This is a genomic window from Actinomadura sp. 6K520 (genome assembly GCF_004349245.1).
In the GTDB taxonomy this organism is placed as follows: domain Bacteria; phylum Actinomycetota; class Actinomycetes; order Streptosporangiales; family Streptosporangiaceae; genus Spirillospora.
Genome location: NZ_SMLC01000036.1, coordinates 1 through 54,453, shown reverse-complemented (window position 1 = coordinate 54,453; position 54,453 = coordinate 1). Strand labels below are relative to the sequence as shown.

General features: G+C 72.4%; 63 protein-coding genes and 1 pseudogene (1 of these 64 only partly in view). 41 read left to right on the top strand and 23 right to left on the bottom strand.

From position 1 onward, the window contains the following. Positions 1-538, top strand: the 3' portion of a protein-coding gene (locus E1289_RS12740) for a hypothetical protein (RefSeq protein WP_131979435.1). The gene continues 326 nt to the left of window position 1, outside the view; only the last 538 of its 864 coding nucleotides appear in the window; the start codon falls outside the window, past its left edge; its stop codon occupies positions 536-538. Between the two features lie 81 nt (positions 539-619). Continuing rightward, positions 620-1,972 carry a hypothetical protein gene (locus E1289_RS12735; RefSeq protein ID WP_131979432.1) on the top strand — a complete coding sequence of 451 codons (1,353 nt, stop codon included), beginning with the start codon at positions 620-622 and terminating at the stop codon, positions 1,970-1,972. Positions 1,973-1,978: 6 nt separating this feature from the next. Here E1289_RS12735 and E1289_RS12730 read toward each other — a convergent pair whose 3' ends face one another. The 3 genes from E1289_RS12730 to E1289_RS12720 form a co-directional block, all read right to left on the bottom strand. Further along, positions 1,979-3,259 carry an MFS transporter gene (locus tag E1289_RS12730; protein ID WP_131979429.1) on the bottom strand — a complete coding sequence of 427 codons (1,281 nt, stop codon included), beginning with the start codon at positions 3,257-3,259 and terminating at the stop codon, positions 1,979-1,981. Further along, on the bottom strand, positions 3,238-4,437 hold the full coding sequence (locus E1289_RS12725; RefSeq protein ID WP_207928933.1) for a glycosyltransferase family 4 protein: 1,200 nt from the start codon (positions 4,435-4,437) through the stop codon (positions 3,238-3,240). The genes E1289_RS12730 and E1289_RS12725 overlap by 22 nt, the downstream gene beginning before the upstream one ends. A gap of 90 nt (positions 4,438-4,527) precedes the next feature. Further along, the gene (locus E1289_RS12720; protein WP_131979426.1) at positions 4,528-6,159 is read right to left on the bottom strand and encodes a GMC oxidoreductase; all 1,632 of its coding nucleotides are present in this window, start codon (positions 6,157-6,159) and stop codon (positions 4,528-4,530) included. Between the two features lie 147 nt (positions 6,160-6,306). On the opposite strand from E1289_RS12720, the gene E1289_RS12715 reads away from it, so the two are divergent. Together E1289_RS12715 and E1289_RS12710 are read left to right on the top strand one after the other, a co-directional pair. Then, positions 6,307-7,386, top strand: a complete 1,080-nt coding sequence (locus tag E1289_RS12715; RefSeq protein ID WP_131979423.1) for a dihydrodipicolinate reductase — start codon at positions 6,307-6,309, stop codon at positions 7,384-7,386. Continuing rightward, positions 7,383-7,862 (top strand): carboxymuconolactone decarboxylase family protein, encoded by a 480-nt coding sequence (locus tag E1289_RS12710; RefSeq protein WP_131979420.1) that lies wholly within the window; start codon positions 7,383-7,385, stop codon positions 7,860-7,862. Before E1289_RS12715 ends, E1289_RS12710 begins: the two co-directional genes overlap by 4 nt. 16 nt (positions 7,863-7,878) lie before the next feature. Here the strand turns inward: E1289_RS12710 and E1289_RS12705 are convergent, their stop codons facing one another. The 7 genes from E1289_RS12705 to E1289_RS12675 form a co-directional block, all read right to left on the bottom strand. Then, positions 7,879-8,214, bottom strand: a complete 336-nt coding sequence (locus tag E1289_RS12705) for a hypothetical protein (protein ID WP_131979418.1) — start codon at positions 8,212-8,214, stop codon at positions 7,879-7,881. Between the two features lie 12 nt (positions 8,215-8,226). Next, entirely contained in the window at positions 8,227-9,030 is an 804-nt protein-coding gene (locus E1289_RS12700; protein WP_131979415.1) for a hypothetical protein, read from the bottom strand. A 53-nt stretch (positions 9,031-9,083) separates the two neighbouring features. Then, positions 9,084-9,401 carry a DUF6317 family protein gene (locus E1289_RS12695; protein ID WP_131979412.1) on the bottom strand — a complete coding sequence of 106 codons (318 nt, stop codon included), beginning with the start codon at positions 9,399-9,401 and terminating at the stop codon, positions 9,084-9,086. Positions 9,402-9,410: 9 nt separating this feature from the next. Then, a complete protein-coding gene (locus E1289_RS12690; protein WP_131979409.1) occupies positions 9,411-9,677 on the bottom strand; it encodes a hypothetical protein in 267 nt (88 codons plus the stop codon). 580 nt (positions 9,678-10,257) lie between these two features. Further along, complete coding sequence (gene sigJ, locus E1289_RS12685) at positions 10,258-11,166, bottom strand: RNA polymerase sigma factor SigJ (RefSeq protein ID WP_131979406.1); 909 nt, start codon at positions 11,164-11,166, stop codon at positions 10,258-10,260. A gap of 293 nt (positions 11,167-11,459) precedes the next feature. Further along, positions 11,460-11,942 carry a hypothetical protein gene (locus E1289_RS12680; RefSeq protein WP_131979403.1) on the bottom strand — a complete coding sequence of 161 codons (483 nt, stop codon included), beginning with the start codon at positions 11,940-11,942 and terminating at the stop codon, positions 11,460-11,462. Between the two features lie 81 nt (positions 11,943-12,023). Next, positions 12,024-12,959, bottom strand: coding sequence for a hypothetical protein (locus E1289_RS12675; RefSeq protein ID WP_243712787.1), 936 nt, complete (start codon positions 12,957-12,959; stop codon positions 12,024-12,026). Positions 12,960-13,003: 44 nt separating this feature from the next. On the opposite strand from E1289_RS12675, the gene E1289_RS12670 reads away from it, so the two are divergent. Next, positions 13,004-13,840 (top strand): 2,3,4,5-tetrahydropyridine-2,6-dicarboxylate N-succinyltransferase, encoded by an 837-nt coding sequence (locus E1289_RS12670; RefSeq protein ID WP_131979400.1) that lies wholly within the window; start codon positions 13,004-13,006, stop codon positions 13,838-13,840. A 14-nt stretch (positions 13,841-13,854) separates the two neighbouring features. Here the strand turns inward: E1289_RS12670 and E1289_RS12665 are convergent, their stop codons facing one another. After that, positions 13,855-14,562, bottom strand: coding sequence for a 4'-phosphopantetheinyl transferase superfamily protein (locus E1289_RS12665; protein ID WP_131979471.1), 708 nt, complete (start codon positions 14,560-14,562; stop codon positions 13,855-13,857). Between the two features lie 28 nt (positions 14,563-14,590). On the opposite strand from E1289_RS12665, the gene dapE reads away from it, so the two are divergent. Beyond that, a complete protein-coding gene (gene dapE, locus E1289_RS12660) occupies positions 14,591-15,667 on the top strand; it encodes a succinyl-diaminopimelate desuccinylase (protein WP_131979397.1) in 1,077 nt (358 codons plus the stop codon). Continuing rightward, entirely contained in the window at positions 15,664-16,470 is an 807-nt protein-coding gene (locus E1289_RS12655) for a TIGR00730 family Rossman fold protein (RefSeq protein WP_131979394.1), read from the top strand. The genes dapE and E1289_RS12655 overlap by 4 nt, the downstream gene beginning before the upstream one ends. Positions 16,471-16,512: 42 nt before the next feature. Here E1289_RS12655 and E1289_RS38950 read toward each other — a convergent pair whose 3' ends face one another. Then, a complete protein-coding gene (locus E1289_RS38950; protein ID WP_207928932.1) occupies positions 16,513-16,827 on the bottom strand; it encodes a hypothetical protein in 315 nt (104 codons plus the stop codon). A 65-nt stretch (positions 16,828-16,892) separates the two neighbouring features. Then, positions 16,893-17,438 carry a hypothetical protein gene (locus E1289_RS12640; protein WP_207928931.1) on the bottom strand — a complete coding sequence of 182 codons (546 nt, stop codon included), beginning with the start codon at positions 17,436-17,438 and terminating at the stop codon, positions 16,893-16,895. A 203-nt stretch (positions 17,439-17,641) separates the two neighbouring features. On the opposite strand from E1289_RS12640, the gene E1289_RS12635 reads away from it, so the two are divergent. From E1289_RS12635 to E1289_RS12600, 8 genes are read left to right on the top strand one after another with little or no spacing between them, the layout of a single operon-like run. After that, positions 17,642-19,012 carry a hypothetical protein gene (locus tag E1289_RS12635; protein ID WP_131979391.1) on the top strand — a complete coding sequence of 457 codons (1,371 nt, stop codon included), beginning with the start codon at positions 17,642-17,644 and terminating at the stop codon, positions 19,010-19,012. Next, on the top strand, positions 19,009-19,554 hold the full coding sequence (locus tag E1289_RS12630) for a hydrogenase maturation protease (protein ID WP_131979388.1): 546 nt from the start codon (positions 19,009-19,011) through the stop codon (positions 19,552-19,554). Before E1289_RS12635 ends, E1289_RS12630 begins: the two co-directional genes overlap by 4 nt. After that, positions 19,547-19,933 carry a hydrogenase maturation nickel metallochaperone HypA gene (locus E1289_RS12625; protein ID WP_243712786.1) on the top strand — a complete coding sequence of 129 codons (387 nt, stop codon included), beginning with the start codon at positions 19,547-19,549 and terminating at the stop codon, positions 19,931-19,933. Before E1289_RS12630 ends, E1289_RS12625 begins: the two co-directional genes overlap by 8 nt. 11 nt (positions 19,934-19,944) lie before the next feature. Then, complete coding sequence (locus tag E1289_RS12620; protein WP_243712785.1) at positions 19,945-20,982, top strand: hydrogenase expression protein HypE; 1,038 nt, start codon at positions 19,945-19,947, stop codon at positions 20,980-20,982. Between the two features lie 33 nt (positions 20,983-21,015). Next, positions 21,016-22,809 carry a nickel-dependent hydrogenase large subunit gene (locus E1289_RS12615; protein WP_131979386.1) on the top strand — a complete coding sequence of 598 codons (1,794 nt, stop codon included), beginning with the start codon at positions 21,016-21,018 and terminating at the stop codon, positions 22,807-22,809. Next, complete coding sequence (locus E1289_RS12610; RefSeq protein WP_131979383.1) at positions 22,802-23,356, top strand: NifU family protein; 555 nt, start codon at positions 22,802-22,804, stop codon at positions 23,354-23,356. The genes E1289_RS12615 and E1289_RS12610 overlap by 8 nt, the downstream gene beginning before the upstream one ends. Then, complete coding sequence (locus E1289_RS12605; protein WP_131979380.1) at positions 23,353-23,961, top strand: DUF5947 family protein; 609 nt, start codon at positions 23,353-23,355, stop codon at positions 23,959-23,961. Before E1289_RS12610 ends, E1289_RS12605 begins: the two co-directional genes overlap by 4 nt. Further along, entirely contained in the window at positions 23,961-24,170 is a 210-nt protein-coding gene (locus E1289_RS12600) for a hypothetical protein (RefSeq protein ID WP_131979377.1), read from the top strand. Before E1289_RS12605 ends, E1289_RS12600 begins: the two co-directional genes overlap by 1 nt. A gap of 136 nt (positions 24,171-24,306) precedes the next feature. Here the strand turns inward: E1289_RS12600 and E1289_RS12595 are convergent, their stop codons facing one another. Further along, a complete protein-coding gene (locus E1289_RS12595) occupies positions 24,307-24,663 on the bottom strand; it encodes a helix-turn-helix transcriptional regulator (RefSeq protein WP_243712784.1) in 357 nt (118 codons plus the stop codon). Positions 24,664-24,856: 193 nt separating this feature from the next. Between E1289_RS12595 and E1289_RS12590 the strand changes: the two genes are divergently transcribed. From E1289_RS12590 to E1289_RS12560, 7 genes are all read left to right on the top strand, one after another. Then, positions 24,857-25,930, top strand: a complete 1,074-nt coding sequence (locus E1289_RS12590; protein ID WP_243712783.1) for a trypsin-like peptidase domain-containing protein — start codon at positions 24,857-24,859, stop codon at positions 25,928-25,930. A gap of 82 nt (positions 25,931-26,012) precedes the next feature. Continuing rightward, complete coding sequence (locus E1289_RS12585) at positions 26,013-26,681, top strand: TetR/AcrR family transcriptional regulator (RefSeq protein WP_131979371.1); 669 nt, start codon at positions 26,013-26,015, stop codon at positions 26,679-26,681. Continuing rightward, positions 26,678-27,589 (top strand): ABC transporter ATP-binding protein, encoded by a 912-nt coding sequence (locus tag E1289_RS12580; protein ID WP_131979368.1) that lies wholly within the window; start codon positions 26,678-26,680, stop codon positions 27,587-27,589. The genes E1289_RS12585 and E1289_RS12580 overlap by 4 nt, the downstream gene beginning before the upstream one ends. After that, entirely contained in the window at positions 27,586-29,190 is a 1,605-nt protein-coding gene (locus tag E1289_RS12575; RefSeq protein WP_131979365.1) for an ABC transporter permease, read from the top strand. Before E1289_RS12580 ends, E1289_RS12575 begins: the two co-directional genes overlap by 4 nt. 37 nt (positions 29,191-29,227) lie before the next feature. Continuing rightward, positions 29,228-29,830 (top strand): TIGR00730 family Rossman fold protein, encoded by a 603-nt coding sequence (locus E1289_RS12570; protein WP_243712782.1) that lies wholly within the window; start codon positions 29,228-29,230, stop codon positions 29,828-29,830. A gap of 94 nt (positions 29,831-29,924) precedes the next feature. After that, positions 29,925-30,779 (top strand): inositol monophosphatase family protein, encoded by an 855-nt coding sequence (locus E1289_RS12565; protein ID WP_131979362.1) that lies wholly within the window; start codon positions 29,925-29,927, stop codon positions 30,777-30,779. A 68-nt stretch (positions 30,780-30,847) separates the two neighbouring features. Next, positions 30,848-32,206, top strand: a complete 1,359-nt coding sequence (locus E1289_RS12560; protein WP_207928930.1) for an alkaline phosphatase PhoX — start codon at positions 30,848-30,850, stop codon at positions 32,204-32,206. Between the two features lie 5 nt (positions 32,207-32,211). Here the strand turns inward: E1289_RS12560 and E1289_RS12555 are convergent, their stop codons facing one another. Further along, positions 32,212-32,523, bottom strand: a complete 312-nt coding sequence (locus tag E1289_RS12555) for a hypothetical protein (protein ID WP_243712781.1) — start codon at positions 32,521-32,523, stop codon at positions 32,212-32,214. Between the two features lie 55 nt (positions 32,524-32,578). Between E1289_RS12555 and E1289_RS12550 the strand changes: the two genes are divergently transcribed. Genes E1289_RS12550 through E1289_RS12540 form a run of 3 tightly spaced genes read left to right on the top strand, consistent with a single transcriptional unit; the run spans position 32,579 to position 34,100 of the window. Beyond that, positions 32,579-33,085 carry a hypothetical protein gene (locus E1289_RS12550; RefSeq protein ID WP_131979353.1) on the top strand — a complete coding sequence of 169 codons (507 nt, stop codon included), beginning with the start codon at positions 32,579-32,581 and terminating at the stop codon, positions 33,083-33,085. Continuing rightward, positions 33,082-33,510, top strand: a complete 429-nt coding sequence (locus tag E1289_RS12545) for an SRPBCC family protein (RefSeq protein WP_131979350.1) — start codon at positions 33,082-33,084, stop codon at positions 33,508-33,510. The genes E1289_RS12550 and E1289_RS12545 overlap by 4 nt, the downstream gene beginning before the upstream one ends. A gap of 14 nt (positions 33,511-33,524) precedes the next feature. Continuing rightward, positions 33,525-34,100 (top strand): DNA-3-methyladenine glycosylase I, encoded by a 576-nt coding sequence (locus tag E1289_RS12540; protein ID WP_131979347.1) that lies wholly within the window; start codon positions 33,525-33,527, stop codon positions 34,098-34,100. A gap of 42 nt (positions 34,101-34,142) precedes the next feature. Here E1289_RS12540 and E1289_RS12535 read toward each other — a convergent pair whose 3' ends face one another. After that, complete coding sequence (locus E1289_RS12535; protein WP_131979344.1) at positions 34,143-34,928, bottom strand: enoyl-CoA hydratase-related protein; 786 nt, start codon at positions 34,926-34,928, stop codon at positions 34,143-34,145. A 266-nt stretch (positions 34,929-35,194) separates the two neighbouring features. On the opposite strand from E1289_RS12535, the gene E1289_RS12530 reads away from it, so the two are divergent. Then, positions 35,195-35,362 carry a DUF3117 domain-containing protein gene (locus E1289_RS12530; RefSeq protein ID WP_131979341.1) on the top strand — a complete coding sequence of 56 codons (168 nt, stop codon included), beginning with the start codon at positions 35,195-35,197 and terminating at the stop codon, positions 35,360-35,362. A gap of 101 nt (positions 35,363-35,463) precedes the next feature. Then, positions 35,464-36,936, top strand: coding sequence for a leucyl aminopeptidase family protein (locus tag E1289_RS12525; RefSeq protein ID WP_131979338.1), 1,473 nt, complete (start codon positions 35,464-35,466; stop codon positions 36,934-36,936). A 41-nt stretch (positions 36,937-36,977) separates the two neighbouring features. Here E1289_RS12525 and E1289_RS12520 read toward each other — a convergent pair whose 3' ends face one another. Continuing rightward, positions 36,978-37,697: a hypothetical protein gene (locus tag E1289_RS12520; RefSeq protein WP_243712780.1), complete on the bottom strand. Its 720-nt coding sequence runs from the start codon at positions 37,695-37,697 to the stop codon at positions 36,978-36,980. A 4-nt stretch (positions 37,698-37,701) separates the two neighbouring features. After that, positions 37,702-38,304 carry an O-methyltransferase gene (locus tag E1289_RS12515; protein WP_131979335.1) on the bottom strand — a complete coding sequence of 201 codons (603 nt, stop codon included), beginning with the start codon at positions 38,302-38,304 and terminating at the stop codon, positions 37,702-37,704. Positions 38,305-38,555: 251 nt separating this feature from the next. Here E1289_RS12515 and sigE point away from each other — a divergent pair, with 251 nt between their 5' ends. The 6 genes and pseudogenes from sigE to E1289_RS12490 all read left to right on the top strand — a co-directional run bounded on the left by sigE (position 38,556) and on the right by E1289_RS12490 (position 43,325). After that, entirely contained in the window at positions 38,556-39,290 is a 735-nt protein-coding gene (gene sigE / locus E1289_RS12510) for an RNA polymerase sigma factor SigE (RefSeq protein WP_243712779.1), read from the top strand. Positions 39,291-39,344: 54 nt separating this feature from the next. Further along, positions 39,345-39,431 (top strand): annotated as a pseudogene (locus E1289_RS39550) (hypothetical protein); the annotation flags it as partial. Between the two features lie 235 nt (positions 39,432-39,666). Beyond that, positions 39,667-39,858: a hypothetical protein gene (locus tag E1289_RS38170; RefSeq protein ID WP_165970451.1), complete on the top strand. Its 192-nt coding sequence runs from the start codon at positions 39,667-39,669 to the stop codon at positions 39,856-39,858. Continuing rightward, the gene (locus E1289_RS12500) at positions 39,855-40,961 is read left to right on the top strand and encodes a MucB/RseB C-terminal domain-containing protein (RefSeq protein ID WP_243712788.1); all 1,107 of its coding nucleotides are present in this window, start codon (positions 39,855-39,857) and stop codon (positions 40,959-40,961) included. Before E1289_RS38170 ends, E1289_RS12500 begins: the two co-directional genes overlap by 4 nt. Before the next feature lie 115 nt (positions 40,962-41,076). Next, positions 41,077-42,840: a trypsin-like peptidase domain-containing protein gene (locus E1289_RS12495; protein WP_131979331.1), complete on the top strand. Its 1,764-nt coding sequence runs from the start codon at positions 41,077-41,079 to the stop codon at positions 42,838-42,840. A 131-nt stretch (positions 42,841-42,971) separates the two neighbouring features. Next, positions 42,972-43,325, top strand: coding sequence for a sec-independent translocase (locus tag E1289_RS12490; protein WP_131979451.1), 354 nt, complete (start codon positions 42,972-42,974; stop codon positions 43,323-43,325). A 252-nt stretch (positions 43,326-43,577) separates the two neighbouring features. Here E1289_RS12490 and E1289_RS12485 read toward each other — a convergent pair whose 3' ends face one another. Next, positions 43,578-44,717 (bottom strand): Mrp/NBP35 family ATP-binding protein, encoded by a 1,140-nt coding sequence (locus E1289_RS12485; RefSeq protein ID WP_131979328.1) that lies wholly within the window; start codon positions 44,715-44,717, stop codon positions 43,578-43,580. A gap of 85 nt (positions 44,718-44,802) precedes the next feature. On the opposite strand from E1289_RS12485, the gene E1289_RS12480 reads away from it, so the two are divergent. Then, positions 44,803-45,237 carry a MarR family transcriptional regulator gene (locus tag E1289_RS12480; RefSeq protein WP_243712778.1) on the top strand — a complete coding sequence of 145 codons (435 nt, stop codon included), beginning with the start codon at positions 44,803-44,805 and terminating at the stop codon, positions 45,235-45,237. On the opposite strand, the gene E1289_RS12475 is transcribed toward E1289_RS12480, so the two are convergent. Continuing rightward, the gene (locus E1289_RS12475) at positions 45,234-45,722 is read right to left on the bottom strand and encodes a DUF1003 domain-containing protein (protein ID WP_131979325.1); all 489 of its coding nucleotides are present in this window, start codon (positions 45,720-45,722) and stop codon (positions 45,234-45,236) included. The two genes, E1289_RS12480 and E1289_RS12475, sit on opposite strands and share 4 nt — an antisense overlap. Next, positions 45,722-47,020: a CBS domain-containing protein gene (locus E1289_RS12470; protein WP_131979322.1), complete on the bottom strand. Its 1,299-nt coding sequence runs from the start codon at positions 47,018-47,020 to the stop codon at positions 45,722-45,724. Before E1289_RS12470 ends, E1289_RS12475 begins: the two co-directional genes overlap by 1 nt. Positions 47,021-47,149: 129 nt before the next feature. Between E1289_RS12470 and E1289_RS12465 the strand changes: the two genes are divergently transcribed. Continuing rightward, positions 47,150-48,049, top strand: a complete 900-nt coding sequence (locus E1289_RS12465; protein ID WP_131979319.1) for an RNA polymerase sigma-70 factor — start codon at positions 47,150-47,152, stop codon at positions 48,047-48,049. Positions 48,050-48,070: 21 nt separating this feature from the next. On the opposite strand, the gene E1289_RS12460 is transcribed toward E1289_RS12465, so the two are convergent. Further along, on the bottom strand, positions 48,071-48,574 hold the full coding sequence (locus tag E1289_RS12460; protein ID WP_131979316.1) for a hypothetical protein: 504 nt from the start codon (positions 48,572-48,574) through the stop codon (positions 48,071-48,073). A gap of 52 nt (positions 48,575-48,626) precedes the next feature. Here E1289_RS12460 and E1289_RS12455 point away from each other — a divergent pair, with 52 nt between their 5' ends. Beyond that, positions 48,627-49,568 carry a CoA ester lyase gene (locus E1289_RS12455; RefSeq protein WP_131979313.1) on the top strand — a complete coding sequence of 314 codons (942 nt, stop codon included), beginning with the start codon at positions 48,627-48,629 and terminating at the stop codon, positions 49,566-49,568. Positions 49,569-49,617: 49 nt separating this feature from the next. Then, a complete protein-coding gene (locus E1289_RS12450) occupies positions 49,618-50,928 on the top strand; it encodes a CPBP family intramembrane glutamic endopeptidase (protein ID WP_131979311.1) in 1,311 nt (436 codons plus the stop codon). 36 nt (positions 50,929-50,964) lie between these two features. Here E1289_RS12450 and E1289_RS12445 read toward each other — a convergent pair whose 3' ends face one another. Further along, positions 50,965-51,354 (bottom strand): NUDIX domain-containing protein, encoded by a 390-nt coding sequence (locus E1289_RS12445; protein WP_131979308.1) that lies wholly within the window; start codon positions 51,352-51,354, stop codon positions 50,965-50,967. An 83-nt stretch (positions 51,355-51,437) separates the two neighbouring features. On the opposite strand from E1289_RS12445, the gene E1289_RS12440 reads away from it, so the two are divergent. The 4 genes from E1289_RS12440 to E1289_RS12425 form a co-directional block, all read left to right on the top strand. Next, on the top strand, positions 51,438-52,082 hold the full coding sequence (locus E1289_RS12440) for a DUF6758 family protein (protein ID WP_131979305.1): 645 nt from the start codon (positions 51,438-51,440) through the stop codon (positions 52,080-52,082). 37 nt (positions 52,083-52,119) lie between these two features. After that, positions 52,120-52,971: a PHP domain-containing protein gene (locus tag E1289_RS12435; RefSeq protein WP_131979302.1), complete on the top strand. Its 852-nt coding sequence runs from the start codon at positions 52,120-52,122 to the stop codon at positions 52,969-52,971. Positions 52,972-52,996: 25 nt separating this feature from the next. Further along, entirely contained in the window at positions 52,997-53,701 is a 705-nt protein-coding gene (locus E1289_RS12430) for an MBL fold metallo-hydrolase (RefSeq protein WP_131979299.1), read from the top strand. An 8-nt stretch (positions 53,702-53,709) separates the two neighbouring features. Beyond that, positions 53,710-54,453: PD-(D/E)XK nuclease family protein (locus E1289_RS12425; protein ID WP_243712777.1), on the top strand; the 744-nt coding region annotated here is incomplete at its 3' end.

Below are 54,453 nucleotides of genomic sequence, written 5' to 3'. Positions count from 1 at the left end.
GGTCGCGCTGACGGCCGGTGCGCTCGCCGGGGTCGGCGTCGCCCGGGTGGCCCTGCCGCGGCCGTCCCTCACCCCGGCCGTCCTGGCCGCAACGGCCGGGCTGCTGCTCGCCCTCGCCGCCCGGTTCGTCCTGGCCCGGGTACTCGCCCCGGACGTGTTCCTGTCCCCTTCCGGTGCGGTGACCGCCGACGCGGCGGCCGCGTTCCGCGAACTGGACCGCTGGTCGCTCGTGGCGTCCGGCTGCGCGGCGGGCGCGGCGGGCGTGCTCGGCGCGCGGCTGGTGCCGCGCGGCCCCGGCTCGCTGACGGGCCTGCTGCTGGTCGCCTTCTCCCCGCTGCTGCTGAGGGCCGCCGGCGTCGGCCTGGGGTCGATCTGGGCCGGCACCACGGTCTGGACGGCCGTTCCGGAGCGGGAGTGGCTCTATCTGTTCGCCGGTGGTCTCGCGGGCACCGTGGTCGCCGCCGTCCTCCCCGGCCGGCCACGAGCCCCCGAACGCTCCGCCGGCGCCGCGCCGGTGGCTCCCGGACGGCGGTGGTGACTCGCGGCCGGATGCGGCCGTTCTATTTTGCAAACCGACTGGACGGTATGTAATGCCGGTGATCTCTGTCGGAGGAGCAGCATGCGCATCCGGATTCTCACCGCGCTCAGCGCCACCGTCCTAGCCCTGGTCGTCCCGTTGGGGGTGGCAACGGGCGCCGAGGCCGAGCGGACGCCGGGGGACCAGCCGCTTCCCGGGTACACGATCGAGAATCCGCCGCTGCCGCCCGCGCAGGTGAACGGGCAGCCGTCACGGGTGCTGCAGGGCGTGCACAACCATTCGGCCTACATCATCGAGACGCCGCCCCAGTGGAACGGCAAGCTCGCGCTATACGCGCACGGGTATGCGGGCCAGGGGTTCGTGCTGCGGGTCGGGCCGCCGCCGTTCGGGCTGCGGCAGCGGCTGCTCGACCAGGGGTACGCGTGGGCGGCGTCGTCCTACTACCGCAACGGGTACGACGTGCGGGCGGGGGTGCTGAGCACGCGGGACGTCGCCGAGCTGTTCGCCGCGAAGGTGGGACGGCCCAAGCAGCGGCTCATCGTCGGTGTCTCGATGGGCGGTCACATCGTCGGGCGTTCGATCGAGCAGTTCCCCCGGTACTACGACGGCGCGCTGCCCATGTGCGGGGTGCTCGGCGACCATGAGCTGTTCGACTTCTTCCTCGACTACAACCTGGTGGCCCAGGAGCTGGCGGGCGTCCGCGAGTACCCGGTGACGGACGACTACGCCACCGTGACCGTCCCGAAGATCATGGAGAACCTCGGGCTGACCGGGCTGACGCCGGGCGGGCCCGACACCGCGAACGAGCGGGGAAAGCAGTTCCGTTCGATCGCCGTCAACCGGTCCGGTGGGCCCCGGCCCGGGGATGCGGAGGCGTTCGCCTACTGGAAGGTCTTCCCGTTCACGCTGGCGGCTCCGCCCGTTCCCGGCGCCACCCTGGCGGAGAATCCGGACCAGCTCTCCACCAACCTGCTCACCCGGTACAGCCCGAACAGGCCGTTCGACGTCAACGGCGGTGTCCAGCGGGTGCGGCCCGCGAACCTGCCGGCGCGGCTGTCGAACGGGCTCACCCAGGTCCCGCGCGTCAGCGGGCGGCCGGGGGTTCCGGTGCTGAGCCTGCACGGCCTGGGCGACATGTTCGTCCCGTTCTCCATGGAGCAGATCTACGCCTCCGAGGTGGCCTGGCATCGCCGGTCGCGGTTCCTCGTGCAGCGGGCCATCCGCACGGTCGAGCACTGCGAGTTCTCCGCCGCCGAGGCGGGGACGGCGTGGGACGACCTGGTCCGCTGGGTCGGCGCCGGCAAGCGTCCCGCCGGGGACACGACCACGAAGCCGCGGGTGGTGGCCCGCTCCGACTACGGGTGCCGTTTCAGCGACCGGGCCGCCTACGAGGCCGGCGCCGGTACGCGGAGGCTGTTCGCCGCCTGCCCCTGACCCCGGTCAGCCGGAATCCCCGGAAGGCTCGCGGGGGCGCCGGATGAGGAACGTGCCGGCGATCACGATCAGCCCGGACACGGCCAGCACCACCTGGGACGGTCTCATGCCCAGCGGTGTCTCGTCCCAGTGCCGGAGCAGGTCCGCCGCCGCGCCGGCCAGGAGCGCGGCGAGGGCCAGGCCGAACCGCAGGGTCGCGTGGAACGCGGTGAGGGCGAGGTTGCGGCGGTAGCCCTCCAGGCCCTGCTGGAGGTAGGTGATGCCGCCGACGAGGGCGGCGGTGGCGCCGGCGCCGAACACGACGGCACCGGCGAACGCCCAGGCCACCGAGGCCATCAACCCCATCGTCGCGATCACGACGCCCTGGACGACGGTCGCCGTCTTGATCTGCTTCATCAGGTCCCACGTCCCGCGGCGGACGATCACCAGGCCGGTGATAGCGCCGACCCCGAACAGCGCCACCAGGGTCCCGAACCCGATCGGTCCTGCGTCCAGGACGTTCCTGACGAACACCACGCCGAGGGAGAACAGCGCGCCCAGCCCGAGCGCGACGACCGCGATGCCCGGCAGGACCCCGCGCACCACGGGGAGCCGGAGCCCTTCGAGGAACGTGCCCTCGTGCTTCGCCCGGTCCCGGGAAGGCCGCTCCCCGGGGGCGGGGCCGAGGTCGGCGATCGACCGGATCGCGAGGTAGCACGCCAGGTAGGTCAGCGCGTCCAGCCAGAACACCGCGACGTACCGCCAGTGGCCCTCCCAGCCGAGGGCGTTGGTCGCCCACAGCACCAGCCCGAACACCCCGGCGCCCACCGGGATCATCCCGTAGGAGGTGGCCATCGTGATGCCGTTCGCGACCTCCAGCGTGCCGGTGTCGTGCTCGTCGCCGTGCTTGCTCTCCTCCGGGTCCTCGATGAGGTAGGGGATGGAGGCGTCCCGCGCCGGCAGGAAGACCAGCGCGGCCAGCTCGATGGCGAACGCCCAGAAGTACACCCACCACAGCCACGGGACGACGGGAAGCACGAACGCCATCACCATCATGGCCAGGTTGGCGTACATCATCACCTGGCGGCGCCGCCAGCGGGTGACGATCCGCGCCGCGACCGGGGCGCCGACCGCCGAGGGCAGCAGGCGCAGCACCAGCACGCCGCCCACCGCCGTCGTGGAGTCGCTCAGCTCCAGCACGAAGTACATCAGGGCGAGGGTGCCCATCCAGTCGCCTAGGGAGGAGACCGTCTGGCCCACCATGAGGCGCCAGAAGTCGGGGTGGTTCAGCCGCTCCCGGAGTCCCATGCGGGGCTCACCCTCCGTACCGCGTTCTCGATCCGCGGTCCCGGCCGGACCACCTGGTCGGCGGGGGCACCGCGCAGGAGGGCGGCGAGCCGGGCGGCGGCCCGGTCCCAGCTCCAGTTCGCGCACACCCAGCGGCGGCCGGCCTCGCCCATCCGGCGGGCGGCGGCCCGGTCGTCCAGGAGGCCGTTCAGCGCGTGCGCCAGCTCGGCGGGGTCCGCCGCGTCGACCACCGCGCCGGTCTCGCCGGCGACGACGGCCTCGGGGCTGCCCCCGGATCGGCCGACCACGACGGGGAGGCCGGCCGCGGACGCCTCCAGCACCGACAGCCCGAGGCCCTCGACCTGGAGGCCGCGCCGGTCGTCGCGGCACGGCAGGACGAACGCGTCCGCGGCGGCGTAGTAGCGCGGCAGGTCCGCGGCGGAGACCGGTCCGGTCACCGTGACCGTGCGGGGCGCCTCCCGCGCCGCCCGGCCGGTGAGGGGCCGCCGCATCGGACCGTCCCCGACGATGACGAGCCGGGCGGCCGGATGGCGCCGGACGATCGCGGGCCAGGCGTCCAGCAGCCGGTCGTGGCCCTTGCGGCGGACGAGCCGGGAGACGCTCACGATGACGGGTCCGTCCCCGAGCCCGTGGCGGCGGCGCACCTCCGCGCCGTCCGGCCCCGGGCGGAACCGGTGCGGGTCGACGGCGCCGGCGAGCTGGACGAGCCGCGTCCGGTCGCCGAGGACGGCGGCGACCTCGGCGCGGCACGTCTCGGTGAGGAACGTGAGGGTGTCGATGGTGCCGGACACGGCGCGCAGCGCGGCGCGGGTCGGCGCGGCCTGGAACCAGCCCATCTCCTGCCCGTGCGTGGACGCGATCAGCCGCTCCACGCCGGCCGCCTTCACCAGCGGGGCGTACATGGCGAACGGCGCGGCGGCGGGAATCCAGGCGGCGTGGACGCCGTGCTCGGCGACGAGCCGGCGCAGCCCGCGGAACAGCAGGTAGCCGTGCCGCCGCACGACGGGGAAGCCGAGCCGGGCGTCGAACCCGGCGGCCCCGGGCCGGGCGGGCGCGACGACGACCAGCCGGTCGGCGGGGAGCCTGCGGACGAGCTCCCAGGTGAACGTCTGGACCCCGCCCGGCTCCGGTGGGAAGTGCCCGGTCATCACGAGCGTCCGGGGTATGTCCATGGACATCCGCTTCCCCGGACGGGCCGGGCCATGCCGGATGTCCGGCCACACGCGCCCGTGGCCGGACCGGTCGTCAAGGGGCGGGCAAAGGGCGGGTCACAGGTCGGTCGCGATGATCTTTTCGATGTTCCGCTCGGCGAGCGCGGTGATGGTGACGAACGGGTTGACGCTGGTGTTGCCGGGGATCAGCGAGCCATCGATGGCGTAGAGGCCGGGGTAGCCGTGCAGGCGCCCGTAGTTGTCGGTCGCCCGGTTGAGGACGGCACCGCCGAGCGGGTGGTAGGTGAGGTGGTCGCCCCAGATCTTGTAGATGCCGAACAGGTCGGTCCGGTAGATCGTCCCCTCCTTCCGGTTGATCTTGTCGAAGATCGACTTGGCCATGTCGATGCTCGTCTGCTTCCAGGAGGTCTGCCAGTTCAGCTCGACGCGTCCCGCCCCGGCGTTGTAGGAGAACTCCGCCCGGTGCGGGGTGTCGGTGATCGACAGGTAGAACGAGGCGTAGGTCTCGATCCCGGTCGGGATCGGCGCGACCTCGGCGAACGCGCCGCCGTCGTCCCAGTTGTCGATGCCGGTGGTGGGGATGGACGACTGGAGGGAGCCGGTCGGGTCCCACATGTGGTTGGCGCGGCCGCACATGACGTTGCCGTTGTCGCCCCAGCCCTTGCCGACCTCGCCGTTCAGGTTCGGCAGCTTGCCGGTGGCGCGCATCTTGACCAGCAGCTTGCTGGTGCCGACGCTGCCCGCCGCGAAGAACACGCGGTCGGCGGTGACGGTCTTGGTGGTCGTGACGGCGCCGGACGTGTCGAGTTGCTCGATGACGACCGTGTACCCGCCGCCGGACGCGGGGGACACCGACGCCACCCGGTGCAGCGCCGAGATCGTGACCCGGCCGGTGGCCTTCGCGCGGGCGAGGTAAGTCTGCTGCAAAGACTTCTTGCCGTGGTTGTTGCCGTAGAGGATCTCGGCCGCGAGCGCCGACTTCGGGACCGTTCCAGCCGCCTCCCGCTCCATGTAGTCGAAGTCGTACACGTTCGGCACGTACAGGAAGTCGAAGCCCGACCGCTCGGCGTGCTTCCGCCCGACGCGCGAGTACTGGTAGCAGGCGGTGCTGTCGAACCACGCCGTGTCGATGTGGTTGACGCCGAGCCCGGCGTTGGCGCGCGGGTAGTAGACGTCGTACATCTCGGCCGCGTTGACCGAGGGGAGGACGGCGCTGAACCGCGCCCGCTTCGGCGTGACCGCCATCCCGCCGTTGACGAGCGAGCCGCCGCCGACGCCGCGTCCCTGGTAGACGGTGATGCCGCTGAAGTCCTCGGCGTCGAGGATGCCGGTGTGGCGGGGGACGTCCTTGTCGAGCGGGAAGCCGAGGAAGTTGCTGATGGGCTGCTTGGTCCTGGTCCGCAGCCAGTAGGAGCGGTAGTCGGGCGATTTGGTGTTGGCGAAGATCTTGCCGTCCGAGCCGGGGGTGTCCCACGCCATCCCCATCTCGACCATGTGCACGCTGACGCCCGCCTGCGCGAGCCGGAGGGCGGCGACGGAGCCGCCGTAGCCGGTGCCGATGACCAGCGCCGGGACGTGCGCCCCGTGCCCGATCGGGCCCGGCGCGGCCGCTGCGGCGCGGCCCGGGTAGCCGAGCATGCTCAGGCCCGCGATAGAACTCGTTCCAATAAGGAATCCGCGGCGGGACGGCCCGCCGGATCTCTCATTGGGCATGGTGGAGGCAGCCATGTGACCTTCCTCACTCTCGATGGGACTGAAACGTGTTCTACATCGATATGCGGGTCGCGTCACCGGTTACGTGAAAGTAACTCATGTCCACTTCTGGCAACCAAGCATTTGCTTGGCTTCCGTCGGGGCATCTGTTACATTCCGCGCATGATCTCCGCGATCGTCTGGGGCACGGGCAATGTCGGCCGGCTCGCCATCCGCGCCGTGGCGGCCCATCCGGCGCTGGAACTCACCGGCGTGCTCGTCCACGACCCCGGCAAGGCCGGGCGGGACGCCGGCGACCTCGCCGGGCTCGGCCGCGACCTCGGCGTGGCCGCCACCACCGACATCGACGCCGTCCTCGCCACCGGCCCCCAGGCCGTGGTGTACGCCGCGTCCGGCGACATCCGCCCCGACGACGCCCTCGCCGACATCCTCGGCGCGATCCGGGCCGGGGCCGTGGTCGTCACGCCCGCCCTGTACGCGCTCTACGACCAGCGCAACGCCCCGCCCGAGATGCGGGAGGCAGTGCTGGACGCCGTCGCCGAGGGCGGCGGCTCGCTGTTCGTCTCCGGCGTCGACCCCGGCTGGGGCAACGACGTCCTGCCGCTCATGATGAGCGGGCTCGGCGGCACCATCGACGTGATCCGCTGCCAGGAGATCTTCGACTACACCACCTACGACCAGCCCGACTCCGTCCGGTACCTGGTCGGCATGGGCCAGCCGATGGACTACGAGCCGCCCATGCTCGCCGCGACCGTCCCCACCATGGTGTGGGGCGGGCAGGTCCGGTTGATGGCCCGCGCGCTAGGTGTCGACCTGGACGAGATCCGCGAGACCGTGGACCGCCGTCCCCTGGACGAGACCGTGACCACCAAGTCCATGGGCGACTTCGAGAAGGGCACCCAGGGCGCGGTGCGCTTCGAGGTGCAGGGCATCGTGCAGGGCGAACCCCGCATCGTCATCGAGCACGTCACCCGCATCCACGCGTCCTGTGCCCCCGATTGGCCGAAACCGCCGGACGGCGACGGCGCGCACCGCGTCGTCATCGAGGGCGACCCGCGCATCGAGGTCACGGTCGAGGCCACCGACGAGCACGGCAACCGCGCCGCGGGCGGCAACGCCACCGCGGTCGGCCGCCTCGTCGGCGCGATCGACTGGCTCGTGGACGCCGACCCCGGCCTCTACGACGCCCTCGACGTCCCCCTGCGCCCCGCCGTCGGCAAGCTCGGAGGCACCCGCCCATGAACCTCGACATCCCCGACGGCAAGGACCCGATCCAGTACGCGTGGGGCGAGATGGTCCCCGGCATCGGCCCCGCCGCCGCGCACCTCTCCCTCGCCGTCTACGAGCACACCACCCTCGGCCTCCGCGAGTTCGAGGCGGCGCGCCTCCGCATAGCGCAGATCAACGGTTGCCTGTTCTGCCTCGACTGGCGCACCGACCGGGACGGCGAAAAGGTCGAGGAGGGGTTCGCCGACGCGGTCACCGAGTGGCGCACCACGGACGCGTTCGACGACCGCACCCGCCTCGCCGCCGAGTACGCCGAACGCTACGCCCTCGACCACCACGGCCTGGACGAGGAGTTCTGGGCGCGGATGACCGCCTGCTACACCCAGCGCGAGATCGTGGAGCTGAGCATGTGCATCGGCTCCTGGCTGGCGTTCGGCCGCCTCAACCGCGTCCTCGGCCTCGACGCCATGTGCATGATCCACAAACCCTGACCGCGGGCCTGGCGCCTCAGTTCGCCCGGGTTCGCGCGATCTCCTGCGCGGCCCTGCGGAGACCCCTCTGGACCACCACGTAGACGACGAAGAGGAGGAGTGCGGTCAGGAATAGCGCCGCTGTCACGGGGTCCGGAACGAGGCTGAACGCGGCGCACAAGAGCAGCGCCGCCCCGAAGGCGAACAGCGCATTTCCCGTCCGAACCCGCTCCATGAGCGGAAGCTCTTCGTAGCTCACCCTGACCTGCCGCGAGACCCTGTACGTCCCTATGCCCCTGCGGGTCTTCACTCCTGCGGTGAGGCATGCGAGCCCCAGCAGCGCATACGCTAGCGAGCCCACGATCACAGCCACGGCGGTGCCTCTCTAGAACCAGTCATCAATTTGATCCACCGCCCACTTTCCTCCGCCCACCACCGCGCCGGCGGCAAGACCGATCCCACCGCCGACGGCGCTGCCGGGTATGGCCCCGACCCCGCCGAAGAACGCGCCGACGGCGGCACCGATTCCGGCGCCACCGCCGACCCACCCGACGAAATCGGTCCAGGGGAAGTCGTCGTCGGCCAACCCGTCATCGAGCTCGTCTTCGACGTCTCCGAGCTTGTCCCGTAGACCCTTCGAGACGTTCTCGTCCTTCGAGCGAGCCTTCGCGGCGTCCAGCACCGACCAGGACCCCTCAGCCTTTCCCGAGTAGAGCGCCACCAGACGGTCCGCTGCCGACCTCTGCATCTCCCGCGCTTTTTCCTTGGCGTCCCGGAGGATGATGCTGAGGTCGCGCTGTCGCTCCGGGTCATCGGTCGCTCGGTCGCTCTTCCGCTCATAATCGAGCTTCCGGTTGTTCGCCGAGATCTGAAGTTCCGCCAGAGCCGAGGCCAGATCGTCCATGATCTTCGCCGCGTCGTCGGTGAACATCGACAGTTTCTTGGCGTCGCCCGCGTCGGCACCCCAGGCGTCCTGGAACGCGTTGGCGTCGTCTCCCCGCCAGCCTGCGTCGCCGACCAGCTTCTTGACCGAGCTCTCGACCTCCTCAACGATCCTCTCGCCCGGCGGCACGTATCCGTAGAGCTTCGTGGCCAGCGCCGCCAGGCCATGAATGTCCACCCCCAGGCTGAAGAGACTTCCCACCGGCTGCACACCGGCCGGAATCGGTGCGGCCTCCTTGGGGGCCATCCCGTACCTCCCGGATTCGAGTCGATCAAGTCGTGCGGGGCTTCACTCCCGGCTCAGAAGCGGGGTTGGATGCCCCCCGGGTCATCGATTCTGTCCAGGAGGTCGTTGACATCGTCCTCAACGTCCCGGTACTTGTCGTGCACATACTTGAGCTTGTCCCCGTGCGTCCGCATGGAAGAGCCGAGTGCGTCATGCATGACGGCGATCGCATCGAGGGAGGCGGAAATCGCCTGCTCAAGCGATCCTTCGGTCACCTTGGGCACCGTGCCGATATCGTTCGGAACGATGTCGGCGAACCTTTTGCCGCAGTCCTTGAAGACGCCCGAGGTCTTGAGGATGTCCGCGTAAACGACCTGGATCTCTTTGCCCATTATCCGGTCCTAGCTGGTGCCCCGGCGCCCCGCAATGAGGCTGGGGTCCATTCGTGGGTTCAGGGCGACCCCGATGCGTTTCTTGCCGACCAGGTAGAGAAGCTCCAGCAACGAGGCCTCGGACCAGGGCTGGTCGCTGCCCAGGCACTCCCGGAGCCGGTCGACAGAGGTGTACACCGCGATCCCAGCCGTGCCGTCCTCCAGCACGCGCAGCTCGTACTCCGGGTTCTCTCCCGGCCCGACCGGGTGGGCCGTGGGGACATAGACACTCGACACCGCCGCCGGCGAAGCCTCCTCGGGTCTGGAGGGCCGGGACGGGGCGGCACCGGTGCCCGTGTGGCCGGTTGAGGGCCCGGTGCGGGCCGCTGCCATCCGCTCCGCGGCCTCACCGGCGTTACCGGGAGCGTGCGGGGTGCTCTGATTCAGCTTGGCGGACAGGGAAGAGGAAACGTGCGGCTCCACCTTTGCCCACTCCCATCAGGTCGAACCATTAGACGCGAGTGTGCGTACTCTACACAGGATGCCGAAGTTGCGATACGCGTTTGCCGTTATTCCGTAGCTCGGTAGGCAAATTCCGCGCTGATCAGGGAAAAGGTAAGTTGGACGGCTGGCGGGGGGGGATGACACATGTGGTCAGCGCGAGTTCGCTCCAGCGTTTCGGTCTGTAGCGGCCTGTCCACGACTGCCACAAGGCGCAGCGAGCGGATGGCGAGGTCATCGTGCCGCTGGCGGTTCGCGGTGCCGGCCACCGGACGGGTCAGGACGAGGTGGACGAATGACAGTGAGTTATCCAGGGTCAAGTGGCGAAGAACCCGAGGAAGCGCGAGTTCGTTCGGTCCCGGTCCCTGCCCCTGACCTAATCCTCCTCGATGCGGGTCAGCTTGTCCGGGTTGACGACGGCGTAGATGCCCTGGATACGGTCGCCGTCCGGGTCCAGGTCGAGGACCATCACGGCGAACGGCGCGTCCTCTCCGAACAGCACCGCCGACGGGTCGCCGTTGACGGTCCGGTAGCGGACGGCGAACCGCTCCTGCCAGCGGTGCCCCGTGGCCCCCGTGATCAGGCGCGCCACCCTGTCGCGGCCGCGGATGGGACGCAGCGCCGCGCCCCCTCTGACCTTGCCGCCGCCGTCCGTCCAGAACGTGACGTTCGGTGCCAGCATGTCCAGCAGCGAGTCCAGGTCCCCGCCGAGCGACGCCTGCAGGAAGCGCTCGGTCACCTGGCGCTGCACCTTCGGGTCCGCCTGGTAGCGGGGTCGCCGCGCGTGGACGTGCTCCCGCGCCCGGTGCGCGAGCTGCCGGACGGCCGACGGGCTCCGGTCCAGGATCGGGGCGATCTCCGTGTGCGCGTACCCGAACACCTCGTGCAGGACGAACACCGCCCGCTCCAGCGGCGTCAGTGTCTCCAGCACGACGAGCAGCGCCATCGACACCGCCTCGGTCCGCTCGGCGGACTCCGCGGCGTCGTCCTCGCCCACCAGCGGTTCGGGCAGCCACGGCCCCACGTACGTCTCCCGCCGCCGGCTGATCTGGGACTGCCGCGTGAGGGCCGTGTTCACCGCGATCCGCACCAGGTAGGCGCGCGGGTTCCCGACCTCCTCGGCGTCCTCGTCCCCGTATCTGGCCGACCACGCCAGCCACGTGTCCTGCAGGACGTCCTCGGTGTCGGCGACGCTGCCGAGCAGGTTGTAGACGACCGAGAACAGCAGCTCCCGGTGATCGGCGAACACCCGCGTCGCGGCGTCCTCGGCGGTCCCTCCGGGCATGGCTCACCTCCTGTGCGCTCACCTCCTAGAGTCACCCCGCCCCCCGAAATGTGACATCCCCCCGAATAAGGATGTGGCCCCCGACACGGTCAGGCGGTCACCTTGGTGGAGATCTCGCCGGCCAGGTCGAGCGCCGCCTGGCGGACCTCGCCGGGATCGGGATCGCCATCGAGGCCGTGATCCTCGGTCGCGCCACCGCCTGCCCGGACGCGCCGCGCGAGGGCGGCACCTTGATCGCGACCGTGCGGTTCAGCCGCAGGTCCGAGGCCCGCCAGACCTTGCGGCCGCGCGGATCAGTGCCCTTCCCAAGTTGTCGTGAGCGATTTTTCTTTATCGCTCCATGCCGTCACCCTTATGTGCTTTCTCACATAAAGGCCAATCGCCACTATCCTGCCGTCATCCGCATATATGGTGGCGACGGTCTGAGCATTATCGGTCGGTTCGACTGAGACGATTGACCCCTGGTCGCAGACGTCGGACACCCTGAAGTAGTGCGCACCCAGCGCCAGCGATCCTTCCGTGGCGGCTGAGGGAATGTGTGACTTGGAAGGCGATTCAGTCGATGTTGCAGCAGCCCTTTTGGGGATAAGGTCAATGAGGGCGGGGCGCATGGGGCCTGTAGGAAGCTTCTCGCCGCAGTAAAATGGTGCGGTCCGAGTAGTGGAGGTCGCGTCCCCTCGCTTCTCCGGTTCGCCACTGCAGGATCCTGCGCAAACTGCGATCGCAAGAATGCAGGAGAAAGTTCGTTTTTGCTCGCTGGACATCTTGATCCGCATCCACAGGCTCCTGATCACGTGGGCAGATCGCTTAAGCCGTTCCAACAGTAACCGGGTGTGGCGCACGTGCGGGCGCGGTGGTCACTTGATGATGACGTTGTCGGGTGGGGCGGACTCGTCGGGGGTCCAGCCGTCGTGGCCCGCGTCGGCCTGCCAGTGCTTGCCCGCGAAGCGGACCTCGGTGAGGCCGTACACCTGGGCGTGCGTCACCGCCCACGTCGAGACCGCCCAGCCCTCGCGGGCGTTGCCGGCCCGCACCGAGTTCCAGGACTGCGGGTCGGACGCGGCACCGGCCGCCAGCGCGCCGGGGCCGCCCACCTGGAGCCTGCTGCCGAACGCGCGGCGCATCTCCCGGAGCGCGTCCGGGCGGCGTGAATCATTGCGCTTGTCGGGCTGGAACCAGCACCGGGCCGTGCCCGGCTCGCGGCCGGTGAACGCCGCCGCGAGCAGCCCGCCCTCGTCCTCGTGCTGGGCGTAGGCGTCGCCGTCGGCGCTGCGCTGCACCTCCTGCGCCGCGATGTGCAGGTCGTGGTCGAGGTAGTCCTTCACCTGGACCAGCGCGTCGAAGAACTTGCTGGTCGACACGACGGGGTCGCGGAGCTTGTCGGGGGTGCCCCAGCCCTGCGAGGGACGCTGCTGGAACATGCCGACCGAGTCGCGGTCGCCGCCCGGCAGGTTGCGGATGTGCGACTCCTGGATCGCGGTCGCGTAGGCGATCACCACGGCCCGCTCGGGGAGCCGCTTGCGGAACGCGACGGCGGCGATCGTGGCGGCGTTCGCGCCCTGCTCCAGGTCCAGGGACATCTTGCCCGCGCTCGCGGTGATCTCGCAGCCGGAGCCGTGCAGGTAGGGACGGGCCCGCTGGAACAAGGCGTAGCCGCCCACGGCCAGCAGCACCACGACGACCGCCAGGCCCGCCGCCCACGCCATGCCGCCGCCGCGGCGGCGGCGCCCGCCGTCGCCGCCGTCGTCGGGCACCTCCCCGGGGTGCCCCCGCAACCTCGCCCAAACAGCCACGCGAAGACGGTACCGGGGAATGGCCACCAGTAAGCTCAGGAGGCATGACCGAAACGTTCACCAGCCCGATCTCCGGCGGCATCGACGAGCTGTGGGAGCGGCGCGCCGACCTCACCCCGGACGACGCCGACGCGCGGGCCGCCATCGTGGCCGCCGTCGACCAGATCGACACCGGCGAGGCACGCGTCGCCCACATCGACCCCGCGTCCGACGAGGTGGTCGTCGACGAGCGGGCCAAGCGGGCGATCCTGCTGAGCTTCAAGGTCCTCGGCATGGTGCGCTCCCAGGTCGGCGACTTCCGGTACCACGACCGCATCCCGCTGAAGAGCCGGCTGGACGGCGTCCGCGTTGTCCCCGGCGCGATCGCCCGCTGGGGCTCCTACCTGGCGCCCGGCGTGGTGCTGATGCCGTCGTTCACCAACATCGGCGCCTACGTCGACTCCGGCACGATGGTCGACACGTGGGCGACCGTGGGCTCGTGCGCGCAGGTCGGCAAGAACGTCCACCTGTCCGGCGGCGTCGGCATCGGCGGCGTGCTGGAACCGCCGAACGCCAAGCCCGTGATCATCGAGGACGAGGCGATGATCGGCAGCCGCTCGATGATCGTCGAGGGGGCGCGGGTCGGGAAGGGCGCCGTCGTCGGCTCCGGGACGAACCTGTCGGCGTCCATGCCGGTCATCGACGTGGAGACCGGTGAGGAGATCAGCCGGGGCCGCATCCCCGACTGGTGCGTCGCCGTCGGCGGAACCCGCCACAAGGAGTTCAAGGGCGGGACGTTCGGGCTACCGGCCGTGCTCGTCCTCAAGCGGCTCGAAGAGGGCCGGCGGCACGACAAGGCGTCCCTCAACGACATCCTCCGCGACCACGGCATCAACACGTGACCGCCGGCTGACCGCTAGAGCGGTATCTCGGTGATCTTGAGGGGGCGGCCGGTGAGGACGGCGGCCGCGGCGGCGTAGCCGGGGCCGGGCGTGAGGTCGGCCAGCCGGACCGGTGCGACCGCCGCCTCGCCGTCCCATGCCAGCACCTCGGGGTGCTCGTCGGGCGGGGAGAGGCGGATGGCCGTCATCGGTGCGGCGAGGCCGTGGCCGGTCGCCTTCAGCAGCGCCTCCTTGCGGCTCCAGTAGGCGTGGAAGCCGCGCCTGCGGTCGGACATGGCCGCGAGCGCCGCCCGCTCGGGCTCGCAGAGGACCATGTCGGCGAGCCGGTCGATGTCGCGGTCGCTCTCCCGCTCCACGTCCACGCCGACCTCGGCGCCCTCGGCGAGGACGAGGACGACCCGGTCCCCGGAGTGCGACAGCGAGAAGTCGACGCCGGCGCCGGGCAGGCGCGGCTTGCCGTGGGTGCCGGCGCAGAGCCGGCACTCGGTGCTGAACCGCATGCCCCGCGGGTCCAGGCCGGTGACCTCGGCGAGCGCCGTCCGCGCAAGGAACCGCCCGGTGACGAACCGGGCCTTGTCCTCCGCGCGCATGAAACGCTCGTAGCGCTCGCGTTCGCCGTCGTCGAGCAGCGCCCGCATCTCGGGGTCGTCGGCGGGGACCGCCCAGCGGACGGCGCACTCCAGCGGGTCGTTCTCCACAGCGGCATTCTCCACCACGGGCATCTCCACGAGCCGATGATAGGACTTGAACATGGGGCTGGATCTTCTCTCCGACGTCGCGGACCTCACGGCGGCGATCGTCGACATCGAGTCGGTGAGCGGCGCGGAAGGGCCCCTCGCCGACGCCGTCGAGCAGGCGCTGCGCGCGCTCCCGCATCTGACGGTCGAACGCCACGGCCACAACGTCGTCGCGCGCACTGACCTCGGACGCGCCGAGCGGGTCGTCCTGGCCGGTCATCTCGACACCGTGCCGCTGAACGGCAACCTGCCGTCCCGCGTGGCGGGCGACCGCCTCTACGGCTGCGGGACGACGGACATGAAGAGCGGCGTCGCCGTCGCCCTCCGGCTCGCCGCGACCGTCCCCGAGCCGGTGCGCGACGTCACCTACGTCTTCTACGAGTGCGAGGAGATCGAGGCCGAGCGCAACGGGCTGCGGCGGCTCGCGGCAGCCCGCCCCGAACTGCTCGCGGGCGACTTCGCGGTGCTGATGGAGCCGACCGGCGCGCTCATCGAGGGCGGCTGCCAGGGCACGATGCGCGCCGAGGTCACCGCGGCGGGGGAGCGGGCGCACAGCGCGCGGGCGTGGATGGGCGCCAACGCGATCCACGCGGCCGGGCGCATCCTGGACGTCCTGCGCGCCTACGAACCGGCCCGCCCGGTCGTGGACGGCCTGGAGTACCACGAGGGCCTGAACGCCGTGTTCATCAGCGGCGGCGTCGCGGGCAACGTCATCCCCGACGAGTGCGTCGTCACGGTGAACTACCGGTTCGCGCCCGACAAGTCGCCCGCCGACGCCGAGGCGTACCTTCGGGAAACCTTCCGCGGCTTCGCGGTGAAGATCACCGACAGCGCGTCGGCCGCGCGTCCCGGGCTGACGCACCCGGCCGCCGCCGCGTTCGTCGCCGCCAGCGGCGCCGCCGTCCGCGCCAAGCTCGGCTGGACGGACGTCGCGCGCTTCGCCGAGCTCGGGATACCGGCCGTCAACTACGGCCCCGGTGAGCCCACCCTCGCCCACACCCGCGACGAGTACGTGGAGATTCCCCTGATGGCGGAGTGCGAGCGACGTATGCGCACGTGGCTGGAAGGCCCCGTTAACGTGGCCCCATGACATTGAATCCTCAGTCCCCCCTCCGGCGGCAGGGGCCCGCGACGCTGCGGGGCAGGGCCGTCCCGAAGACCACCACCGACCAGCGGCTGCTGGACAGCCGCGGCCCGGTCGACTGGGTGCACGCCGATCCGTGGCGCGTGCTGCGCATCCAGGCCGAGTTCGTGGAGGGGTTCGGCCTCCTGGCGGAGCTGCCGAAGGCGGTCAGCGTGTTCGGCAGCGCCCGCACCAAGCCGGACTCCGCCGACTACAAGCTCGGCGTGGAGATCGGCGCGAAGCTGCACGAGGCCGGCTACGCGGTGATCACCGGCGGCGGCCCGGGGATCATGGAGGCGGCCAACAAGGGGTGCGACGAGAGCGGCGGACTGTCGGTCGGCCTCGGCATCGAGCTGCCCTTCGAGCAGGGGATCAACGACCACGTCGACATCGGCCTGCAGTTCCGCTACTTCTTCGTCCGCAAGACGATGTTCGTCAAGTACTCGCAGGCGTTCGTGGTCCTGCCCGGCGGGTTCGGGACGCTGGACGAGGTGTTCGAGGCGATCACCCTCGTGCAGACCGGGAAGATCACCCGGTTCCCGATCGTGCTGGTCGGCACCGAGTTCTGGGGCGGCCTGTTCGACTGGATCCGCGATCGGATGCTGGCCACCGGCAAGATCGCCGAACATGACCTCGACCTGGTCCACCTCACCGACGACCCCGACGAGGCGGTCCGCGTCATCGTCGAGGGCCACTCCCGGGTCGAGCAGGAGATCGCCGAGGCCCGCGCCCGGAAGGAGACCGCCGAGCAGGCCGAGAACCCCGAGTAGGCCCAGCCGCCGGGAGGAGGGCCGCCGGGAGCGCCGGGTGGTTCAGCCGGTGTCGCGGAGGGACGCCGTCCGGGACGCGATCGCGTGGAGCACCGCCGCCATGTCCGCCTGGCCGTGCCCCAGGCCGAGCGTCTCGCGGTAGAGGGCGTGTCGGTTTCGAGGGCCGCGCGAATAGCCGGGCGACGTCGTCCCCATGTGGACGATGACGCGCCCGGCGACGTTCGCGGCGAACGCGGCGGTGCCGCGTTCCAGTACCGCGTCGATGGCGGGGCCGTCGGCCAGCATGAGCAGCGCGACCGTCGCCCGGGAACTGGCCGGGATGGGCGTTCCGTCCCGCAGGGCCGAGGCGCTCGCCACCCTGATGGTCAGTGCGCTGGAGGGGGCGATCCTGATGGCGCGGGCCGAGCGGAGCGTCCGCCCCCTCAGGGCCGTGGCGCGAGAACTCGGGCCCTACCTGGACTCCTGCGTCGCCGGAGAGGACTGAGCGTACGGCGGGACCGGTCGCGTCCGGACGGGGGCTCGGGGGCGAGCCGCCCGCCGACGACGATGCCGTACAGGAGGTGGTCCAGGGCCGTCCCCGCCCGCCAGGCGAAACCGTGCTCGTGCACATGGTGGACGTGGAGCGCCGGGGCGATGCCGAGCTCGAAGCCGAGCCAGATGACCAGGCCGTAGACGGGACCGCTGGCGGGGTTGCTCCGGACCCGGCGCGGCAGGAGCCCGTATGCGGCGCCTCCTGCCGCGCCGTAGGTCCAGTGAAAAAGCTCGGTGATGGCACTCTGGTGCCGCTCGGGCAGTCTGCGGAGGAGGGGCAGGCGCTGCTCGACGATCGCTTCGGGCGGTGTCTGTTCCCGGGGCCCGATGGCCGCCGTCACCGTCCGCACCCCGGTCATCGCCATGGCGGCGACGAGCCCGCGGGCACCCGCCCGGAAGACCGTTCCGGCGCTCCGCTCCGGCATCCGCGATCCCATGGCGACCTCCCTGTGCGAGACATCCCTGCCCCCTGATCCGGCGAACATGCGCCCGTCCGGGACACGCGGTATATGAGCCCGTCACTTACTGGACGCCGTCACTTACCGGGCACCGTTTCCCGTTGCTATAGCTGAGGTGCTGCCCGCCGCGAAAGCGTCGAAGCGGGCATGCGCATTCCGTCTGCGGAAGGGGTGGGGCGTCGGTGGAGAACGGACCGGCCGGGGTCGCCAGGAGTTTCGCGCACGCCGGCGCTGTGGCCGACGCGATCCTCTACGAGGGGTACCTGCTGTATCCCTACCGGCGCTCGTCCGGCAAGAACCGGGTGCGCTGGCAGTTCGGCGTCATCATGCCGCCCACCTGGGCCGATGCGCACGGGCTGCACGACACGAGCGTGGCCGGCTCGGCCGAGGCGCCCTGGCAGCAGACCGAGTGCCTGCTCAGCGCGTCCGAGGACGCCACGGTGACGTGCAGGGTCCGGTTTCTGCAGACTCAACGCAAAAGTGTGGAAGAACTGCTTCCGGATGGGGCCTATCATCCGGCCGATTGCCTGAATGCCGGTGAACGGCTGGAAGTCGGTTTCGACGAGGCCGTGCCGCGGGAATTCGACTTCCGTATCCCGCTGCGGGATCTGCGCGCCGGGGTCCAGAAGTTCGATCTCCGCGCGCCCGGGGGCGAGGAGACCACCCCGATCAAGGACGACGAGGGCAGGGTCCTCGGACGCGCGGTGCGCCGGCGGTGGCCGCTGACGGCCGTCGTGACGGTGTCGGCGACGCCGCCGACGACGCCCTGCGAGCCCCCGCGGCGGGCCGACCTGCTCCGCGTGCGCATAGCCAACACGGACACGGCCACGGCGGCGGACGCGACCCGGGACGAGGCGCTGTGCCGATCGCTGCTCGCCTGCCACGTCCTGCTGGGCACCGGCGACGGGTCGTTCCTCTCCCTCCTGGACCCTCCGGAGTGGGCCGCCGCGGCGGCCAGGGAGTGCGTGAACGTCCACACCTTCCCGGTGCTGGCGGGAGCGCCGGGCGACCGGCACGCCGTCCTGTCGTCGCCGATCCTCCTGTACGACCACCCGCGCGTCGCCCCGGAGAGCCCCGGTGACCTGCACGACGCGACGGAGATCGACGAGATCCTGTCGCTGCGGACGCTGACGCTCACCGACGCGGAGAAGCGCGAGGCGCGCGGCACCGATCCGCGGGCCGCCGCGATCCTGGACCGGACGGAGTCCCTGACGCCGGAGGCGTTCGCCCGCCTGCACGGCACGATCCGCACGCCGCTGCCGGAGGGCGACGGCGCCGGGGTCGAGGTCGCCGGTGTCCCCGTCGCGAAGGGGAGCCGGGTGCGGCTGCGGCCGAGAACCCGCGGCACCGACCCCCAGGACCGGTTCCTGGACGGCAGGACCGCGCTGGTCGAGGCGGTGCTGACCGACGTGGACGACGGCACGCACCTCGCGGTCACCGTCGAGGACGACCCGGCCGCCGACCTCAACCAGTGGTACGGGCGGTTCCGGTACTTCGCACCCGACGAGGTGGAGCCGCTGCCCGCCGCCGGCGCGGACGGGGCACCGCGGTGAGCCGGGTGCTCGTCGCCGGGATCGGCAACGTGTTCCTCGGCGACGACGGGTTCGGCGTGGCGGTCGCCCGGCGCCTGCTGCGGGACGGTCCGCGGGACGGGGCCGCGCTCCCGGAGGGCGTGCAGGTCGCCGACTACGGCATCCGCGGCGTCCACCTGGCCTACGAGCTGCTGGACGGCCGCCACGACACGCTGATCATGGTGGACGCGGTGCCCGTCGAGGGCCCGCCCGGCACGCTCGCCGTCATCCACGTGGACGCGGCCGCCGTGGACGACGCGGTGGCCGGCGCGGACTTCGCCGACCCCCTCGGCCCCCCGGCCGTCGACGGGCACGGCATGCACCCGATGGCCGTGCTGCGGCTGCTGCGGCGGCTCGGCGGCGAGATCGGCCGCGTCCTCGTGGTGGGCTGCCGGCCCGCCGTCCTGGAGGAGCGGATGGAGCTGTCCGAGCCCGTGCGCGCCGCGCTGGACGACGCCGTCCGGCTCGTCGCGGACCTGGCCCGGGACGAAGCGAACAGGGAAGTGGAGCGGACGAATGCATGAGCTGGGGATGTGCGAGGGGATCGTCGAGGCGGCCCTCCGCCGGGCGGACGGCCGCCCGGTGCGGGGCATGCGGGTCCGCGTCGGCGGCCACCCGGTCGACCCGGAGGTGATCGAGCAGGGCGTGCGGGTCGCCGCGGCGGGCACCGCGGCCGAGGACGCCGCGCTCGACCTGGTGCTGGAGCCGCTCTCGGTGCGCTGCGACCGCTGCGGCGCCCGGACGCCGGTGAACTCCGCCACGGCGCTGGCGGCCTGCCCGGCGTGCGGCTCCGTCGACGTGCGGAGCGCCGGGCGCGAGGACGTCGTCCTGGAGTCGATCACCGTGGACGCGCCGGCCCGCGAACCGGCCGGCGAACCGGCCCGCGAACCGGCCCGCGACTGAGGAGGTACACCGTGAACGGCGAGAACGGGTTCAAGGAGATCCACATCCTGTGGATCTCGGAGGGCATGAGCTGCGACGGCGACACCGTGTCGGTCACCGCGTCGGGGCAGCCGTCGATCGAGGACGTGGTCAACGGGCTCATCCCGGGGCTGCCGAAGGTGCACCTGTACAACAAGGTGCTCTCGCCGTCGCAGGGCGGCGAGGACTTCCTGGCCCCGTTCCGGGCGGCGGCCCGCGGCGAGCTGGAGCCCTTCATCTTCGTGCTGGAGGGCTCGGTCCCCAACGAGAAGATCAACGGGGACGGGCACTGGTCGTCGTTCGGCAACGACCCGGACACCGGCGAGCCGGTGACGCTGGACTGGTGGCTCGACCGGCTCGCGCCGCGGGCGTGGGCGGTCGTCGCGGCCGGCACGTGCGCGACGTACGGCGGCATCCACGCGATGGCGGGCAACCCGACCGGGTGCATGGGCCTCGCCGACTACCTCGGGTGGGACTTCCGGTCGGCGGGCGGACTGCCGATCGTCAACGTCCCCGGCTGCCCGGTCCAGCCCGAGAACTTCATGGAGACGCTCACGTGGGTGCTCCAGCACGCGGCGGGCACCGCGCCGCCCCCGCCGCTGGACGACATGCTGCGGCCCCAGTGGATCTTCGGCAAGACGGTCCACGAGGGCTGCGACCGCGCGGCCTACTACGAGCAGGCCGACTTCTCCAAGGACTACAACTCGCCGAAGTGCCAGGTGAAGATCGGCTGCTGGGGTCCGGTGGTGAACTGCAACGTCCCCAAGCGCGGCTGGATGGGCGGGGTCGGCGGCTGCCCGAACGTCGGCGGCATCTGCATCGCCTGCACCATGCCGGGCTTCCCGGACAAGTTCATGCCGTTCATGGACGCCCCGCCCGGCAGCAGCCTGTCGTCGACGCTGATCCGGCCGTACGGCGCCTTCATCCGCCGGATGCGCGGCCTCACCAACGCGACCGCGAACAAGGAACCCCGGTGGCACCACAACCGTGAGGTGCTGACCAGTGGCTACGACCCGCGCTGGCGGCCCTAGCCCTAGGCCCAAGCAGTCAGAGAGGACACATCGATGGCGAAGACCGCGCCGAGGCCCGCCGGGACCGAACCCGGGCAGCTCGTGGAGATGTCGTGGGACCCGATCACCCGCATCATCGGCAACCTCGGCATCTACACCAAGATCGACTTCGCGAACCGGCGGGTCGCCGAGTGCCACAGCACGTCCTCGCTGTTCCGCGGCTACTCGGTGTTCATGAAGGGCAAGGACCCCCGCGACGCGGGCTTCATCACCAGCCGGATCTGCGGGATCTGCGGCGACAACCACACCACGTGCTCGGTGTACGCGCAGAACATGGCGTACGGCATCAAGAACCCGCCGCTCGCCGAATGGATCATCAACCTCGGCGAAGCGGCCGAGTACATGTTCGACCACACGCTCTTCCAGGACAACCTCGTCTTCGTCGACTTCTGCGAGGCGATGGTCAAGGACACCAACCCGAGCGTGCTGAAGAAGGCGAAGACCACCGACGCGCCGAACGCGGCCGTCCACGGGTACCGGACGATCGCCGAGATCATGGAGGCGTTCAACCCGTTCGAGGGGGAGGTCTACAAGGAGGCCCTCCAGATCAGCCGCACCACCCGGGAGATGTTCTGCCTGATGGAGGGGCGGCACGTGCACCCCTCGACCGTCTACCCGGGCGGCGTCGGGACGATGCCGTCCCCGACCCTGTTCACCGACTACCTGTCCCGCCTCATCGGGATCGTCGACTTCGTCAAGAAGGCCGTCGCCATGAACGACGACGTCTTCGACTTCTTCTACGAGGCGCTGCCGGGCTACGAGGAGGTCGGGCGCCGCCGCGTCCTGCTCGGCTGCTGGGGCGCGTTCCAGGACCCGTCGGTGGTCGACTACCGGTACGAGACGATGGACCGGTGGGGCAAGGCGATGTACGTCACCCCGGGCATCATCATCGACGGCGAGCTGCTCACGACGAACCTGGTCGACATCAACCTCGGCATGCGCATCCTGCTGGGCAGCTCCTACTACGAGGACTGGGTGAACGAGGACCCGTTCGTCACCCTCGACCCGCTCGGGAACCCGGTCGACATGCGGCACCCGTGGAACCAGACCACGGTTCCCGTCCCGCAGAAGCGCGACTTCGACGAGAAGTACTCCTGGGTGATGAGCCCGCGCTGGCTGCACCCGCAGACCGGGGAGCACCTCGCGCTGGACACCGGCGGCGGCCCGTTCGCGCGGCTGTACAGCACCGCGCTGGCCGGCCTGGTCGACACCCCGTACGTGAAGTCGACCGGGTCGAGCGTCCAGATCAACCTGCCGAAGGGCGAGCGGCTGCCGGAGACGACGCTCGAATGGCGCATCCCGAAGTGGTCCAACGCCCTGGAACGCGACCGGGCCCGCGGCTACTTCATCGCCTACGCGGCGGCGATGGCGGTGTACTTCGTCGAGCAGGCGCTCGGCCGCGTCCACGACGGGGACACCAGGGTCTTCGAGGACTTCGAGGTCCCGGACGAGGCGATCGGCTGCGGGTTCCACGAGGCGGTGCGCGGGGTGCTGTCCCACCACCTCGTCATCAAGGACAAGAAGATCGCGAACTACCACCCGTACCCGCCGACGCCGTGGAACGCCAGCCCGCGCGACAGCTACGGCACGCCCGGCCCGTACGAGGACGCCGTCCAGGACATGCCGATCTTCGAGGAGAACGGCCCGGACGACTTCAAGGGCGTCGACATCATGCGCGCCGTCCGCAGCTTCGACCCGTGCCTGCCGTGCGGCGTCCACATGTACGTCGGCGGCGGGCGGACGCTGAAGAAGATGCATTCGCCGATGTTCGGGGCGACCCATGAGTGAGGAGCCGCGGGCCCGCCTGGACGAGGCGGCCGTGGCCGACCGGCTGGCTCGCCTGGACGAGGGCCTGGGCAGGCTGGAGCAGACGCCCGGCGCGACGGCCGGAACCGCCCTGGACGCGGTCACCCTGCTGACCGAGGTCTACGGGGAGGCCCTGGCGCGGGTGATGGAGCACATCCCCGCGGCCGCCGCCGAGTCCCTGGTGGAGGACGACCTCGTCGGTCACCTGCTCGTGCTCCACGACGTCCATCCCGAGCCGGTCGAGCGGCGCGTGGCCCGGACGCTGGACGGCCTCCGGCCGCGCCTGAACCGGCAGGGCTTCGAGGTCGACCTCGTCGGCATCGAGGCGGGGACCGCGCGGGTCGGCCTCAAGGGCGGCGGATGCGGGGGCGGCGCGGCCCCCGCCGGGGAACTCGTCCGGGAGGCCGTGCTGGCGGCCGCCCCCGAGCTGGCCGGCGTGGACCTGGTGGCCCCGAAGGCGCCGCCGGCGTTCGTCCCGGTCGACTCGCTGATGCGGCCGCCCGCGGCGGCGGCGGACGGTGCCGCGTGAGGTCCGGGGCTCTCGACCGGGCGATCAGGCGGGCGTCCGCGGCGCCGGGCCCGGCGGCGCGGGAGGGCACCGACACGTGCGGCCTCTGCGACGCGCCCGCCCCGGAGCCGCACGCCCACGTCCTGGACGAGAGCAACGGCGAGCTGCTGTGCGCCTGCCGCGCGTGCGGCCTGCTGTTCCAGCGGGAGGGCGCCGGATACGGCCACTACCGGCTCGTGCCCCGGCGCAGGGAGCGGCTCGGCGGCGTGCCCGCCGCGGATCTGGGCGTCCCGGTCGGGCTGGCCTTCTTCGTGGCCGGCCGGGACGGCGCCGTCACCGCCCGCTACCCGAGCCCCATGGGCGCCACCGAGTGGACCGTGGACCCGGGTGTCTGGGCGGACGTGACCGCCCGCGCGCCGCGGCTGGCGTCGCTGCGTCCGGGCGTCGAGGCGCTGCTGGTCAACACGGTGCGCGGCGCCGACGAGCAGTGGCTCGTGCCGATCGACGACTGCTACCGGCTCGTCGGCGTCATCCGGCGGTCATGGACGGGCATGTCCGGGGGAAGCCGGGTGTGGCACGAGATCGACGCGTTCTTCAGGGACCTGACAGAGACGGAGGAGGAGTGATGGCCGAGATCCGTACCGGGAGGCCGCACGTGAAGCCCGACGCGCCCTCGCACGTCAAGGGCGTCCGCCAGGGCAACGAGAAGGGCGCCTACAAGAACGAGGTCGGGCACCACGAGGACGGCACCGCCGACTCGCGGCGCTCGACCGGTATCCGCGCCGGCAGGCGCGACCCGATCCTGCCGAGCATGCCGAACGTGCCGCCCGGCTGAACCGAGGGAGGAGGTAGGAAATGCGGAAGGCAATGATCGCGACGGCCTGCGTGGCCACCGCCGGATTCGCCGCGCTGATGTGGCGGGAATGGCCGGCGATGCGCCGCTACATCCGGATCTCGCGCATGTGAGAGCGCTAGCGCGAATCGACCCGCGAATCGACCGGGGCGGGGGGAGGAACGGATGATTCCGGCTTCTCCCCCCACAACAGCAGGAAGGACTCCAGGACGGTTCCGAACCGGGCCAGGCTCGCCATCCGCGCCCGGAGATCGGTGAGGCCCTCCGCCGTCAGCTCGTAGCGCCGGCGGGCGGGCCCGGCGTCCGAGGGGACCCAGCTCGACGTCAGCAGCCGCTCCCGCTCCAGGGCGCGCAGCACCCGGTAGGCGTGCCCCGGCTCGACGTCCGCGACGCCCATCCTCGCGAGCCGCTCGATCAGCTCGTAGCCGTGGTCCGGCCGCTGGTGGATCAGCAGGAGCAGGAAGGGCTGGAGCATGCTACGGATCTCGCTGCCGCACACGGTTCCTCTCCTCGCTGCGTTCCGGACGGCCGGTGATCTCGAAGAACGGCTATCCGTTCCGCCGGTGCCCTAACGCCGTATTCCGAAATCCCCCTGCGTCATGGCGAAGTCGTGACCGGTTCCATGCCTGTTCTCCGCGAGGCGGGAACGAGTCCGTCGGAGGTGGAACGTGAACCGGAACACGAGCGTGACAGTGTGCGCGGCGGCGATGGGCCTGCTCCTGGTCGCCGGATGCAGCGGCGGTGACGGCGATGGCGATGCCGGCGAGACGGCCAGGCCGGGCCCGAACTCGATCCAGGCGACGGGGGCGGCGGCCCAGGTGCAGGAGCAGTTCGAGCGGGTCGTCGACACCGTGCTGCCCTCCGTGGTGAAGATCGAGACAGGCGGGGGAGAGGGCTCGGGGGTCGTCTACGACGACCAGGGCCACATCGTCACCAACGCCCATGTGGTGGCGGGGGCGCGGCAGATACGGGTCACGGCGTCCAGTGGCGGCTCCCCGCAGGAGGCCAGTCTCGTTGGCGCGTTCGCCCCCGACGACCTGGCGGTGGTCAAGGTGGACGGCGGCTCCCTCAAGGCGGCCACGTGGGGCGACTCCAGCGAGGCGGAGGTCGGCCAGATGGTCCTGGCCATGGGCAACCCGCTCGGACTGTCCGGGAGCGTGACGAACGGCATCGTGTCGGCGCTGCACCGGACGGTCTCGACCCAGGGCGAGGGCGACTTCTCCGGCTCGACGATCGCCGACGCGATCCAGACGAGCGCGCCGATCAACCCGGGCAACAGCGGCGGCGCCCTCGTCACGCTCAACGGGGAGGTCATCGGCGTCCCGACCGCCGCCGCCCAGGACCCGGCGGCCGGGGGCGCGGCGCCCGGCATCGGGTTCGCGACGCCGAGCGACACCGTCAAGCGGATCGTCCCGCAGCTCATCAGGTCCGGCGAGGTCTCCGACTCCGGCCGGGCGGCGCTCGGCGTGGTGGTGCGCACGCTCGTCGACCCGCAGAGCGGGCAGCGGTCCGCGGTCGTGGTGGTGGAGGTCATGGAGGACAGCGGCGCCGCCAAGGCGGGCATTGAGCCCGGCCAGCTGATCCTCTCGGTGAACGGCACCCCGACGCCCACCCAGACGGCGCTGACCACCGTCCTGGCGAATCTCGACCCCGGCAACACCGTGCCGGTCGAGATCCAGCAGGAGGACGGTTCGAAACAGGAGGTCAAGGTGACGCTCGGCGAGCTTCCCGGGGGCGGCTGACCCCTCCTGGACGCCCGCGCCTGTACAGGAGTACAGTGTACAAACGTATAGTCCGCTGAACATACGTACAGGTGAGTTGGGGATGGCACGACGAACGCGGCCCGAGGACCTGACCGGGCGCGCCCGGATCAGGGACGCGGCGCTGCTGGAGTTCGCGGACCACGGCGTGAAGGGCGCGACGATCCGGGGCATCGCGAAGACCGCCGGTGTCTCGCCCGCGCTGGTCCAGCACCACTTCGGCACGAAGGAGGCGCTGCGCCGGGCGTGCGACGAGTACGTCATCGAGAGCATCCGCGAGATCAAGCGGGAGGCGCTCGCCGGGGGCATGGCCAGCCCGGACTTCCTCTCGATCGCCATGCGGACCGGCCGGCCCATCCAGCGCTACCTGGTGCGCGCCCTGACCGACGGATCCGCGGCCGCGCGCACGCTGTTCGACGACGCCGTCGAGTTCAGCGAGGAGATGCTCGAACACGGGGCCCCCGGGATGGCCAAGGCCAAGACCGACGACCTGCGCGGCTACGCGGCCGTCATGACCGCCATCAGCTTCGGGGTCATCGTCCTCAACGAGCACCTCTCCCGCGCCTTCGGCGCCGACGTCCTGCTGGGCGAGGGCTATCCCCGGATGGCCCTCGCCATGCTCGACGTCCTCGACGACCGGCTCCTCACACCCGAGCTGGTCGAGCAGACCCGCACCGCCCTGAAATCCATGATGGCCGAGGGCGTGCAACCCCCATCCGAGGAGAACCGGTGAAAGCGAACCCATCACCCGTCGAGGTATCCGGCCTGGTCAAGAACTTCGGCCGGACCCGTGCACTGGACGGCCTCGACCTGACCGTCCGGCAAGGCGAGGTGCACGGCTTCCTCGGCCCGAACGGCTCCGGGAAGTCGACCGCCATCAGGGTCCTGCTCGGCCTGCTGCGCGCCGACGCGGGCACGGCCCGGCTGCTCGGCGGCGACCCCTGGCGCGACGCCACCGAACTGCACCGCCGCCTCGCCTACGTCCCCGGCGACGTGACGCTGTGGCCGAACCTGTCCGGCGGCGAAGTGATCGACCTGCTCGGCCGGATGCGCGGCGGGACGGACGAGCGCCGCAAGGCCGAGCTGCTGGAGCGGTTCGAGCTCGACCCGCGCAAGAAGGGCCGCGCCTACTCCAAGGGCAACCGGCAGAAGGTCGGCCTCGTCGCCGCGCTGGCCTCCGACGCCGAGCTGCTGCTCCTGGACGAGCCCACCTCCGGCCTCGACCCCCTCATGGAGGAGGTCTTCCAGGAGTGCGTCCGCGAGGCGCGGGACGAGGGGCGGACCGTTCTGCTGTCCAGCCACATCCTGTCCGAGGTCGAGGCCCTGTGCGACCGGGTGACGATCATCCGGAAGGGCGCCGCGGTCGAGTCCGGCACCCTCGACGAGCTGCGGCACCTGACCCGCACGTCGATCCACGCCGAGCTGGCGGCCCCGCCGGACGGGCTCCCGCTGCCGGGCGCCCACGACGTCGCGATAGACGGGACGACCATCAGGTTCGAGGTGGACACCACCCGGCTGGACGACGCGCTGCGCAGCCTCACCCAGGTCGGGGTCCGGAGCCTGGTCAGCCGGCCGCCGACGCTGGAGGAGCTGTTCCTGCGGCACTACAAGGACGAACTCGCCGAGAAGGCCACGACATGAGTTCGCTCACGGGAACCGGGGGCCTGATCCGGCTCATCCTGCGGCGCGACCGGTTCATCCTCCCCCTGTGGGTGGTGGCGCCCGCTCTCGTGACGGTCAACCTCGTCCCCGCCACCGAGGCGCTGCTCCCCACCGTCACCGACCGGCTCCAGTACGCCGCGACCACCGGGACGAACCCGACCTTCCTGGCGCTCTACGGGCCGCTGTACAGCGGCGACATCGGCGGCATCGTCGTCCAGCGCGCCGGGTTCATGCCCGTGGTGATCGGCATCATCAGCGCGCTGACGGTCATCCGGCACACCCGGACCGAGGAGGAGGCCGGGCGCCGTGAGCTGCTCGGCGCCACCGTCACCGGCCGCGGCGCGGGCCTGGCCGCCGCGCTCATCGTCACGCTGGCCGCCAATCTCGCGATCGCCGTGCTGCTCGCCGCGGGCATGGCGGCCCAGGACCTCCCGCTCGCCGGATCGCTGGCCTTCGGCCTCCAGTTCGCGGCCGGCGGCTGCGCGTTCGCGGCGGTCGCCGGCATCACCGCCCAGCTCAGCGAGGGCGCCGGCGCGGCCAGGGGAGCGGCCGTCAGCGCGCTCGGCGGCGCGTTCGTGGTCCGGATGGCCGCCGACGTCGGCGGCGAGGGCAACGCGCTGTCCTGGCTCGGCTGGCTCTCCCCGTTCGGCTGGGCGCAGCGGGTGCGTCCCTACGGCGGGGAGCGCTGGTGGACGCTCGCCCTGGTCGCCGTGCTCGTCGCGGCGCTGACGGCGGCGGCCGCGGCGCTGTCGGCCCGCCGCGACGTCGGCGCGGGCCTCCTGCCGCCGAAGCCGGGACCGGCCGCCGCCGCACCGCGGCTGTCCGGCCCGTTCGGGCTCGGGTGGCGGCTCCAGAGCCGTGCCCTGTACGGCTGGCTCGCCGGGTTCGCCGCGCTGGGCGTCGTGTACGGCGCCGTCGCCGGCGGCGTACGGGACATGGTGCGGGACAACCCCGAGCTGGCGGAGGTCTTCCGGAGCCTCGGCGGGCAGTCCGGCATCATGGACGCCTTCTTCGCCACGGCGATGGGCGTCCTCGGCCTGGTCGCCGCCGCCTACGCGGTCTCGGCGACGCTGCGCCTGCGCACGGAGGAGACGGGCCAGCGCGTCGAGCCGCTGCTCGCCACGGCGACCGCCCGGCTGCGGTGGGCGGCGAGCCACCTGGTGTTCGCGCTGCTGGGGCCCGCCGCCGCGATGGCCGTCGCGGGCGCCGCCGCCGGGCTGGCGCACGGACTGAACGTCGGTGACGTCGGCCGCGAACTCCCGCGCGTCCTCGGGGCGGCGCTGGCGCAGCTGCCCGCCATCTGGCTGGTCGCGGCGATGGCACTCGCCCTGTTCGGGCTGGCGCCCCGCTTCAACGGCGCGATCTGGGCCGCGGTCGGCCTGTTCATCGTCATCTCGATGTTCGGGCCGGCGCTCGACCTGGACCAGCGGATCCTGAACGTGTCGCCGTTCACCCACGTGCCGAAGTTCCCCGGCGCCGCGTTCACCGCCGTGCCCTTCGCCTGGCTGCTGGCGCTGACCGCCGTCCTGTCCGCCCTGGGCATGCTCGGCTTCCGGCGCAGGGACATCGCGGCGCACTAGCGGGGCACCCGGGCCGGTCAGCGGTTAGATTGGCCCGGTGACCTCCGCGAAGCCGCTTGCCGTCTGCGTGTTCTGCTCGTCCAGCGGCAGGATCGACCGCCGCTACGTCGATCTCGCCGCGGACGCCGGCGCCGAGCTCGCCCGGCGGGGCCACAGCCTGGTCAGCGGCGGTGCCCAGGTGTCGTGCATGGGCGCCGTCGCCCGCGCCGCGCGGGCCGGCGGCGCCCGCACCGTCGGGGTGATCCCCGAGGGCCTCGTCAGCGTCGAGATCTCCGACGAGGACAACGACGAGCTGATCGTCACCCCCGACATGCGGACCCGCAAGGGCGAGATGGACCGCCGCAGCGACGCCTTCCTCATCCTGCCCGGCGGCATCGGCACGCTGGAGGAGCTGTTCGAGGTGTGGACGGCCCGGGTCCTGTCCATGCACGAGAAACCCGTCGTCGTCCTCGACCCGACCGGCGTCTACGACCCGCTCCGCGAGCTGATGGTGAGCCTCACCGAGCAGGGCTTCGCCCGCCACCGCATCTGGGACGCGATCGGCTGGACGACCACCGTCCCCGAGGCGTTCGACCTCCTTGAGCGGTCCCAGCCCCGCATCGAGTTCTCCGCGAGCGACTACGCCGAGACCCAGCTCTGACCACTCGCCGACCGGTACTTGCGGATCGGTGTTCGCGCGCCCTCGGATACCGTCGAGACGTGCGCGCCCCTGAACCGGCCCTGGCAGGAGACAAATGAACGCCGACGTGCCCGCCTCACGGGAACTGGCCGCGATCGCCGAGCTCGCCGCCCGCACGACCGGCGACCGGCTGCGGACGGCGTTCCGCTCCCGCCCCGAGATCGACCTCAAGCTGGACTTCCACGACCCGGTCACCGAGCACGACCGCGCGGCGGAGGAGACCATCCGGGAAGTGCTCGGCGAGCAGACCCCGGGCTGCGTCGTCGTGGGGGAGGAGGGCGGCGTCCAGGGCCGGGACGGCGGCGTCCGCTGGTACGTCGACCCCATCGACGGGACGGCCAACTTCGCGGTCGGCCTGCCGTTCTTCTGCACGTCCATCGCGGCCGTCGTGGACGGGGAACTGGTCGCGGGCGTGGTGTACGACCCGATCCACGACGACATGTTCACCGCCTCCCTGGACGGCGCGACCTGCAACGGCGAGCCGATCCGCAGCACCGGCGCGACCGGCGACCGGGGCGCGGTGCTCGCCACCTCCTACCCGGGCCCGTACGACCTGGCCGAGGGCGACCGGACGGAGACGCTGCGGCGCTACGGGGAGCTGATCGGCGCGTTCGCCACCGTGCGCAGGCCGGGCAGCGCCGCGCTGACCCTCGCGCACGTCGCGGCGGGCTGGACGGACGTCGCCTACGACTCGTCCATCAACGCCTACGACATCGCGGCCGGGCTGCTGCTGGTCAGGCAGGCGGGCGGGACCTACCTCCCGCTCCGCGGGAAGCCCGGCGGTGACGACTGGGACGCCCCCGGCTACCTCGCGTGCGTCGCCGGCTTCGACCTCGCCGGCTCCGCCGTCGCCGAGGTCGCCCACCTCACCGCACAAGATTGTCCTGGGGCTTTCCCGCCCGTCCGATGATCGTTAACCGGCGGTTCAGGGGCGGCGACCAGGCTCCCACGTGATCCCCTCACGTGAAGGAGTCCCCCATGTCCGTGACCCGTCGCGGAGTCGTCAAAGGCGGCGCGGCCGGCGCGCTGTCGATCGCCCTCGCCGGAAGCCTGGACGGCATCTTCCAGACCTCCGCGGGCGCCGCCACCGGAGAGGCGTACGGCTACGGCCCCCTGATCCCCGACCCCGAGGGCGTCCTGGACCTGCCCAAGGGCTTCTCGTACAAGATCCTGACGACGGAAGGCGACCCCATCTCCGATGGCGTCGTCGTCCCCGGCCACCAGGACGGCATGGCCTCGTTCCCGGTACGCGCCGGCCACGGCCACCGCGGCCACGGCAGGGGCCGCGGCGGCCGCCCCGGCAACACCCTGCTGGTGCTCAACCACGAGCAGGGCACCAACGGCACCCGTGCCGTCGGGACCCCCGAGCTGACCTACGACCCGGTGGCCAACGGCGGCACCACCACCCTTGAGGTCGACCGCGACGGCAACCTCCTGTCCCAGTACGTCAGCCTCGCCGGGACGGCCGTGAACTGCGCCGGCGGCCGCACGCCCTGGGGCACCTGGCTGACGTGCGAGGAGACCGAGGGCATCCGCGGCGAGAGCAAGAGCCACGGCTGGGTCTTCGAGGTCGACCCGTACGGCAGGGACACCAGGCCCGTCCCGCTGACCGGGCTCGGCCGCTTCGCCCACGAGGCCGTCGCCGTCGACCCGCACACCAACACCGCCTACCTGACCGAGGACGCGTCCGGCCCGTTCGGGCTGTTCTACCGGTTCCGTCCCCGCTCGCACCGCGGCGGCTACCACAGCTACCTGGCGGGCGGGACGCTGGATGCGCTGAACGTCCCGGGCGTCCCGGACCTGTCGATGGTCACCGAGCCCGGCACCCGGCTGCCCGCCCGGTGGGTGAGCGTCCCGGACCCGCTGGCCGGGCAGACGTCCGTCCGCAAGCAGTTCGACGACATCACGCGAAGCCAGAAGCTCGAAGGGGCCTGGTGGGGGCACGGCAAGGCGTACTTCGTCGCCAGCTTCTCCAGGAGGTCGTCCGGCGCCGCCGGTGACCACGCGGGCCAGGTCTGGACCTACGACCCGCGCCGCAACGAGGTCGAGCTCCAGCTCGTCTTCAAGCCCGGCGGGCGCTTCGACGGCCCGGACAACATCACCGTCTCCCCGTACGGCGGCGGCGTCATCCTGGCCGAGGACGGCGGCGGCGAGCAGTACCTGGTCGGCACCACGCGCGAGAACAAGCCGTTCGCGATGGCGCGCAACGCCCGCAACGACAGCGAGTTCACCGGCGTCACGTTCTCCCCGGACGGGCGCATCCTGTTCTTCAGCCGCCAATCGGGCCCGGGCGCGACGTTCGCGGTGCAGGGGCCCTGGCACCGCCTCCGCGGCTAGCCGGGTCAGGCGAGCCCCCGGCGGGACACCGCCGGGGGCCGGGTGCCCTCGATGGACGCGACCATGTCCAGGACCTCGCGCACCGCGGCCGCCTGCGACTCCGGCACGCGGAAGAGCGACACGCCCAGCCACGCGTAGACGGACGCGGCGGCGAGCAGACCGGGGTCGGGCTCCCGCGCGTCCGTCTCCAGCGTGACGAGGACCACGGCGTCACCGGCCGTGAGCCGCTCGATCCGGCCGGTCACCGGCGACGTGCCGGCGTCCACGACGCCGTCCGGAACCGGCGCGTCCGGTGAAAGGACTCTCCGCTCTTGCATCCCCATACCGTCAAGCGTGGCACGATCGTGGACTGGGGAACGTCTTCCCAGTGGGGTGCGAGCAGAACGGAGCCTGATCGTGGTCGTGGTCCTCGTCCTGGCCGGCCTGGCCGTGCTGGGCGCCGTCGTCGCCCTCGCCATGGGCAGGGGCGGCGAGCTGGCCGAGACCCATCCGGACTATCCGCCGCTTCCGGTCGGCGCGGACGGCGGTCCCATCACCGGGGAGGACGTCGTCCGGCTGCGGCTGCCCCGCACGTTCTGGGGCTACCAGCCGCAGCTGACGGACGAGGCCCTGCACCGTCTCGCCGACGCGCTGCACGAACGCGACGCCCGCGTCGCCGCGCTCGAACAGCGGCTCCACGAGCTCCACGAGCTGCACGGCGCCCCGGAGGACCGCGACGCCCCGGCAGACCGCGGCGGCCCGGTCGGCGCCCTGCACGGCCTGGAGGAGCCGAGCTGGAACGGCGCGCCGCCGGCGCGCGAGGAGAACGGCGCGGGCGGGGCGAACGTCGGCCGCGCGGCGGACGAGCCGGTCGGCGGCGCGAAGGAGGACCACCGGTGAGCGTCGTCGCCGTCCACGCCGAGGCCGTCTCGGACGCCCCCGCGGAACGCGTCTTCGCGGTCCTGACCGACTGGCCCCGGCACGGCGAGTGGATGCCCTTCACCCGCGCGGAAGGCGGCGACAAGGTCGGCGACGAGATCCGGGGTTGGACGGGCGTCGGCCCGGTCGGCTTCCTCGACACGATGGTGATCACCGACTGGCGGGACGGCCGCCGCGTCGCGGTGCGGCACACCGGGCGCGTCGTGCGCGGCGAGGCGTGGTTCAAGGTCGTCCCCGAGGGCCTCGGCAGCCGGATCGTGTGGGCCGAGCGCGTCGACCTGCCGCTCGGCCCGCTGGGACGCGCCGGATGGATCGTCGCGGGCCCCGTCGTGAAGGCGTTCATGACCCTCGGGCTGCGGCGGCTGGCCGCGCTGTCACAGGCGTGAGGTAGAACGGGCGGGTGAGCACCGCCATCCGGGGCGACGACGGGCTGGCCCGCTGCCCGTGGGGCCTGTCCGCGCCCGACTACGTCGCCTACCACGATCAGGAATGGGGCCGCCCCGTCCGCGACGACCAGGGCCTCTACGAGCGGCTCTGCCTGGAGGCGTTCCAGTCCGGGCTGTCGTGGCTGACGATTCTGCGCAAGCGCGAGGGCTTCCGCGCCGCGTTCGCCGGGTTCGACCTGGCGAAGGTCGCCGCGTTCGGCCCCGCCGACGTCGAGCGGCTGCTGGGCGACGCCTCCATCGTCCGCAACCGGGCGAAGATCGAGGCGGCGATCGGCAACGCCCGCGCCGCGCTCGACCTCCCCGGCGGCCTCGCCGCGACCGCGTGGCGCTACGCCGACCCCGGCGCGCCGGCGTACGCGGACACGGCGGACGTGCCCGCGTACACCGACGGGTCGAAGGCCCTGGCCAAGGAGCTGAAGAAGCACGGTTTCCGCTTCGTCGGCCCCACCACCGCCTACGCCCTCATGCAGGCGTGCGGCCTGGTCGACGACCATCTGACCGGCTGTCACCGCCGCGGCGCCTACCGCTGAGGCCGCTGACCGGTGCGGGCGGCCCCACCGGCCGGGTGCGGGCTACCGGCCCTCGAACGCGGGCTGCTGCTTCTTCAGGAACGCCTCGGTCGCGTTGCGGTGGTCGCTGGTCTCCGCGCACTCGTCCTGGAGCTCGGCCTCCCGCTCCAGCGAGGACGCCAGGTCGTGCGTCGCCGCGTGGTCGAGCGCCGCCTTCACCGCGCCGTAGGAGACCGTCGGGCCCTCGGCGAGGCGGCGGGCCAGCTCCACCGACGCCGGGGCCAGCTCGTCCGCCGGGACGACCCGGCTCACCAGCCCGAGCTCCAGGGCCTCCTGCGCCTTCACCGGCTCGCCCAGCAGCAGCAGCTCGGCGGCCTTGGCGCGGCCGACGAGCCGCTGGAGCGTCCACGACATGCCGCTGTCGGGGGCGAGGCCGATCCCGGTGAACGCCGTCGCGAACCGTGCCTTGTCGGACGCGACGACCAGGTCGCACGCGAACGCCAGCGCGGCCCCCGCGCCCGCCGCCACCCCGTTCACCGCCGCCACGACCGGTTTCCGCATGCCCGCTATCGCCAGCACGATCGGGTTGTAGTGCTTGCGGACCGTGTCGTCCAGGCCCTTGCCCGCGGCGAGGTTGTCGCCGTGCTCACGCAGGTCCTGCCCGGCGCAGAAGGCCCGCCCGGCACCGGTGAGGATCACCGCGCGGGCCGCGGGATCGGCCGCGGCGCGGACCACGGTCGCGCGCAGCAGCTCCTTCATCTCGGCCGTCAGCGAATTCATGCCGTCCGGGCGGTTCAGTGTGATAGTTCCCACACCGTCGGTCACGTCGTAGCGCACGGTCTCAGACATCGGTGTCCTCCATGGTCCGTAGTAGATCTCCCAAGGCAACCATCCGCGAACCCGGGGGCGGCGGGCAAGGGCCCGCGGACCACGGCCGGCGGGCGCCGATCCGCACGCCTCCGGCGCACCGCTCGGCCGATCTGGAGGCTGATCGTTACCACTTCGCGCCCGGAAGACGAGATAATGGACCACCTATTGATGACGCGGATGCGACACGCGGCCACGCGGCCAAGGGTGTGCGAGGCCGCGGCCCTACGCAGGAAGGGGATGCACGCATGGCGGCGATGAAGCCGCGGACGGGAGACGGTCCGCTCGAAGTGACCAAGGAGGGACGCGGCATCGTCATGCGGGTCCCTCTCGAAGGCGGCGGCCGTCTCGTGGTCGAGCTCTCCGCCGACGAGGCCAAGGAACTCGGCAACGCCATCAAGGAAGTCGTGGGCTGACGACGCCGCCGATCCCGGCTTACTGGTGACGGTCCCGGCGGAACCGCCGGGGCCCTTGCCATTCCCGTAGGCAGCACGACGCACAGGGGGGAACCGCCGCCATGCCCATCGAGACCCGCATGCGCGGTGCCGGCGGCACCGTGTCGCAGACGGCGCTCGACCTCGACGCCGAGGTCGTCGCCGTCCCCGTCGGGAAGGGGCCGGTCGCGCCGGTGACCGAGGTGGCGGAGTCGCTGCCGTTCACGCTGGACGAGCTGCTGGCGCTGCACGACGCCAAGGGCGAGCCGGGCGAGATCGTGTCCGCCCAGGTCCGCCTCGGCGACCGGGTGCGGGAGCTCCTGCTGTACGGGGTGGGCGATGCGGCCCCGGCCGACCTGCGCAAGGCCGGCGCCGCACTGGCCCGCCGCGGCAAGGGGCGGACCGCGCTGGCCGCGGCCGCGCCCGCCGGCGTCTCCGCCGCCGCCCTGGCCGCCTTCGCCGAGGGCGCGCTGCTCGCCTGCTACGAATTCAAGATCGGGAAGCCGCCCGCGAAGAGGGCGGTCGGCACGGTCGCCGTCGTCACCGGGGCGGGGCCCGCAGCCGCCGCCCCGGCGATCGAGCTGGGCACCGCCCGCGCCCAGGCCACCGCGCTGGCCCGCGACCTCGCCAACACCCCGTCCCGCGAGAAGGACCCGTCCTGGCTCGCCGGGGAGGCCGAGCGGGTCGCCGCCGACACCGGTCTCACCGTTCGCGTGCGCGGTGAGAAGGAGCTCGTCGACGCGGGCTTCGGGGGCCTCGTGGCCGTCGGGGGCGGGTCGTCGCGCCCGCCCCGCCTGATCGAGATGTCCTACGTGCCAGACGGCGACGCGGAGCGGCATGTCGTCCTGGTGGGCAAGGGCATCACGTTCGACAGCGGCGGCCTGTCGCTCAAGCCCAACGAGGGCATGAAGGCGATGAAGACCGACATGGCGGGCGGCGCGGTGGTCATCGCCGTGCTGAGCGCGCTGCGCGGTCTCGGCGTCCGCGCCCGGGTGACCGGGCTGATCGCCGCCGCGGAGAACATGCCGTCCGGGTCGTCCATGCGGCCCGGGGACGTGATCACCCACTACGGCGGGAAGACGTCGGAGGTGCTGAACACCGACGCCGAGGGGCGCCTCGTGCTGGCCGACGCCCTCGCCTACGCGGACGCCGCGCTCGACCCCGACGTGATCGTGGACGTGGCGACGCTGACCGGTGCGGCCAAGGTCGCGCTGGGCCTGCGGCACGCGGCGCTGTTCTCCACCGACGACGAGCTCGCCGCGGCGCTGACGAGCGCCGGGACGGCCGCCGGCGACCCGGTGTGGCGGCTCCCGCTCGTCGACGACTACCGCGCCGCCATCGACTCCGACGTCGCCGACATCAACAACATCGGCCGCGGCGGCTACGGCGGCGGCTCCATCACGGCGGCGCTGTTCCTGCGCGAGTTCGCCGGCGAGCGCCCCTGGGCGCACCTGGACATCGCCGGCCCCGGCCGCGCCACCTCCGACGACGCCGAGATCACCCGCGGCGCGACGGGCTTCGGCACCCGCCTGCTGCTCGGCTGGCTGACCGGCTGACGGCCCCCGCGCGGGTCACCGCGCGGGTCACCGCGCGGGGGTCACTTCGTGCGGCGGTCGATCACCGGGACGCGGCGGCGCGCCCTGGCCTCCTTGACGATCCGCGGGAGCTTCGCGTCCCAGTTCCGCTCGACCGCGAAGCACCACGGGACGGCCTCGGCGGTGGCCGGCACGTCCCGCATGGTCATCGCCACCAGCCGCGGCCGTTCGGACGTCCGGGCCATCTCGACGAGTTCCGGGGTGCGCAGGAACACGACGTAGTCCAGTTCGCCCCTGCGGGTGCCGTCGACGCCGCGCCGCAGGGCCGCGATCGCCCGCACGTCGTCCCAGGGCAGCGTCTTCCCGGCCCGGCGGGGCAGCGGCCAGCGCGCGGTGCGGCGGACGCCGTCCGCGTCCAGTTCCAGGACGGGACGGCGCGCGACCATCTGCCCGGCCGACAGGAACAGCCCCGTGCCGAACAGCGCGAGCCCGGCGAAGCCGAAGACCGAGAACATGACGCCGCCGAGGGTGGCGCCGCCCGTCACGCCGCCGGCGACGAACGCCGCCGACGCCGCGAGCAGGATCAGGGACGCGACGAGCAGCCAGGCGTCCCGCCACGTCACCCGGACCCGGACGGCGAACGGCTCGCCCGCCCCGGCCCGGGCCTCCCCGCCTTCGTCGGAGAGGCCCTCCGCGGGCACGGCTTGGTCAGGTGCGGCTTCGTCAGGTGCGGCCTTGGCGGCGGCTTTGGCGGGGGCGGCTTCGTCGGGGGCGGCTTCCATCGGGTCAGCCGCTCTTCACCGCGCACAGCAGGCCGTCGCCCACCGGGAGCAGCATCGGGACGAGCCGCTCGTCGTCGCGGATCATCCGGTGCACCTCGCGGATCGCCTCGGTGTCGGGGTCGCGCCGGTTCGGGTCGGCGACCCGGTCGTGCCACAGCGCGTTGTCGAACGCGACCACGCCGCCCGGCCGCAGCAGCCGCAGCGCGTCCGTCAGGTACTCGGGGTACTCGCGCTTCTGCGCGTCGCAGAACACCAGGTCGTAGGCGCCGTCGGTGAGCCGCGGCAGCACCTCCAGCGCCGGCCCGGTGATCATCCGGGTGCGGAAGGAGCCGAGGCCCGCCGCCACGTACGCCTGCTTCGCCATCCGCTGGTGCTCGGGGTCGATGTCGACGCTCGTCAGCACCGCGTCCTTCGGCATTCCCCGCATCAGCCAGATGCCGGACACGCCGCAGCCGGAGCCGACCTCCACCACCGTCCGCGCGCCGAGCAGCGTGGCGAGAAAGCGCAGCGCCGCCCCGGCGGCCGCGCCGATCGGCACGGCGCCGATCTCCTCGCCTCGGCGCCTGGCGTCCAGGAGCGACTCGTCTTCGGGGAGGTAATCCTCCACATAGGCCCGGGTGGCCTGAACGGCGTCGATGGCTGCCTCCTCGCGGGACCCCCGCCTGGGTCATGCTGGAAAGACCATATCGCTGACAGGGAACCAACTGGAGTTTCAGCGCGTTGTAACGACGGAAGGAATTCGCTCACGAGCGGGTTCCTTCTGCGAGAACCGAGTCGGTATAGACCGCCCCAGCCCAGGCGAGACCGTGCCGTTCCAAGGCGAGACCTTGGCTCACGAGAGAGGAACAGCCCGGCACCATGGGAGTCGCAGCACTCAGTTTCAGAAGCGCTGTGGGGGTCGGCCCCAGGCAAGGGGTGGGCAGTGGCACGAGCGCCCGCGAGAACGCCCCCGAGGCAGAATGGGCACCGCCGTCCTGGGACGAGGTCGTCCGCGAGCATTCCGCCCGCGTCTACCGGCTCGCCTACCGGCTGACCGGTAACCAGCACGACGCGGAAGACCTCACGCAGGAGGTCTTCGTCCGCGTGTTCCGTTCCCTGTCGAACTACACGCCGGGCACGTTCGAAGGCTGGCTGCACCGGATCACCACGAACCTGTTCCTCGACATGGCGCGGCGCCGCCAGCGCATCCGCTTCGAGGGCCTCGCCGACGACGCCGCCGAACGCCTCCAGGGCCGCGAGCCGACCCCGGCGCAGGTGTTCGACGACACCAACTTCGACGCCGACGTGCAGGAGGCGCTCGACGCGCTGGCGCCCGAGTACCGGGCCGCCGTCGTGCTGTGCGACATCGAGGGACTGTCCTACGAGGAGATCTCCGCGACGCTCGGCGTCAAGCTCGGAACCGTGCGCAGCCGCATCCACCGGGGGCGGGCGCAGCTGCGCGGGGCGCTGGAGCACCGCGCGCCGACCCGCCGCAGGCCCGGCACCAGGAACGAGTACCAGGCGCTGCGGGCGGTGGAAGCCGCGGAGGACGACGAGACGACGGGGGGCGTGCACGTGGCGGGCGGCCTCCGGCCGCAGCCGGAGGGCGTGTAAGTGTAGGTCCGAATCTGGTTTGCCCACCGCGCGCGGGGCGGGTCCGCGCGCCCGATGGAACGGAACGACGGAGGCGGCGTGAGTTGTCTGGGGGAGCGTCTGACCGCTCTGGTCGACGGTGAGCTGGGGCACGAGGAGCGCGACCGCGCCCTCGCCCACCTCGCGGGCTGCGCCCAGTGCAGGGACGAGGTCACCGCGCTGCGCCTGCTCAAGGGGCGGCTGCGCGGCCTGTCGGACGCCCCGCTCGCCGACGCGGCCGGCGGCCTCCCGTCCGACGACTTCCTGACCCGCCTGCGCTCCCTCGGCGCGTCCGCACGGCGGCCGCCCCGGGCACGCGGCCGTCCTGCCCGCTCAGCAGCGGCGCCGCTACCTCGTCATGGGCGCCGCCACCCTGTTCATCGGCCTCGGCACCGCGTCCTACGCCGCCGGCGGGCGGCAGGAGGCGCCGAGCGTCACGCCCGCCTTCGACCGCTTCGCCGTCGAGCACGCGCTGACCGCCGGCGACGCGCCGCTGACCGACCCGCTCACCGACCCGTCCTCGCGGGTCCCGGTCGCTCCGGGGCCGTGAGCGCGAGGGCCGTGCTCGGCCGGGGACGGCGCCGCACCGCCCTGGCCTGCGGGCTGGCGGGTGCCCTCGCGCTGGTCGCGGCGCTCGCGGGCGAACCGGCCGCCGCCCGGGACGTCCGCAGCGACCCCCGCGCCGTGGCGCTGCTGCGCTCCGCCGCCGACGCCGCGAGCCGCGTCCCGTACCACGGCCGGCGGTTCCTCACGACGGCGAGCCGCAGCCGGTCCATGACGTCCCGGGTGTCGGTGGCCCACACCCCCGGCGACGGCGTCCGCTACCGGCCGGGAACCGCCCGGCGGGGCTACCGGACCGAGTCCGCCGCCGATGACACGACCGGCTTCACCCCGGAGACGCTCGCCCTGCTGACCCGGAACTACTCGGTGGTCCGTGTCGAGGACTCCGCGGTCTGCGGCAGGCGCGCCCGCGTCGTCGAGGCCCGCCGCGCGGACGGCAGCCCCGCCGGGCGCTTCTGGATCGACGCCGAGACCGGGCTGATGCTGCACCGCGAGCTGATCGACGCCACCGGACGCGCCGTGGTGATCAGCGGCTTCAGCGAGATCAGCTTCACCGAGCCGCCCTCGGAACCCGCGGTGCTCGACGGCCCCCGCAACGGGCTCGCACGGTTTCCCGGGCCCGCCGGGAACCGTTCCGGAGGCGAAGGCGACATAGTCCTGTGGGGCGACGAACTGGACCGTGCCGACCTCGACGGGCTGCGCGACCTCGGCTGGCCCGTCCCCGACGACCTGCCGGGGCGGCTCACCCTCCACGACGCCCGCCGCGAGCCGGACGGCGGCACCGTCCACCTCAGCTACTCCGACGGCCTCGCCGCCGTCTCGGTGTTCGTCCAGCCCGGCAGGCTGGACGAACGGGCCATGGACGGCTGGCAGAAGACCGTCAAGCGCGGCCGGACGGTGTACGGCGCCGGCTCGCTGCGGCACTGGGCCGTCTCCGCGGACGACGGCTACGTGGTCACGGTGCTGACCGACGCCCCGCAGAGCACCGCCGAGGCGGTCGCGGCGCACCTGCCCTGGGAGGCCGACCCCTTCTGGTCGCGGCTGTCCCGCGGCGCCCGCCGGCTCACCGCCGCGGCCAACCCGTTCGACTGAACAAGATGATCACTTATGGGCGAGCGTATCGACAGAAGGTCTTATGCTCCTCACATGCCTTTGCGGGCACGATGAGCACGGATGACCAGGACCATGCTCGGTAGGAGAGATGGGGATGACGGAAGACAACCGCGGGCCGGTCAGGGCGGCGGAGGACGGCGGCGCCGTCCCCGGCCAGGAACCTGAGCGGCAGGAGGCGGCGGCTCCGCCCGAGACGGTGACCGACCGGGAGATCCCCCAGGAGCAGCCTGCGGACGACCCCGAGCCCGAGACCGGTCCCGCGCAGCCGGGTGCCGCCGAGGACGCAGCCGACGAGTCCGCGCCCGGCGACCGCCTCGTGGCGGGCGGGTTCGCGCCGCCGGACTCGTCGTTCGGGCCGCCCGACACCAGCGAGGACGTCCTGTCCCGGCCGGCGCCCGCCGCCGACATGGGGCCGCAGGAGGTGCCGCTGCAGGACGCGTCGCCGAGCGACATGCCGCAGCCCCCGCCGCCGGTCCAGCTCGGCAAGCCCGGCGTGGACGACGACCGCCCGCGCCCGGGGTTCGTGCCCCACCACCAGGACCCGCGGGCCGCCCAGCACGGGCAGCAGCCCTACGGCGGCTGGCCGCAGCAGGGCCCGCCGCCCGCCGGTGGCCCGCCGCCCGCGCCGATGGGGCCGCCGCCCGCGCCGATGGGCCCCCCGCCCGGCGGAGGCCCCCGGCCGATGGCCGGATACGGGACACCGCCCGGAGGCGGCCCGAACTGGGCGCCGGTCCCCGCCCCGCCGTCGTCCTCGCGCAGCGGCCCGGGCCTGGGGCTCCTCGCCGTCATCGCGGTGATCGTCGCGCTGGTGGCCGGAGCGCTCGGCGCCGGGATCGGCGTGGTCGCCGCGCCCGGCGACGACGGCGGATCGATCAGCCTCGGGGGCGGTGACACCAACAGCGGCGGCGAGGTGCAGGCCCGCCCGCCGGACTCGGTCGCCGGCGTGGCGCAGCGCGTCCTGCCGAGCGTCGTGATGATCCGCGTGGAGTCCTCGCAGGGCGAGGTCGGCGGCACCGGCTTCATCGTCAACGGCGGCTACATCATCACCAACAACCACGTCGTCGCCGGCGCCGGCGGCAGCGCGATCGAGGTCGTCTTCAACGACAAGAAGACGCTGCCCGCCACCGTCAAGGGCGCCGATCCCACCTCGGACGTCGCCGTCCTGCAGCCGCAGGGCGAGCACTCGCTGCCCGCGCTCACCGTCGGCGACTCCAGCAAGATCGCCGTCGGCGACCCGGTGATCGCGATCGGCTCGCCGCTCGGCCTCCAGGGCTCGGTCACCACCGGCATCGTCAGCTCGCTGAACCGCGCCGTGCCCACCCGCGGCGAAGGCGGCGACGCGTCCTTCCTCAACGCGATCCAGACCGACGCGGCCATCAACCCGGGCAACTCCGGCGGACCGCTCGTGGACGCCAAGGGCCGTGTGATCGGCATCAACACCGCCATCGCCACCCTCGGCGGCGGGCAGGGCCTCGGCGAGCAGCCGAGCGGCAGCATCGGCCTCGGCTTCGCGATCCCCATCAACCAGGGCAAGCGGGTCGCCGAGGAGATCATCCGCAACGGCAGCGTCCGGCAGGCCAAGCTCGGCGTCCTCCCCGACCCCCGCTACCAGGAGGGCGGCGCGCGGATCATGCCGGAGGCCGTCAACGGGCAGGAGCCGGTGACCAGGAACGGCCCCGCCGACAAGGCCGGCCTCAAGCCCGGCGATGTGATCACCCGCATCGACGACAAGCCCATCGAGGACGCCACCGACCTCATCGCGCAGATCCGCAGCCGCGCCCCCGGCGACCGCATCACGGTCACCTACCAGCGCGACGGCCGCGAAAGCACCGTCGAGGTCACCCTGGGCTCCGACTAGGAAAGCGTGAACGCGGTCCCGGGCGAACATGTACCGGGCAAATACCGGGGGTCCGGTTCGTCCGGGCTCGGGATACGCTTGGGGAGCCGGTCCGCCGCAGGACCGGTCCCCTTCGCTGCATGGAGGACGGGTTGTTCGACGTCGGAGTCGGTGAGATGGCGATGCTCGCCGTGCTCGCCCTGGTCATCTTCGGGGACAAACTGCCTCAGGTCGCCGGCCAGGCCGGCCGCATGCTGCGCCAGTTCCGCCAGATGGCCAACAACGCCAAGGCGGATCTGCAGGAGGGCCTCGGCCCCGAATTCAAAGACTTCGACATCAACGACCTCAACCCGAAGACGTTCGTCCGCAAACACCTCCTGGAGGACGACGACACCCCCCTGAACAACAAGGGCGGAGTCTTCGACGACGAACTCTCCTACGCCACCGCCGCCGACGACCGCCTGGACCACGGCGAACGCCCCCCGTTCGACAACGAGGCTACTTAGTTTGGGGGGGCGACCCCCCAAACCCCCCGTTGCGCGCGGCGGACCGTTTCCCGATCCGCTCCGCGTCTCGTGAAACGGCCCGCCGCGCGGCGGGCCGTGCGGCCTCCGGTCGCAGCACGACCTCCGGCCGCACGACCCGTGGGTGATCATGCACGTAGGCGCGTGCCTGCGGGCCCACTCCAAGTCCCTCGATGTGCAGGCAGCCACGTATCGCAATGGTGACGAGCCGGGCCGTACGGTCGCGGTGGGCTGTCAGGTCCTCTTGGGGGAGATGCCCAGGGACATGCCGGCCAGGCCGCGGCTTCGGCCGGCCAGGGTGTCGGCGATCGTGCGGAGCTCCTTGGCGGCGCCGGCGTCCGGGTCGGAGAGGACCAGGGGGTCTCCCTCGTCGCCGCCCTCGCGGAGGCGCGGGTCGATCTGGACCTGGCCCAGGAGGGGGACGCGGGTGCCGAGGGTCTTCGTCAGGGCGTCCGCCACCGTCTGGCCGCCGCCCTCGCCGAAGATGAACTGCCGCTCGCCGCAGTGCGGGCAGGACAGGTACGACATGTTCTCGATGACGCCGACGACCTGCTGGTGGGTCTGCGCGGCGATCGCGCCGGCGCGCTCGGCGACCTCCGCCGCCGCCTGCTGCGGGGTGGTGACGACGAGGATCTCCGCGGCCGGCAGCAGCTGCGCGACGGAGATCGCGATGTCGCCGGTGCCGGGCGGGAGGTCCATCAGGAGGATGTCGAGGTCGCCCCAGTAGACGTCCGCGAGGAACTGCTGGAGCGCGCGGTGCAGCATCGGGCCGCGCCACACGACCGGCTGGTTCCCGGCGGTGAACATGCCCACCGAGATGACCTTCACGCCGTGCGCCGACGGCGGCATGATCATGTCCTGGACCTTGGTGGGCGAGTTCTCGACGCCGAGCATGCGCGGGACGGAGTGGCCGTAGATGTCGGCGTCCACGACGCCGACCTTGCGGCCCTGCGCGGCGAGCGCGGCGGCCAGGTTGACCGTCACCGACGACTTGCCGACGCCGCCCTTGCCGCTCGCGACCGCGTACACCTTGGTCAGCGAGCCGGGCTTGGCGAACGGGATCTCCTTGGCGGGCTCGCCGCCGCGGAGCTTGGTCTGCAGGTCCTTGCGCTGCTCCTCGCTCATCACGTCGAGTTCGACGTGCACCGAGGCCACGCCGTCGAGTTTGGAGACGGCCTCCGTGACGTTCTTGGTGATGGTGTCCTTCATCGGACATCCGGCGACGGTCAGGTAGACGCCGACGCGGACGGAGCCGTCCGCGTCGATGTCGACGCTCTTGACCATGTCGAGCTCGGTGATGGGCTTGCGGATCTCAGGATCGTTCACGGTTGCGAGCGCCGCGGTCACCTGCTCGGTCGTCAACTGGGAGGCCATGGGTCCATGGTACGAACCCAAAGCAAAACCCAGGTATCCGGGTGGCCGTCCTCACAGTCGCCGCGCGCCGCCGTAACATCGGTGCGTGACCACCAGCACCGTCTCGGCCGCCGAATTGCTCGTCTGGCGCACGATGCTCCGAGCCCAGGCGCGGATCTCCCGCCGTGTGCAAGCCGATCTGCTGGCCCGCCACGACCTGCCGCTCGGCTCCTACGAGGTGCTCATGCACCTCGGCGAGGCCGGGCGGCTCCGCATGAACGACCTCGCCGACCGCGTCCTGCTGTCCCGCAGCGGGCTGACCCGGCTCGTCGACCGGCTGGAGCGCGAGGGGCTGGTCACCCGGCAGACGTGCCCGAGCGACGCGCGCGGCCTGTACGCGGCCCTGACCGCCGCCGGGCGGGCCCGGCTCGACGAGGCCACCCCCACCTACCGGCAGGGTGTCCGCGACTACCTGCTGAGCCGCCTGGACGAGCCCGATCTGCGCGGCCTGCAGGAGATCCTGGCCAAGCTCGCCGACTAGGCGGCGGGGTCCTTGGCGTCCAGCTCCTTCATGACCTGCTGGAGTTCCGAGCGCAGGAAATCGCGCGTGACGACCTCGCTCAGCGCCACCCGCAGCCCGGCGATCTCCCGCGTCAGGTACTCGGTGTCGGCGATGGTGCGCTCGCTCTGCGCCCGGTCCTGCTCGTACTGGACGCGGTCCCGGTCGTCCTGCCGGTTCTGCGCGAGCAGGATCAGCGGCGCCGCGTAGGACGCCTGGATCGACAGGATCAGCGTCAGGAAGATGAACGGGTACGGGTCGAACCGCAGGAACGGCGGCGCGAGGATGTTCCACGCCATCCACACCGTGATGAACACGGTCAGGTAGACGAGGAACCTGGCCGTCCCGAGGAACCGCGCGATCCGCTCGGACAGCCGCCCGAAGGACTCGGGGTCGTAGTGCGGCACGAAGGTCCGGCGGATCTCCCGCGGCTGGTCCAGGCGGGCGGTCATCTGGCGTGTCGTCATCACATCTTCCCCCGGAGAGCCTCTTCCTCGGGATCCGCCGACTCCTCCGCGCTCGCGTCCATCAGCGACTCCCGCCAGTCCGGCGGCAGCAGATGGTCGAGGACGTCGTCGATGGTCACCGCGCCGAGCAGGTGGCCGTTCTCGTCCACGACGGCGCCCGCGACGAGGTTGTAGGTGGCAAGGAACATCGCGACGGCCTCCAGCGACATCGTGGGCCGCAGCTGGTCGAGCCCGGTGTCCACGATCCCGGCGACGAGCGTCGGCGGCGGCTCCCGCAGGAGCTTCTGGAAGTGGACCGTCCCCAGGTACTGCCCGGTCGGCGTCGCGGTAGGCGGGCGGCACACGTACACCTGCGCGGCCAGCGCCGGGTTCAGGTCGGGCCGCCTGATCAGCGCGAGCGCCTCGGCGACCGTCGCGTCCGGAGGGACGATCACCGGGTCGGTCGTCATCAGGCCGCCGGCCGAGTAATCCTCGTAGGTCAGCAGCCGCCGGACGGGCGCCGCGTCCTGCGGCTCCATCAGCGTCAGCAGCCGCTCCCGCTGCTCGGTCGGCAGGTCGCCGAGCAGGTCGGCGGCGTCGTCGGGGCCCATGGCCTCCAGCACGCGGGCGGCCCGGTTCACGCCGAGCTTGCCGAGGAGCTCGATCTGGTCGTCCTCGGGCAGCTCCTCCAGGACGTCCGCGAGCCGCTCGTCGTCGAGCGCGACGGCGACCTCGGAACGCCGTTTCTCCGGCAGCTCGTGCACGACGTTCGCCAGGTCGGCGGGCTTCATCCCCTCGAACGCGGCGATCAGCGCGGCGGCGCCCTGCCCGTGCTCGACGGCGGAGAAGCCCTCCACGGTGTCCCAGTCCACGACGATGGTCTCGCCGCGCTTGCGGAGCCCGCGGCCCCTCCTGCGGCGCACCGCCACCTTGTTGACGATCCAGTCCCTGGTGCGGGTCGGCTCCATCGACACGTCGACGACCGAGACGGGTTCGCCGCCGTCGCGGAACCGGACGGTGCGGTCCAGCAGCTCGGCGATGACCAGCGTCTCCGACTCGCGCTTGCTGAACCGCCGCACGTTCAGCCGCCCGTCGAAGACGATCGCGTCCGCCTCGATGACCGACACCCGCGTGATCGGCACGAACACGGTCCGCCGCGACGTGACCTCCACCACCAGGCCCAGCACCCGCGGCGGGCGCGGTGCGAGCCGCATCGACACCACCACGTCGCGGACCCTGCCGACCTGGTCACCGGCCGGATCGAACACCGCGACGCCCGCGAGCCGGGCGATGAAGACCCGTGACGGAGCTCCGCTCATGGCGAGGACACTACCCATGATCTCCTTTCTGATCCGGGACCGGGCGGGCGATATCGGACACCCGTGGGAGGGGCATGTCACGTTTCCCCGGGACGAGAGGAACGCCCCGGGGCGTGAAAGGGTGGGGCCATGAGGGACGCGTTCGAGGACCCCTTCGAGGAGCACCGCAACCTGCTGTTCGCCGTCGCGTACCGGATGCTGGGCACGGCGGCCGACGCGGAGGACGCCGTCCAGGACGCGTGGCTCCGCTGGTCCTCGAAGGACCGCACCGACGTCGCCGAACCCAAGGCGTATCTCATCCGGATCACCACCAACGTGGCGCTCGACCGGCTGCGCTCGGCGCAGGCGCGGCGCGAGACCTACGTCGGGCCGTGGCTGCCCGAGCCGATGCTGACCTCCCCGGACGTCGCCGACAACGCCGAGCTCTCCGAATCGGTGTCGATGGCGATGCTCGTCGTGCTGGAGACGCTGAGCCCCCTCGAACGGGCCGTGTTCGTCCTCAAGGAAGTGTTCGGCTACCCGTACGCGGAGATCGCCGACGCGCTCGACCGGTCGGAGACGTCCGTGCGGCAGCTCGGCTCCCGCGCCCGCAGGCACGTGGAGGCGCGGCGCACCCGCTTCGAGGCGGGCGGCACCGAGCGGCGCAAGGTCACCGAGCGGTTCTTCGACGCGGTCCTCGGCGGCGACATCAACCGGCTCATGGAGGCCCTCGCCCCGGACGTGGCGCTGTGGACGGACGGCGGCGGCAAGGTCCGGGCGGCGCGGCGCGTCATCCACGGAGCCGACCGGGTCTGCCGCTGGCTCGCCGGGATCCTGGGCCAGCCCTACGCGGGCGTGGAGCCCGCCGACATGCGGGTGCGGCACGTCGACCTCAACGGCGAACCGGCCCTCGTCGTGGACGGTCCCGACCGCCCGCTGAGCACCGTCACCGTCGACCTCGACGACGCCGGCCGGGTCCGGGCCGTCCACCTGGTCGCCAACCCCGACAAGCTCCGCTCCGTGGCCGAAGGCCGCCGGCTGCCGGCGTGACCGGCGCCACCGGCCGGGGCGCTACCGGTCGACTTGGCGGCGCTTGCCGCCGAAGAGGCGGGGCGGGGCGCCCGCGGTCGTCGCGGGCGTCGGGACGGGACGGACGGTCGCGTAGTCGTCGGTGGACTCGGTGACCGGCAGCGCGGGAGTGAGCCGGACGATCCACGACTCGGTCGCCCAGCGCTCCACCTGACCCTCGTGGGAGGCCGCGTTCAGGCGGGCCTTGGCGAGCAGCGGCGCCACGGTGCCCCAGAGTTCGGTGCCCGGCTCGACCGGCTCGGCGTCGGCGACGAACGAGACGAGCCGGCCGCCCTTGTCCTTGCTGCGCAGGATCACCGTCACCTGCGCGGACTCCGGGAGGCCGGGCAGCGGCTGCTCGCCCTCCCCGCCGGTCAGGACGTAGGCGGAGCCGTCGTGCCACACGTGCCAGGCCGCCCTCGGCTGCCGCAGGCCGGGGAGGTCCAGCCACAGCAGGTCCGACTTCTTGGCGGCCTCCTCCACCAGCGCCCGGTTCAGCTCAACCATGCCCGTCACCCATGTCTAGAGGGTCTCACACCGGTGGATAGCATCCGGGGCCATGCGCTCACGTCGTACCACGCTCGCGGTCCCCGGCAGCAATGCCCGCTTCATCGAGAAGGCGCAGGGGCTCCCCGCGGACGAGATCTTCCTGGATCTGGAGGACGCCGTCGCGCCGTCCGCGAAGGAGGAGGCCCGCGCGACGGTCGTCGCGGCGCTCAACGAGGGCGACTGGTCCGGCAAGACCCGGGTGGTGCGCGTCAACGACCTGGACACCCACTGGGCCTACCGCGACGTGATCGAGGTCGTGGAGGGCGCCGGCGCCGAACTGGACGCGATCATGCTGCCGAAGGTGCGGGACGCCTCCCATGTCCAGTGGCTCGACCGGCTCCTCACCCAGCTCGAGCGGGCGACGGACCTGCCGGTCGGCCGCATCGGCATCGAGGCGCAGATCGAGGACGCCCGGGGTCTCGCCGGCATCGACGCGATCGCGGCGTCCTCGCCCCGGCTGGAGACGCTCGTCCTCGGCCCCGGCGACCTCATGGCGTCGCTCAACATGGGCACGCTCGTCGTCGGGGAGCAGCCGCCCGGCTACACCGAGGGCGACGCCTACCACTACATCCTGATGCGGATCCTGGTCGCCGCCCGCGCCAACGACCTGCAGGCCATCGACGGGCCCTACTTCAACGTCCGGGACGTGGAGGCGTTCACGCGGGTCGCGCGGCGGTCCGCGGCGCTGGGGTTCGACGGGAAATGGGTGCTGCACCCGTCCCAGATCGAGGCGGGGAACGCGGTGTTCTCCCCGTCCCAGGAGGACTACGACCACGCCGAGCTGATCCTCGAAGCCTACGATCACTACGTCACCGTGGAGGGGCGCGGCGCCGCCGTCCTCGGCGACGAGATGATCGACGAGGCGTCTCGGAAGATGGCCCGGGTCGTCGCCGCCAAGGGCCGCGCGGCCGGGCTGGCGCGCACGAAGCGTTTCGACCCCCCGGGGAACTGACCACCCGTACGATTCGTCCACGGATGTAAGGGCTTCGGGAGGGCCGAACGTGTCAGAACGAGGGGAAGCCGACGGCTGGACCCCGCTGGACCCGGGCATGACCGGCGACCGGCCCGCGGAGCCGCGCCCCCGGGACGAGCGGCCGGCCCCATCGGGCGCGCCCGACCCGGGGCAGGCGCAGCCGTACTCCGCGGGTACGCCGTACTGGCCGGGCGCCCCGGCGCAGCCGCCGGGGTGGGACGCGACGTACGGGACGGCCCCCCAAGATCCCTACTGGCAGGGCTCCTACGGGCAGGCTCCTCATCCGCAGGCGTATCCGGGCTACGGGATGCGGCCCGTCAAGACGTCCTGGGTCGTGGAGGCGCCGGCCGGGAGCCCGTTCCACCGCCTGGCACGGAACGATGTGCACCGCTGGTGGCGTCCCGTGCTCGGCACCCTGACCATCCTCGCCATCGGCATGGGCCTGGTCCTGGGGCTCATGATCGCCGGGACGATCATCGCCTGGGCGGTGACGGGGGAGCTGCCCGACCTGTCCGGGACGAACGCCACGGTGTTCGAGAACGACACCGCCGACCTGGCGATCAACCTGGCCATGCTCGCGGTGTTCCTGCCGGTGACGCTGTTCGCGGCGTGGGGCATCCAGCGGCGCAGGCCCGGCACGCTGTCGTCGGTCGCGGGCCGGCTGCGCTGGAAGTGGCTGCTGGTCTGCTGCGGCCTCGCGGTCGGGTTCTGCATCGTGGCGTTCGGGACGTCGCTCGTGGCGGAGACGGTCATGGACGACCCGCCCGGTGGTGACGATGAGTGGGTCGGCTGGGATGCGTTCCTCCTCCCCGCGATCGTCATCCTCCTCCTGGTGCCGTTCCAGGCCGCGGCGGAGGAGTACGTCTTCCGCGGCTGGATGCTGCAGGCCGTGGGTGCCTGCACGCTGGAGAACGCCAAGCGCAAGGTCGGGCGGGCGCTCAGCGTCGTGTTCCGCACACCCTGGCCCGGCATCGTCGTCGGCTCCGCGCTGTTCACGGCCGGGCACGGCTACACGGGCTGGGGAATCCTCGACATCTTCGTCTTCGGCGCCATCGCGGCGTGGGTGACGGTGCGCACGGGCGGACTGGAGGCGGCCATCGCCCTCCACGTGTTCAACAACCTCATGGCGTTCATGTTCTCCGCCGCCGTCGGGGAACTGGACATCGTGCAGGGCGCGGTGCCGTGGGAGGTCGTCGTGGCCGACATCGTGCCGATGGTCCTGTTCGCGGCGGTGGCCGTCCGGCTGGCGCGGCGGATGCGCGTCCAGACCGTCGCCCCGGGCCCCGCCGAGGACGACACCCCGGCGCCGGCCGACAGCAGCCCCGCGCACGTCTCATAGCCCGCGCCTCACTGCCCGCGCCTCACTGCCCGCGCCTCACAGCAGGCCCCACAGCACGAGCGCGTCGAGCAGGCCGGGCACGACGGGGAGGTCTCCCAGCGCGTCCGGGGCGATCCACCGGACGTCGGACGCGTCGTCCCCGGCGCGGAGCGTCCCACCCGCCACTGTCGCGACATAGTCGTGGATCTCGTAGGTGACCCCGCCTGCCCCCGGGCGCTCCACCGTCCCGGCCAGCGCGCCGACGACGACGTCCAGCCCGGTCTCCTCCTTCAGCTCCCGCACGACCGCGGCCGGGTCGTCCTCGCCGGGCTCGACCCGCCCGCCCGGGATCGACCACAGGCCCTCGCCCGGCGGGCGCGCCCGCTTCACCAGGAGCAGCCGCCCGTCGTCGTCCTGCACGATCCCGCCGACACAACGCACACGCATGACCCCATTTTGTTCCCCCTTTTCCAGCCGGCGACCCGCCCGGCCTTGACGGGCCGGGAGGAGGCTGCGCAGGGTGGGTAATCATGAGGGCGGAGCCCATTTGCCCGCGCTGCGCGGGCCCCCTGCATGCGCCGAACCTCTGGTCGAGCGACTGGAGCTGCAGCGTGCACGGCGTCGTCCTGCCGAGGCAGCCCGCCAAGCGACCCGGCCCGGACGGGCTGGCCGCCGTGCTGCGCGACGCGCACGTCCCCGTCTGGACGCCCTGGCCCCTTCCGCTGGGCTGGCTCGTCACGGGGTTCGCCACGGTCGGGGACGACCGCAGCGGCGCGCGGGCGACGGCGGTCGCCGTGTCCGGGCCGGGGCTGCTCGCCGGCCCCGCCGACATGGTGCTGATCGCCGAGGAGCCGGGCATCGGCCTCGGCGCCCACTACGCGGGCCTCGACGGCTCCGACCCCGGCGAGGTGTTCGACGGCCCGCCGCACGTGAAACTCGACGTCAGCGGCCCCGCCGCGACCTGCGGGCATACCGTGCCGATGTGGACGGTCAACGGCGAAGCCGACCGTGCCGTGTTCGTGGGGGAGGCGATGGGCCACTGGCTCTGGGCCGTGCTGTGGCCCGCCGACGCCGGGGTCCTGCTGCTGGAGCGCCAGACCCTGCTCGATCTGCGCGAGCCGGGGATGGAACTCGACCTCCCCTACGGCGCCTACAGCCCGCGACTCGACGAGTGACACCCCATACGCGGCGACGACTTGGTATGAACGGGCCATGCGGATCGATCTGCACAGCCACAGCGACGCGTCCGACGGCACCCGGCCGCCCGCCGAGGTCGTCCGGCGGGCGCGGGCGAACGGCCTGGACGTGCTGGCGCTCACCGACCACGACACCGTCGCAGGCTGGGACGAGGCCGCCGGGGCGCTGCCCGAGGGGCTGACGCTCGTCCCCGGCATCGAGCTGTCGTGCGTGCAGGACGGCCGCAGCCTCCACCTGCTCGGCTACCTGTTCGACCCGGACGCCCCGGACCTGGCCGCCGAACTCGCCCGCGTCCGCGACGACCGGGTGGTCAGGGCGCGGGCCATGGTCGACCGGCTTCGCGACCTCGGCGTGGACGTCACCTGGGAGATGGTCCGTGCGCTGGCCAGAGGCGAGGCGGTCGGGCGTCCGCACATCGCGCGGGCCATGGTCGATGCGGGCGCGATCCGCGACATCGACGAGGCGTTCACCCCGCGCTGGATCGCGCAGGGCGGGCGCGCCTACGCCGAGCGGTACGCGCTCGAACCGGAGCGGGCGATCGGGCTCGTCCGCGCGGCCGGGGGAGTGTGCGTGCTGGCCCACCCCAGGGCGCGGCGCCGCGGGTACGTGTTCTCCGACGAGGTGATCGAGAAGCTCGCCGCCGCCGGGCTCGCCGGGATCGAGGCCGACCACCCCGACCACGTCCCCGAGGACCGTGCCCGCCTGCGCGACCTCGCGTCCGCCCTGGACCTCGCCGTGACCGGTTCCAGCGACGACCACGGGGAGCCGACCGGCGACCGCCTCGGCGCCGAGACGACCGCGCCCGCCGACTACGAGCGGCTGGTGGCCGGAGCGGCCGACGGTGATTCCCGAGTGCCCGAAACGTGACACGAAGCACGATAGGGTTCGGAGGGTGGACGCGCGCATCGAACAGGTCGTGACGTCGGGGCAGGTCTCCCTGGACGACACCGACTACGACGTCGAGAACAACACCTACATCATCGGTGACGACGACGAGGTCATCGTGATCGATCCGGCGCACGACGCCGAGGCCATCCTCAAGGAGGTCGGTGACCGCGAGGTCATGGCCGTCCTGCTGACCGACGGCAACGATCACCACCTCAACGTGGTCCTCGAGGTCGCCGCCGCGGGCGAGGAGGAAGAGGAGAACTGGGCCCCGATCGCGCTGCACCGCGGCGACCGGCTGCTGTGGCGCGACTACTTCGGCCGCCTCGCCAAGGAGGAGGACGACGAGGACGACGCCAAGGCCCTGCGCTCCCTCGAACCCGACATCTGGCTGGAGGACGGCGGCGTCTTCGAGATCGCCGACGCGCAGCTGGAGATCGTGCACACCCCGGGCCACACCCCCGGCAGCGTCTGCGTGATCAGCGAGCAGCTCGGCGTCCTGTTCTCCGGCGACACGCTGCACCGGGGCCGTCCCGGCTCCATCGGCGGCGTCTACGAGGACCTGCGCAAGCAGCTCAACTCCATCGGCGCCCTGCTCACCCCGCTCCCGAAGGACCTGAAGGTCCTGCCCGCCCAGGGCGAGGAGACCAACGTCGGCGAAGAGGACTCCCGCTGGGAGTCGTGGGGCGCGCTCGCGCAGGACGAGGACTGACGGCGTCGTTGAACGCCGAGCAGCTCGGCTTCGAGGGCATGCCCCGGCGGCTGTACACGTGCACGCCGTCGAGGCTGAACACCTGGCTCGACTGCCCGCGCCGGTACCGGATGACGTACCTCGATCGTCCGATGCCGCCGAAGGGTCCGCCGTGGGCGCACAACAGCGTCGGCGCGAGCATCCACAACGCCCTGGCGGGGTGGTGGCGGCTGCCCGTCCGCGACCGCACCCCGGAGGCCGCCGGGAGCCTGCTCGTCCGCGGCTGGCTGACGGACGGGTTCCGCGACGACGCGCAGTCCGCGCGGTGGCGTGACCGGGCCCGCGAGATGACCGAGCGGTACGCCGCGGGCCTCGACCCGTCGGACGAGCCGGTCGGCGTCGAGCGCACGGTCGCCACCCGCACCGACCGCATCGCCGTGTCCGGCCGCATCGACCGCCTCGACGCCCGCGGCTCCGAACTCGCCGTCGTCGACTACAAGACGGGACGCCGCGTCCCCACGTCCGACGACGCCCGCGGGTCCCTCGCCCTCGCCATCTACGCCGTCGCCGCGGCCAGGGTGCTGCGCCGCCCCTGCCACCGCGTCGAACTGCACCATCTGCCGTCCGGCCAGGTCGCGGCCTGGGACCACACGGACGAGACCCTGGACCGGCACATCCGCCGCGCCGAGGGGATCGCCGCCGAGGCCGCCGATGCCGACGAGGGCTATCGCGCTCTGGCGGGGGGTGTGGGGGGTCGTCCCTCCGCAGAGGGG

Bases quoted from the DNA above. Each gene is read 5' to 3' on its own strand.
- E1289_RS12735 (WP_131979432.1), top strand. From the start codon at position 620: ATGCGCATCCGGATTCTCACCGCGCTCAGCGCCACCGTCCTAGCCCTG.
- E1289_RS12730 (WP_131979429.1), bottom strand. From the start codon at position 3,259: ATGGGACTCCGGGAGCGGCTGAACCACCCCGACTTCTGGCGCCTCATG.
- E1289_RS12725 (WP_207928933.1), bottom strand. From the start codon at position 4,437: ATGTCCATGGACATACCCCGGACGCTCGTGATGACCGGGCACTTCCCA.
- E1289_RS12720 (WP_131979426.1), bottom strand. From the start codon at position 6,159: ATGGCTGCCTCCACCATGCCCAATGAGAGATCCGGCGGGCCGTCCCGC.
- E1289_RS12715 (WP_131979423.1), top strand. From the start codon at position 6,307: ATGATCTCCGCGATCGTCTGGGGCACGGGCAATGTCGGCCGGCTCGCC.
- E1289_RS12710 (WP_131979420.1), top strand. From the start codon at position 7,383: ATGAACCTCGACATCCCCGACGGCAAGGACCCGATCCAGTACGCGTGG.
- E1289_RS12700 (WP_131979415.1), bottom strand. From the start codon at position 9,030: ATGGCCCCCAAGGAGGCCGCACCGATTCCGGCCGGTGTGCAGCCGGTG.
- E1289_RS12695 (WP_131979412.1), bottom strand. From the start codon at position 9,401: ATGGGCAAAGAGATCCAGGTCGTTTACGCGGACATCCTCAAGACCTCG.
- sigJ (WP_131979406.1), bottom strand. From the start codon at position 11,166: ATGCCCGGAGGGACCGCCGAGGACGCCGCGACGCGGGTGTTCGCCGAT.
- E1289_RS12680 (WP_131979403.1), bottom strand. From the start codon at position 11,942: ATGCGGATCAAGATGTCCAGCGAGCAAAAACGAACTTTCTCCTGCATT.
- E1289_RS12670 (WP_131979400.1), top strand. From the start codon at position 13,004: ATGACCGAAACGTTCACCAGCCCGATCTCCGGCGGCATCGACGAGCTG.
- E1289_RS12665 (WP_131979471.1), bottom strand. From the start codon at position 14,562: ATGCCCGTGGTGGAGAATGCCGCTGTGGAGAACGACCCGCTGGAGTGC.
- dapE (WP_131979397.1), top strand. From the start codon at position 14,591: ATGGGGCTGGATCTTCTCTCCGACGTCGCGGACCTCACGGCGGCGATC.
- E1289_RS12655 (WP_131979394.1), top strand. From the start codon at position 15,664: ATGACATTGAATCCTCAGTCCCCCCTCCGGCGGCAGGGGCCCGCGACG.
- E1289_RS12640 (WP_207928931.1), bottom strand. From the start codon at position 17,438: ATGGGATCGCGGATGCCGGAGCGGAGCGCCGGAACGGTCTTCCGGGCG.
- E1289_RS12625 (WP_243712786.1), top strand. From the start codon at position 19,547: ATGCATGAGCTGGGGATGTGCGAGGGGATCGTCGAGGCGGCCCTCCGC.
- E1289_RS12615 (WP_131979386.1), top strand. From the start codon at position 21,016: ATGGCGAAGACCGCGCCGAGGCCCGCCGGGACCGAACCCGGGCAGCTC.
- E1289_RS12610 (WP_131979383.1), top strand. From the start codon at position 22,802: ATGAGTGAGGAGCCGCGGGCCCGCCTGGACGAGGCGGCCGTGGCCGAC.
- E1289_RS12600 (WP_131979377.1), top strand. From the start codon at position 23,961: ATGGCCGAGATCCGTACCGGGAGGCCGCACGTGAAGCCCGACGCGCCC.
- E1289_RS12595 (WP_243712784.1), bottom strand. From the start codon at position 24,663: ATGCTCCAGCCCTTCCTGCTCCTGCTGATCCACCAGCGGCCGGACCAC.
- E1289_RS12585 (WP_131979371.1), top strand. From the start codon at position 26,013: ATGGCACGACGAACGCGGCCCGAGGACCTGACCGGGCGCGCCCGGATC.
- E1289_RS12575 (WP_131979365.1), top strand. From the start codon at position 27,586: ATGAGTTCGCTCACGGGAACCGGGGGCCTGATCCGGCTCATCCTGCGG.
- E1289_RS12565 (WP_131979362.1), top strand. From the start codon at position 29,925: ATGAACGCCGACGTGCCCGCCTCACGGGAACTGGCCGCGATCGCCGAG.
- E1289_RS12560 (WP_207928930.1), top strand. From the start codon at position 30,848: ATGTCCGTGACCCGTCGCGGAGTCGTCAAAGGCGGCGCGGCCGGCGCG.
- E1289_RS12555 (WP_243712781.1), bottom strand. From the start codon at position 32,523: ATGCAAGAGCGGAGAGTCCTTTCACCGGACGCGCCGGTTCCGGACGGC.
- E1289_RS12535 (WP_131979344.1), bottom strand. From the start codon at position 34,928: ATGTCTGAGACCGTGCGCTACGACGTGACCGACGGTGTGGGAACTATC.
- E1289_RS12530 (WP_131979341.1), top strand. From the start codon at position 35,195: ATGGCGGCGATGAAGCCGCGGACGGGAGACGGTCCGCTCGAAGTGACC.
- E1289_RS12525 (WP_131979338.1), top strand. From the start codon at position 35,464: ATGCCCATCGAGACCCGCATGCGCGGTGCCGGCGGCACCGTGTCGCAG.
- E1289_RS12520 (WP_243712780.1), bottom strand. From the start codon at position 37,697: ATGGAAGCCGCCCCCGACGAAGCCGCCCCCGCCAAAGCCGCCGCCAAG.
- sigE (WP_243712779.1), top strand. From the start codon at position 38,556: ATGGGAGTCGCAGCACTCAGTTTCAGAAGCGCTGTGGGGGTCGGCCCC.
- E1289_RS38170 (WP_165970451.1), top strand. From the start codon at position 39,667: ATGGGCGCCGCCACCCTGTTCATCGGCCTCGGCACCGCGTCCTACGCC.
- E1289_RS12495 (WP_131979331.1), top strand. From the start codon at position 41,077: ATGACGGAAGACAACCGCGGGCCGGTCAGGGCGGCGGAGGACGGCGGC.
- E1289_RS12485 (WP_131979328.1), bottom strand. From the start codon at position 44,717: ATGGCCTCCCAGTTGACGACCGAGCAGGTGACCGCGGCGCTCGCAACC.
- E1289_RS12475 (WP_131979325.1), bottom strand. From the start codon at position 45,722: ATGACGACACGCCAGATGACCGCCCGCCTGGACCAGCCGCGGGAGATC.
- E1289_RS12470 (WP_131979322.1), bottom strand. From the start codon at position 47,020: ATGAGCGGAGCTCCGTCACGGGTCTTCATCGCCCGGCTCGCGGGCGTC.
- E1289_RS12465 (WP_131979319.1), top strand. From the start codon at position 47,150: ATGAGGGACGCGTTCGAGGACCCCTTCGAGGAGCACCGCAACCTGCTG.
- E1289_RS12460 (WP_131979316.1), bottom strand. From the start codon at position 48,574: ATGGTTGAGCTGAACCGGGCGCTGGTGGAGGAGGCCGCCAAGAAGTCG.
- E1289_RS12455 (WP_131979313.1), top strand. From the start codon at position 48,627: ATGCGCTCACGTCGTACCACGCTCGCGGTCCCCGGCAGCAATGCCCGC.
- E1289_RS12445 (WP_131979308.1), bottom strand. From the start codon at position 51,354: ATGCGTGTGCGTTGTGTCGGCGGGATCGTGCAGGACGACGACGGGCGG.
- E1289_RS12440 (WP_131979305.1), top strand. From the start codon at position 51,438: ATGAGGGCGGAGCCCATTTGCCCGCGCTGCGCGGGCCCCCTGCATGCG.
- E1289_RS12435 (WP_131979302.1), top strand. From the start codon at position 52,120: ATGCGGATCGATCTGCACAGCCACAGCGACGCGTCCGACGGCACCCGG.